This window comes from Blastococcus colisei, assembly GCF_006717095.1.
Classification (GTDB): domain Bacteria; phylum Actinomycetota; class Actinomycetes; order Mycobacteriales; family Geodermatophilaceae; genus Blastococcus_B; species Blastococcus_B colisei.
The window spans coordinates 112129-167139 of record NZ_VFQE01000002.1 but is presented as its reverse complement, the minus strand read 5'-3'; the positions used below and the strand labels follow the sequence as shown (position 1 = coordinate 167139).

Below are 55011 nucleotides of genomic sequence, written 5' to 3'. Positions count from 1 at the left end.
CGTCGATGTGCAGCACCCGGTCGAGGTCGTGCCCGGCGTCGATCGCCTTCTGCCGCTCGTCGTCGTCCTTGGGCCATAGCTTGCCCTGCAGCGACCCGCCCATGCACTTGAGCGCGCAGGCCGCGATGATCCCCTCGGGCGTCCCCCCGATGCCGAGCAGCAGGTCCACGCCGGTGCCCTCGCGGGCGGCGGCGATCGCGCCGGCGACGTCGCCGTCGGTGATGAACGTGATGCGGGCGCCCGCCTCGCGCACCTCGTGGACGAGCTGCTCGTGGCGCGGGCGGTCGAGGATGCACACGGTGACGTCGCCCCGAGAGCTCTTCTTCGCCTTGGCGATCCGCCGGATGTTCTCGGCGACCGGGGCGGTGATGTCGACGACGTCGGCAGCGGCGGGGCCGGTGGCCAGCTTCTCCATGTAGAAGACCGCCGACGGGTCGTACATCGCCCCGCGCTCGGCCACGGCCATGACGGCGATGGCGTTGGGCATGCCCTTGGCCATCAGGGTGGTGCCGTCGATCGGGTCGACGGCGACGTCGCACTCCGGCCCCTGCCCGTCGCCGACCTGCTCGCCGTTGTAGAGCATCGGCGCTTCGTCCTTCTCGCCCTCGCCGATGACGACGACGCCTCGCATGCTCACCGTGCCGATGAGGGCGCGCATGGCGTCGACCGCGGCGCCGTCGCCGCCGTTCTTGTCACCACGTCCCACCCAGCGCCCGGCCGCCATGGCCGCCGCCTCGGTCACCCGGACGAGCTCCAGGGCGAGGTTGCGGTCGGGGGCGGGCCGGTCGGTGCTGAAGCCATGGCTCGTGGGGAGGGGGCCTTCGGGAACGGGCAGCGACACGGGGACCTCCTGGAGAAGGACCCCGTCCTTCCCACCCTTCGCAAGCTCAGGGCGGGGCCCGGGACGGGGCCATGGGCGGCGAGGCGGAAGAACGTTGCTGCGATCCTAGGTGCATGACCGGAGCCGGCCCGACGAGCGAGCACGCACCCGACCCCGCGGAGCCGGCGACACCGCCGGTGTCGCCGGCCGTCGAGCGGGCGAACCGGATGAATGCGGCCAACATGGTGCGGTCGCTGCTGCCCCTGGTGGTCATCTGCCTGCTCATCGTCGGGTGGCAGGCATTCCGCTCGAGTCCGGACGTCGGTGTGCGCACGGTCGACCCGTCATCGGCGGTCCAGCTCGCCGCCGCGCGGGCCGGCTACGAGCTGCTGGTCCCGACCGGTCTGGACGAGGGCTACCGCCCGACCAGTGCCCGCACCGACGCCGGCGACGCGGGGGAGGGCGACCCGGTCACCCTTCAGATCGGCTACCTGACGCCGGAGGAGGAGTTCGCCGGGTTCGTGGTGAGCGACGACCGGGCCGCCGATCCGGTGGCCGCGGTCCTCGACGGCGCGGAGGAGCAGGGGACGGTCGAGCTCGCCGGCCGGAGCTGGGCCCGGTCGACGACGGTGGACGGCGAGACGGCGCTGTGGCGGGAGGCCGACGGGGTCACCGTCCTGGTGAGCGGCTCGGCGTCCGACGAGGAACTGCAGGTCATGGCGGAGTCGGTGGCGCCCTACACGGGTTGACCGGCGGTGCCGGGGCGGCAGCAGGATGACGATCCTGTGTCGAACATCACGACATGGTGTCTGACGGGTGCGTCGCGTGTCGGCTCGCGCCGGCTTCCGGGACGCTTCCGCCACACCAGCCACGCGAGTGACCTCGCACTCCCTCGGAGGAGCCTCGATGCCCCCTCGTGCCTACTGCCCCGGCGGCGACCACCGACCCCCGTCCTCGGGCGGCTCGTGTGCCTGCGGGATGGTGACCCGTGTCATGAGCCGAGCACCCGGAACCGAGCCGCGGCCTCTCGTGCCGCCGGACGTGCGTGACGCTCTCGCCCGCTGCCTCTACGACGGGCCGGGTGATCCGCTGGCTCCCGACGCCACCGACCACCGGCCGGACGACCTGCGGATGTCGGGCCTCCTGCGCCGGCGCGCCGACCGGATCATCGCGGCGATGGCCGCGGCCGGTCTGGTGGTCACCGCCGACGGCGGGCTCTCCCGGGCCGCCTGACGTCCGCGCGGACGGCGCCGGTCAGGACCGGTCGGCGTCGTCCGCCGGCGCGGCCGCGGCCAGCCGCTCCCTGGCCCGGTCCAGCCAGTGCTGGCAGAGCTTCGCCAGCTCCTCACCGCGCTCCCAGAGCGCCAGTGACTCCTCGAGCGTCAGGCCGCCGGCCTCGAGCCGGCGGACGACGTCGGCGAGCTCCTCGCGGGCCTGCTCGTAGGTGGTCGTCGGCTCGGCGTTCTCGGTCACGGTCGCTCATCCTCCCCGTCGCCGGGCAGCTCGACCCGCACGGGGATCCGGCCGTCGGCGACCCGGACGCGGAGTCGCTCTCCGTCGGTGACCTCCGCCGGGTCGCGGACCAGCGATCCGTCGGCCTTCTGGAGGACGGCGTACCCGCGCTCGAGGGTGGCAGCGGGGGACAGGGCCGCCACCCGGGCGCGGGCGTGCTCGAGGTCGCGCCCGGCCCCGTCGACCCGGTGCGCCAGGGTCCGGCGGGCGCGGGTCCGGAGGGAGACGACGTCCTCCTCCCGCCCGTGCAGCAGCCGATCGGGTGAGGCCAGCACCGGGCGGGTCCGCATCGACTCCAGCCATCGCTCCTGCTGCTCGACCCGGCCGGTGAGCACCTGGCGGGCCCGGGAGCGCAACCCGTCGACGAGACGGCGCTGCTCGCCGATCTCCGGCACCACGCGGTGGGCGGCGTCCGTGGGCGTCGCGGCACGGACGTCGGCGACGTGGTCGACCAGCGTGGTGTCCGTCTCGTGGCCGACCGCCGTGACGACCGGCGTGCGGGTCGCGGCGATGGCGCGCACGAGACCCTCGTCGGAGAAGGGCAGCAGGTCCTCGACCGAGCCGCCGCCACGGGCGATCACGATGACCTCGACCGCGTGGTCGGCATCGAGCCGGCGCAGGCCCTCGATCACGTTGGCCGCGGCCTGCGGGCCCTGGACGGCGCAGTTGAACATCTCGAAGCGGATCGCCGGCCACCGCCGCCGCGCCGTCACCAGGACGTCGCGTTCGGCGGCGCTGTCCCGGCCGGTGATGACGCCGACCACGGCGGGGGCGAAGGGGAGGGGGCGCTTGCGGGCGGCGTCGAAGAGGCCCTCGGCCGCCAGCAGCCGACGGATGCGCTCGATGCGGGCCAGCAGCTCACCGAGGCCGACCGCGCGGATCTCGGTGGCCCGCAGCGAGAACGAGCCCCTGGCGACGTAGTAGTCGGGGCGCGCCCGCACGATCACGCGGGCGCCCTCGGTCAGCTCCAGGCCGGGGCGCTCGGCGACGTCGCGGTGACAGGTGACCGGCACGGACAGATCCGCGGCCGGGTCCCGCAGGGTGAGGAAGACGGTCGCCGCCCCACCGCGGCGGGAGAGCTGGGCGACCTGCCCCTCGACCCAGACCTCACCGAGGCGGCCGATCCAGTCGGCGATCTTGCGCGCGACGGTGCGGACCGGCCAGGGCGCCTCGGGGGAGGAGGGGGCGGTCACACCCCCGAGCGTGCCATCAGCCTCCGACGGATCATGCGCCGCGGGGGGCCAGTGGGCTGGACTCGACCGCCTGCTGCTCGAGCTTCTCCAGGCGGTTGCGCAGCAGCCGCACGTACGGCTCACGGGCCCGCGTCGCCTCCTCGTAGGCAAGGAGGTCCTGCACCGTGCTGAGCGCGTAGCCCCGGAGGCGGCCGCGCAACTGGGCGATGGAGAACCCGTCGTAGCCGTCGATCGGTGCCGTGCCGGCGGCCTGGGACCCGGAGAGCTCGCTGGCGCCCTGCGGGTCGTCGGTCGGGGCGGCGGACGTCTCGCCCACCGCGTCGACGGCCGCGCCCTCGGCGATGGCGCTGTCCTCCGCGGAGGTGTCGCTCGCGCCCACGTCGGTGCGGACACCGGTGGCGGCGGCGACGTCGGACCCGCTCTCGTCCGTGGCCCTCGCCGGCCCGGCGTTGGTCTCCGTGGCAGCGGTGTCGGTCGCCTCGGCGCGCTTCCCTGCCTTGGCGCCCTTGCCGGAGCTCGCCTTCGCGGCCTTGCGGGGCTTGGTCGTCGTGCGTCCCTCCGCCTCAGCGGCGGGAGCCTCCGGCGCCGCGGCTTCGGCGGCGGGCGTCTCCGGCGCCGCGATGCCCTCGTCGGTGACGGCCGCGTCGACGGTGGCGATCTCACCGTCCGGGGTGAGGACGTCGACGCTGGTGGCCACGTCCGGGGTCTGGTCGGGCTCGGCGGTCGCGGCGGCGGAGTCGTCGGACTCCAGCAGGGCGGACTCCAGCGCTGCGGCGTCCTCGGTGGCCGGGGTGTCCTGGACCAGGGAGAGGGCGGGCGCGTCGGGGCTGGTCTCCTCGAGGGTGGGCGCCTGGTCGACCAGCTCGTCGATCGCGATCTCGTCGAGGATCTCCTCGATGGCCGGGGCCTCCTCGGTCAGCTCCTCGATCGACTGCTGGCCGGTCTCCACCTGATCGGCGAGCTCGTCGACGACGGCGGTGACGGCATCGGCAGGCGGGTCGGCGGGCAGCGTCCGGACCTCGTCGTCGGTGAGCGTCTCGTCGAGGGGGAACGAGTCACCCGCGCGGTCGAAGGCGGACTCGCGGTAGCCGTTGGACGGCCGGGTGACGGTGGCCGGCTCGACGTCGTCGTCGTCGAAGGTGGCGAGCCCGGGCTCGTTCTCGCCGCGCAGGCCGGTGAACAGCTCGTCGCCGCGGGCGACCAGGCCGGCGTACTGCTGCTGCACCTTCATCGCGTGCTGCATGGCCATGCCGATGAGTCGCACCGGGAGGCCCGGCAGCGTCTCCGGAAGCTTGCGCGCCTCGTCCACGACGGTGGCTGCCAGACCGGCGGCAGCGCGGACAACCTCAGGGATCTCTCGAGCCATGCGCACAGCGTGCCCCACATCCTGCGGCCCGACACGCGATGTGTGCAGATCCACCCGGGGAGGTGGCCGTGTCCGGTCCCACCCCGCGGAACGGGGAGCCTCGGGCGGAACCCACTTACCATGGGTGCATGGCTGATCAGCGCGGACGCGTCCTGCTGGCCGATCCCCGGGGCTACTGCGCCGGCGTCGATCGGGCGGTGGTGGCCGTCGAGCGGGCCCTGGAGATCCACGGCGCCCCCGTCTACGTCCGCAAGCAGATCGTCCACAACAAGCACGTGGTGGCGACGCTGGAGCGACGCGGGGCGATCTTCGTCGAGGAGACCGATGAGGTGCCCGAGGGGTCGGTCGTCGTCTTCAGCGCGCACGGGGTGTCGCCGGCGGTGCACGAGGAGGCGGCCGGCCGGCAGCTGCGCACCATCGACGCGACCTGCCCGCTGGTGACGAAGGTGCACCAGGAGGCCAAGCGCTTCGCCCGCGACGACTACGACATCCTGCTGATCGGTCACCGCGGCCACGAAGAGGTCGAGGGCACCGCAGGTGAGGCGCCGGCCCACGTCCAGCTGGTGGACGGTCCCGAGGACGTGGCCAACGTCCAGGTGCGCGACCCGGAGAAGGTCGTGTGGCTGTCCCAGACGACGCTGTCGGTCGACGAGACGCTGGCGACGGTCGACCAGCTGAAGAACCGGTTCCCCGGGCTGCAGTCACCGCCGAGCGACGACATCTGCTACGCCACCCAGAACCGTCAGCAGGCCGTGAAGCAGATGGCCGCCGACTGCGATCTCGTGCTCGTCGTCGGCTCCACGAACAGCTCGAACTCGGTGCGGCTGGTCGAGGTGGCGCTGGAGGCCGGCGCCCGCGACTCGCACCTGGTCGACTTCGCCGCCGAGATCGACCCGGCCTGGCTCGAGGGCGTGGGCACCGTCGGGGTCACCAGCGGCGCGTCGGTACCCGAGGTCCTGGTGAGCGAGGTCCTCGACTGGCTGGCCGAGCGCGGCTACGCCGACGTCGAGACGGTGAAGGCCGCCGAGGAGCGACTGGTCTTCGCCCTGCCGCACGAGCTCCGCCGCGCCGAGAAGGCCGCGCAGACCGCCGGCGACTGACCATGGTGATCAGGTTCCCTGATCACCATGGGTCCTCCCTCATCGTCGACCGCGGGGGAGGACCCTGCACAGTGAGGTAGGACGGCGGTGCGAGGGCGCGCTCCGGCGGGACACGCCGTTGCTGCCGGCTGCGCTCAGCGCCGGGCGGCCAGGCGGACCAGGGCCAGCACGAGGGCCACGGCCGTCGCGATCCCCATGGTCGGGAAGCCGCGCACCAGCAGCGTCGCGATCGTGGGCAGGTTGAAGCTCGCCGACGGTGCGAGGCCGATGTTCACGAGCGCCACGGTGACGAAGACGAGCGGCGGCGCGACGACGACGGACGCGAGGTCGCGACGACGCGCGACGAGAGCGGCCAGCGCGGTGACGCCGACCAGCGCGACCAAGGTCACCAGGCCCAGGCCCATGCCGACGAACGAGTCGATCCCGGCGCCCGCGAGAGTCACCAGGAACATGCCGATGACGGCGACGGCTCCGCGAACCCGGCCGCCGCGCCCGGCCGACGTGCCGGCTTCGCGACTGCGTGTCGCGCCCGCCGTGCTCCGGGGCTGCCTCGCGGGGGCGTCGACGTAGTCCTCGTCCACGCGGCCGCGCGGACGGTCCGCCCTCGGACGGAGCGGCGGCTCCGCACTGCGGCGGGACGACGGCGGCCGGGAGGCGCGCTGGGGCCGGTCCGCGCTCACCGGACGGCCGGACCGGGAATCAGCGGGGACCGGCGCTCGACCGGGCCGGGCCCCGCTCCGAGACCATGCGTCTGCAGTGGCCATGGCGCTCCTCCGTCCCCGTGTCACCGTGGCCGGCCCCGGTGGCCGAACCTTCCGCGACCACGGTAACGACCGAGACCCCGACTGAGGTGCAGGACGGCGCCGAGTTGCGCTGCGACGGCGCTGCGGGGCCGGCCAACGGTGTGGGTGGGACCGGCGGGACGGCTGCGCCGACGCCGGCGGCGGCCTCTCAGCCGGTCGTGCCGTCCCGGCTCTGCTGCCGATCGTCGTCGAACGCCGGCTCGGCCGGACGCAGGCTGCGGACCGTGGCCTCGAGTGGCTCGGGCGTCGGCACGGGGCTGTCGGCGATGCCCAGGTCGTCGAACCGGCGAGCCGCCGTCAGGACCGATCGCTCGTAGGAGCCGACGGTCTCGTTGAAGCGGGTCATCGTCGTGCCCAGAGCGGAGCCGAGGCGGGTGAGGTGGCCCGACAGGGTGCTCAGCCGGGCGTGCAGCCGGCGACCGACCTCCAGCACCTGGTCGGCGTCGCGGGCCAGTCGCTCCTGCCGCCAGGAGTACGCGACGGTGCGCAGCAGTGCCAGCAGGGTGCTCGGGGTGGCGAGCACGACGTCGCGGGAGAAGCCGTACTCGAGCAGGCCCGGCTCGGCTTCCAACGCCGTCATCAGGAAGCCGTCGGAGGGCACGAAGAGCACGGTGAACGGTGCTGCCGGCCGGAAGGCGGTCGGATAACGACGGGCGGCCAGCTGGTCGACGTGGGCCCGCAGCTGGCGGGCGTGCATCGCGACCCGCTGGTCGCGCACGCCCTGATCGGTGGCCTGGACCGCCTCGATGTAGCCGGTGAACGGCACCTTCGCGTCGACGATCACCTGACGGCCGTCGGCGAGGGTCACGATCAGGTCGGGCCGGACGCCGGCGCCCTCGTCGTTGGTGCCCCCCGGCTGCTCGACGAAGTCGCAGTGCTCGACCAACCCCGCGACCTCGACGACCCGGCGCAGCTGCACCTCGCCCCAGCGGCCGCGCACGTGCGGGGTGCGCAGGGCGGTGACCAGGGCCGCCGTCTCGTGCGTGAGCTGAGCCGAGGCCTGGCCGACGGTGCCCATCTGCTCGCGCAGCTCGCCGTGCGCGGTGGCACGGGCGCGCTCCATGCCGGCCAGCAGCCGGTGCAGGTGGTCCAGCGACTCGTGCACCGGTTCCAGGCCGGCGCCCTCAGGGCGGCGACGGGACAGCAGCGTGACCACCCCGAGGGTGACGGCGGTGGCCAGCAGCGCGCCCAGGAGGAGACCGGTGAGCAGGGAAGCGGCGTCCATGGTTGGCGAGCCTGCCGGACGGGTCCGACACTTCCGCCCTCGAGGCAGTGGAAGCCCTACCCCTGCTCGCAGGCGCTCCGGTGGGGGGAGCTTCCGATGCCTCAGAAGGATCAGGCGTGGACGGGGGCGTGGGCCGCTTCGTGGTCGAGCAGCCACCGCTTGACCGGCGTGCCCCAGCGGAAGCCGCCGAGGCCGCCGTCGGACCCCAGCACCCGGTGGCAGGGGACGAACAGCGCCGCCGCGTTGCGGGCGCAGGCGTTGGCCGCCGCGCGGATCGCGGCCGGCCGCCCGCAGCGGGCGGCGAAGGCGGCGTAGGTGTCGGGCCGTCCGGCGGGCACCGTCCGGAGCACGTCCCAGGCCTCCTGGAGGAAGGGGCCCGACCGCTGGCGGACGACGACGTCGTCGATGGCCGTGACATCGCCGGCGAAGAACTTCTCCACCTGGTCGAGCACCGGCAGGTGGTCGACGAACTCGCTGCCCGCGGGGCGGAGTGAGGTGTGCACGACCGGCAGGAGGTCGGCGACGTCGGCGGTCCAGCCGCTGGCGATCACGACGTCCCGCCCGCCGGCATCGGTGTCGACGACGACGGTGAAGGGACCGGGTGGAGTGGGAACGGTGGCGTGCCGGGCCAGGGTCGGGATGGTCATCAGGCGCTCCTCTGGAGTTCGGGTGCGGGGGTGGTCGGGCGGGTGAGGGGTGTGGTCGGACGGGTGAAGAGGGACGGCACGGCGAGCGCCCAGAGGTGCAGGACGGCGTAGGACCGCCAGGGCCGCCAGCGAAGGGCAGCATCGGCGTCGGAGCTGCCGAGGGCGGCCAGCGACCTCCGGAGTGCCAGATCACCGGGCAGCCAGACGTCGGGGTCGGCGAGGCCGCGGAGCCCGACCAGCGCCGCCGTCCACGGGCCGATACCGGGGACGGCGAGCAGCGCCCGGCCGGCCTCCTCGCGGTCGGCGCCCGGGTCGAGGGCGATGTCGCCGGAGGCGAGCGCGGTCGCCAGCGCCGAGACCGTGCGGCGCCTGGCACCGGTCAGACCGACGGCGCTCAGGTCGGCGTCGGTCAGTGCGGCGGCCCGGGGGAAGGCATGGGTGAGCGTGCCGACCGGCTCGGCCAGGGGAGCGCCGGCCGACAGCAGGCGCGTCGTGAGCGTGCGGGCGCCGGCGACCGACACTTGCTGACCGAGGACGGCGCGGATCGCCAGCTCGTCGGCGTCCGGGGAGGCGGGCACTCGCCGTCCCGGAGCGGCGGCCACCAGCGGAGCGAGGGCGGGGTCGGCGCCCAGGACGTCGTCGACGGCGGCCGGGTCGGCGTCCAGGTCGAGCATCCGGCGGCAGCGGGTCACGGCCGGACCCAGGTCGCGCAGCTCGGCGAGGCGCAGCCGGGCGGTGACGGCCGCGCCGCCGTCGGGAGCGGGGGAGAGCCGCACGACCGCCGGCCCGTGCGGCAGGTCGAGCACGCGGGAGAACGTCGTCCCGTCCCACTCCTCGAGCCCGGGGACGGCGTGCGCGCCGAGGAAGAGCAGGACCTCGGCCGCCTCGTAGGGCGCGCGGGCGGCCAGGCGCAGGGTGAGCCACCCGGGGGCCGCGCCGGTGGCGCCCGCGCTCTTCCGGCGCAGCTCGGTGGGAGTGGTCGCGAACACCTCGCGGACGGTGTCGTTGAACTGCCGGATGCTGGCGAACCCGGCCGCGAAGGCGACGTCGGCCATCGGCAGGTCCGTGGTCTCGACGAGGATCCGCGCGGTCTGCGCTCGCTGCGCACGGGCCAAGGCCAGCGGCCCGACCCCGAGCTCGCCGACCAGCAGGCGGTGCAGCTGGCGCTCCGAGTAACCGAGCCGGGCGGCCAGACCCGGTACCCCGGAGCGCTCGACCTCGCCGTCGGCGATCAGCCGCATGGCGCGGGCGACGATGTCGGCGCGGACGTCCCACTCCGGCGACCCGGGGACGGCGTCGGGACGGCACCGACGACAGGCGCGGAACCCGGCGCCCTGGGCAGCGGCAGCGGTCGTGAAGAAGGTGACGTTGCGTGCCAGGGGAGTGCGCGCCGGGCACGACGGGCGGCAGTAGATGCCGGTGGTGTGCACGGCGGTGAAGAACCAGCCGTCGAAGCGGGCATCGCGTCCGGCGACGGCGCGATAACAGCGCTCGGTGTCCAGTGGCGGGGTCACGACGACGAGCATGCCAGTACGGCCCGACGCCTACTGGCGGTTTTCGGACGTCGCCGTGGGCACCTCCGGCGCGTCATCGCGAGGCGTCGAGGATGAGCACGCCGATGCCGTCGAGCAGCCGCTCGAGCCCGAACTCGAACGACCGGTCCGGGTCGTGGGCCCCGCGCTCCGCGCCCGCGACCAATCCCACGCGGGCGGCGGTCGGGTACCGCTCGGGGTCGAAGACCTGGGCGACGTAGGGCTCGGTCGCGGCCCACCACTGGTCCTCGCCGATGCCGGTCACCCGCTCGGCGTCGGCCTTCTCGCGCACCCCGCCGACCGTTCCCCGCACGAAGCCGTTGACCAACGTCACGAGCGAGTCCATCTGGACGTCGGAGAGGCCCAGCCCGTCCACGGCACGGAGCTCCAACTCGTACTTGCGCACCAGTCCGGGCCCGAGCGGCGGACGGCCGGTCGACACGTGCACGGCCCAGGGGTGCCGGAGGAAGAAGTCCCAGTTGGCCCGGGCGAGGGTCCTGAGCCGCTTCCGCCAGGCCCCTGACGCCACCACCTCCTCGTCCGGGTAGAGCTCACCCAGGACGGCGTCGAGCATGAGGTCGACGAGCTCTCCCTTGCCCGGCACGTGCGTGTAGAGGGTCATCGCCGCCACGTGGAGCTCTGCGGCGACGCGGCGCATCGACAGCTCGGCGAGCCCGTCGGCGTCGGCCAGCCGGACGGCGGCCGCGACGATGCGGTCGACGTCCAGCGCCGACTTCCGACCGGGTCGCGAGCCGCCGTCCCCGCTGGTGCGCCAGAGCAGGGCCATGCTGCGGGCCGGGTCGCCGGTGCCGGTGAACTCCGTGGCCATGTCCTCACTCTCCCGCGTGCCCGTCGAGCGGTGGCGGAGTGTCTCCGTACGGCGTACGCCGTTGTCCGACCCGACGTCGTACAGCGTACGGAACTGGCCGCTGACCTGGGCGTCGCTCGTCGAGAGGCATGGGGAGGAGGGAGTGCTGCGCACCATCGAGGACCGCCGCACTCCTCGCCGCCTTGGCGACCGGCGAGGTGGGGACGGCCGACTGCGTCCACCGGACGGTGGACGGCGGATCAGCGGTTCGGCGGTCACGGAGGGCACGCCGTCGGCAGCAGGGTCGTGCCATGACGACGACACAGGCCGCGGCCCGACCCGGGGCGACGGCGGCACAGACGGAACCGGCCGTGCGCATGCGCGGACTGGTCAAGCGGTACGGGAACCGGGCCGTCGTCGACGGCCTCGACCTCGACGTGGTCCGCGGCGAGGTGTTCGCCCTGCTCGGGCCGAACGGCGCCGGCAAGACGACGACGATCGAGATGCTGGAGGGCGTCCGGGAACGGGACGGCGGCGAGCTGCGCGTCCTCGGCGCCGACCCGGCCCGCGCCGGGCGCGACTGGCGGGCCCGCATCGGCGTCGTCAGCCAGGGTGAGGGCGCCGCGCAGGAACTCAGCGTGCGCGAGGTACTCGACCACTTCGCCGGGTACCACGCGACGCCCCGGCCGACGGCGGAGCTGATCGCCGCCGTCGGGCTGGAGGAGAAGGCGGGCACGCGCGTCGGGCGGCTGTCCGGCGGGCAGCGCCGCCGCCTCGAGGTGGCCCTCGGCGTGCAGGGCCGGCCGGAGCTGGTCTTCCTCGACGAGCCGACGACCGGGATGGACCCGGTCGCCCGACGGCAGTTCTGGGAGCTGGTCCGCGGGCTGCGCGCCGACGGGACGACCGTGCTGCTGACCACCCACTACCTCGACGAGGCGGCCCAGCTGGCCGACCGGGTCGGTGTCGTCGCCGAGGGCCGGCTGGTCGAGGTGGCCCCGCCCGACGAGCTCGGCGCCGAACTGCGGCGGCTGGCCACGGTCCGCTGGACCGAGGGCGCCGCGGTGCACGAGGTGCGCACCGAGTCACCCGCCGCCGTCCTGCGAGACCTGCTCGCCGGTCCCGGCGACGTCCCGGGCCTCACCGTCAACCGCCCGAGCCTGGAAGACGTCTACCTCTCGCTCGTCGGCAGCCCGTCCACCGTTCCCGCCGAGCCCGAGGGAGACCTTCGATGACCGCCGTCCTGTCGCCGTCCACCCCGCCCGCGTCGCCCGACCGTCCCACGCCGCCGTCGGCCGCGCGCATCGCGCTCCGCCGGGTCGGCCTGGAGCTGCGGCTGTTCTTCCGGGAGCGCCAGCAGGTGGTGTTCTCCTTCGCCTACCCGGTGATCATGCTGGTCATCTTCGCGGCGGTCCTGGGTGGCGACGAGCGTCCCGGCGACGTCCCCTTCACGCACTACTTCCTGGCCGGGATCGCGGCGACCGGGATCATGCTGACCAGCTTCCAGGCCGTCGGCACGTCCATCGCGACCGAGCGGGAGAACGGTCGACTGGAGCGGCTGCAGGTGCTGGGCACCCCGCCGGTGGCCTACTTCGCCGGCAAGGCCGGCCAGGTCCTGGTCACCACGGCGGCGCAGCTGGCGCTGCTCCTGCCGCTGGCCCACTACGCGTACGACGTCCCCATGCCATCCGATCTGCAGCACTGGCTGACCTTCGGGTGGGTGGCGGTGCTCGGCGCACTCGCCGGCACGGTCCTGGGCGTGGCCGTCTCGGCGCTGCCGGGGAGCGCGGCCTCGGTGAACACCGGGGTGTCGGCGTTCGCGATCGTGCTCCAGTTCTTCTCCGGTGTCTTCTTCGGTTTCCTGGAGCTGCCAGGCTGGATGCAGCAGGCAGCGGCGCTCTTCCCGCTCAAGTGGCTGACCCAGGGCATGCGGTCGGCGTTCCTGCCCGACGAGGCCGGCGCCTTCGAGATCGCCGCCGGGTGGGAACACGGCAGAACGGCCCTGGTGCTCCTCGCATGGGTGATCATCGGCGCCATGGTGTGCGTCCGTACCTTCCGTTGGCGCCGGGCCGACCGGTGACCACCGGTCTGCTCGGCTCCGCCGTCGTCCCCGCCCGCGGCGCGGACGACGGCGGAGCGCCGCTGCCGGAGGCCGGCCTCCGGGCCACGGTGCTCGTGCTGCACGCGGCCTTCGTCGTCCTGGTCGCCGTCGCATCGCTCGTCGTGCTGGTCGGCGACGTCGACGGATCCCGCCCGGTGCTCATGACCGCGCTGGCGACCTGGACCGTGGCATACCTGCTGCTCGGCGCCCCGGCGGTGCGGGGGAGCGACGTCCGCAGGGCGCGGGCCTACCTGGTCGTCCATGTCGCGGTCTTCGGCGTGCTGGCCTGGGAGCAGCCCTCGCTGCTCTTCCTCATGTTCCTGGCCTATCCGCAGGTCTGGTTCCTCGTGGAGTCCGTGCGCGAGGGCGTGTCCTGGACCGTGGCGCTGGCCCTGGCGGGCACGATCGGGCCGGCCATCAGCTGGACCCGGGGCACCGAGCCGCTGTGGGGACCGGGCCAGACGCTGGTCGGGATGGTGCTCAGCCTCGCCATGGGTCTGTGGGTGAGCCGGGTGACGGACCGGAGCCGGCAGCGCGCGGTGCTGATCGGCCAACTGGAGGCCACGAGGGCCGAGCTCGCCGACGCCCATCACCAGCAGGGCATGGTGGCCGAGCGCGAACGGCTGGCCCGGGAGGTGCACGACACCCTGGCGCAGGGCTACACGAGCATCGTGGTGCTGGCACAGGCCGCCGCCGCCGCGCTGGCGGGCAACCCGTCCGCGGCCGCGGAGCGGCTGGCCCTCATCGAGGAGGTCGCGCGGGAGAACCTGGCCGAGGCGCGGGCGATGGTGGCCGCGTTCTCGCCGGTTGCCCTGGACTCGAGCACGCTCGTGGAGGCCCTGCAGCGGCTGGCCGACCGGTTCGGCCGGGAGACCGGCATCGCCACCCGGCTGGACACCGCCGCATTGGCCGACACCGAGGCGGGCCTCAGCCGCGCCGAGGAGATCGTGCTGCTGCGCGGCGCGCAGGAGGCGCTGGCCAACGTCCGGCGCCATGCATCGGCCAGCGCGGTCGTGCTGCGGATCGGCCGGGTCGGGTCGGGGGAGTCCGCTCAGGTGTCGGTGCACGTCGAGGACGACGGCGTCGGGTTCGACCCGGCCGAGACCGCCGGTGTGGGACTGGCCGGTCTGCGGGACCGCGCGGCGGAGGTGGGGGGCGCGGTGGACGTCGTCTCCCAGCCCGGTCGCGGCACGCGGGTCACGGTGCGGGTGCCGGCGCGATGATCGCCGCGAGAACGACGGTCGAGCGAGCATCGCCCCGGGCTGGGGCACCTCCCGCTTGCGGGGGACAGCGAGCGAGGAGCGGAACGAGACCGGAGTCGAGCCATGATCGCCGCGAGAACGACGGTCGAGCGAGCATCGCAGCGAGCGCCAGCGAGCGAGGAGCGGAACGAGACCGGAGTCGAGCCATGATCAAGGTGCTTGTGGTGGACGACCATCCCGTCGTCCGCGGGGGGCTCGTGGGCTGGCTGGCCGCGCAGCCCGACCTGGAGGTCGTGGGGGAGGCGGCCGACGGGCTGGAGGCGCTGGCGGCGGTGGCCGAGCACGCCCCGGACGTCGTCCTCATGGACCTGCGCATGCCACGGATGGACGGCGTCGCGGCCACCGGGCGGATCGCGGCCACACACCCCGGCGTCCGAGTGCTGGTGCTGACCACCTACGACACCGACTCCGACATCGTGCGGGCAGTGGAGTCCGGCGCGACCGGCTACCTGCTCAAGGACACTCCGCTGCCCCAGCTCGCCCAGGCGGTTCGCGCCGCGGCACGCGGGGAGACGGTGCTGGCGCCGCCGGTGGCGGCGCGGCTGGTGTCCCGCATGCGGGCGCCTGCGGCCGAGGCCCCGACGGCGCGGGAGCTGGAGGTCCTCGCCGGGGTGGCGCGCGGGTCGACCAACGCCGAGATCGGCCGGGAGCTGTTCATCGGTGAGGCGACGGTGAAGACCCACCTGCTGCGGGTGTTCGCCAAGCTCGGCGTGGACGACCGCACGCGGGCGGTGATGGTCGCCGTCGAGCGGGGCCTGCTCCCTCCTCCGGGTGCCTGACGCATCGTCGTCAAGCCCTCGTCCGCATCTGTGGACGTGCTCCTGACCTGCGGATTCATGCTGCGCAGAGCGCTGTTGCGGGGTAGACTTCGAACACATGATCGAGCGGTGTGGAGGTGTCGTGGGCGAGTTGGCATCGGCGCTGGACGCCCTTGCCGCCGAGGACCTGCACGCGATGGTCGCGCCCCAGCTGCTGGACCGGAGCGCGGAGCTGGTGCGGGCGCGGAACCGGATCGACGCCGAGCTGGCGCGCACGGTGCGGGTGACCGACCTGACGCAGGCGCCGGAGCACGACGGGTTGAAGACGATGCGGTCGTGGTTGCGCGGGCATGCTCGCCTCTCGCCGTCCGCGGCCGGTCAGCTCGTGCGCAACGGGCGGGTGCTGGAGCATCTGCCTGCGGTGGCGGCCGGCTGCGCTGCCGGTGAGATCACCGCCGAGCAGGTGTCGGTGCTCGCCCCGGTGGTGTCGCCGGAGAACGTGGCGGCGGCCGCCGAGCAGGGTGTGGACCTGGCCGAGGTCGATGCGGTGCTCGCGGAGACGGCTGCCACCCGCCAGCACGCGCACCTGGGTCGGGTGGTGCACCACTATCTGGAGCGACTCGACCCCGACGGCAGCGAGCCCGATCCGACCGAGCAGCGCTCGCTGCGGATGACGAAGCACTCCGACGGCAGCCTGAGTGGCGCTTTCGACCTCGACGCGGTCGGCGGGGAGAAGGTGCAGTCGGTGCTCGAGTCGTTCGTGCAGGCCAACCGGCCCGCCGGCGACCTGCGCACCCGCGCCCAGCAGCTCGGTGATGCGCTGGTGCAGTGGGCCGACGTCACCCTCGCCTCGGGCCAGGCGCCGATCATGCGCACGGTCAAGCCGCACGTCATCGTCCTGATCGACGTCGAGGACCTGGCCGACCCGTCCACCGGCCCCGGTGCGGCGGACATGGGATTCGGTGCCGTCATCTCCGCCTCCCGGGCCCGCTGGCTGGCCTGCGACGGGACCATCAGCAGGGTCGTCATGGGGCCCGACGGCGAGGTCCTGGATCACGGCCGCAGCAAGCGGATCGTCCCGCCGGGCCTGCGCCGGGCCGTGGAGGTGCAGGAGCGGCACTGCGTGTTCGCCGGCTGCGAGGCGCCCACCCACTGGTGCGACGTCCACCATGTCCAGGAGTGGGTGCTCCACGAGGGCCCGACCAGCCTGGAGAACTCCGCGCTGCTCTGCGAACGTCACCACACCAAGGTGCACCACGGCTTCCGGGTCGAACGACAACCCGACGGCCGATGGCGCACCTGGCGCCCCGACGGCACCGAGATCCTCGTCCCTGCACCGCTGTAGTCGAGGGACTCAGGCGTCCCCGTTGTTCGACGCCTTGAACGTGAACCGGCGCGGTGCGCCGTGCACGGAGAAGGCGCGTTCGACGAGTGCCCTCTTCTCGGCCTCGACGGCCATGCCGGTCGGGACGGTAGGCGGGCCGTCGGCCGGGGACGGGACGGTCACGGGTGCGGGAGCCGGCGAGGTCATGGAGGCGGCGGTGAGTGCGGGTATCGCCGGCGCTTCCTCCCGCGGTGCCGCGACGGCGGAGAGTTGGGTCGCGATCGGCGGGGTCGCGGCGACCATGGCCATCGCGGCGGCGAGCGTCCGGTCGGCCCGGTCCAGGGCGGCCTCGGCATGGGTCAGCAGAACCTGGACGCGGGCGGTGAGCCAGTACAGCCAGCCCGCGAGGATGAGAGCGGCGACGATGCCGAATATGCGGCCGATCATGCGCTGACCTTGGCGTATGCCTGTGCTGGCGACAACACCGGGAGCCTGCCTCCCGCACCGGCACCCGCGGCCGTCCGTGCCGGCGATCGACTGCGCTCGGCACACGTACGCTGGTTCCCCGTGAGTCTCACCATCGGGATCGTCGGCCTGCCCAACGTCGGCAAGTCGACCCTCTTCAACGCCCTGACCAAGAACGACGTCCTCGCGGCGAACTACCCGTTCGCGACGATCGAGCCCAACGTCGGTGTGGTGGGCGTACCCGACTCGCGGCTGGAGAAGCTCGCGGAGATCTTCGGCTCGCAGAAAATCATCCCGGCGACCGTGTCGTTCGTGGACATCGCCGGCATCGTCCGGGGCGCGTCCGAGGGGGCCGGTCTCGGGAACAAGTTCCTCGCCAACATCCGCGAGAGCGACGCGATCTGCCTGGTGATCCGGGTGTTCACCGACCCCGACGTGGTGCACGTCGACGGGAAGGTGTCTCCCGCGGACGACATCGAGACGATCAACACCGAGCTCCTGCTGGCCGACCTGCAGACGCTGGAGAAGGCGATCCCGCGGCTGGAGAAGGAGATGCGCAAGGACAAGGAGCGCGCCGCCCTGCACGCCGCCGCCGTCGACGCGCAGAAGGTGCTGAACGAGGGCAGGACGCTCTTCGCCGCCGGCGTCGACCCGGCTCCCCTGCGCGAGCTCGGCCTGATGACCACCAAGCCGTTCCTCTACGTCTTCAACGTCGACGAGGAGGAGCTCGGGAACGAGGAGCTCATCGCCGAACTCCGCGGGATGGTCGCGCCGGCCGAGGCGATCCTGATGGACGCCAAGATCGAGTCCGAGCTCGCCGAGCTGCCTGCCGAGGAGGCCGCCGAGCTGCTCGCCGGCATCGGGCAGGACGAGCCGGGTCTCGATCAGCTCGCCCGCGTCGGCTTCGCGACGCTCGGCCTGCAGACCTACCTCACCGCCGGGCCCAAGGAGGCCCGCGCCTGGACCATCCCGGTCGGCGCGACCGCCCCACAGGCCGCCGGTGTCATCCACACCGACTTCCAGCGCGGCTTCATCAAGGCGGAGATCGTCTCCTACGACCAGCTGCTGGAGGCCGGCTCTATGGCCGAGGCCAAGGCCAAGGGCCGGGTTCGCATGGAGGGCAAGGAGTACGTCATGGCCGACGGCGACGTCGTGGAGTTCCGCTTCAACGTGTAGCCGGGGATGTTTGCGCAGGTTAGCGGCTCGTCGAGGTGGCCGAGTCCGCACCCAGTCCGCAACTGTCCGCGAAAAGTTCCTCGGCTGCCCGCCTCGTGCGGTCCTCCGCGGTGGGCCAGAGGTGGCTGTAGGTGTTCAGCGTCGTGGTGGCGCTGGCGTGCCCGAGGGCCCGCTGGACGGTGACGACGTCGCAGCCGGAGGCGATGAGCCCGGAGGCGTAGAAGTGCCGGAGGTCGTGCAGCTTGACGCCGCTGAGGCCGGCCGCGGCGAGAGTCGTCCGCCAGCGGTGGCCGACGGTGTTCTGGTGGGGTGGCTGGCAGGCGTCCCCGGTGAAGAGCCAGGTGCCCTCCGGGCAGTGGGCGGCGACGTGCCGGGCGAGCAGGTCGACCAATGACGGGGCGAGGTAGACCTGTCGCTCGCTGCCGTACTTGGGTGCGCGCAGCTCTATCGTGCCGCCGGGGGCGCGCTGCACCTGGCGGGCGACGGTGAGGGTGCGGCGGAGGAAGTCGACGTCGCCGACACGGACGGCGGCCGCTTCGCCGAGCCGCAGGCCGGCGAAGGCGCACAGCCCGACAAAGGCGCGGAAGGGTCCGTCGGCGGCCTCGAGGATCGCTCCAATCTGGGCGGGTGTCGGCAGTGCCATGGCGGCGGCCGCGCGACGACGGCGGGGAAGCGCGATGCCTTCGCTCGGGTCTCGCGGGATCACGCGGTCGGCGACGGCGCCGCGCAGGACGGCGCGGACGTTGTTGGTCCGGGTGTGCACGGTGCCCGGCGCCAGGCCACGGCTGACCATGCTCTTGACCCAGTGCTCGACGTGCGAGCGGCGCAGGGACCGCATCCGGACGTCGGCGAAGGTTGTGGACCGGGCGGCCAGGCTCATCGCGCTCTCGGTGCCGGGCGCCCACACCTGGCGGGCCGACCACTCGGCGTAGTACTCGGCGAAGGTCTGCCGGCCCGCGCCGGGGTCGACGTAGGTGCCGGTGACCACGGCCGCGGTGACCTCGTCCAGCCAGCGCTGGGCGTCAACCTTGCGGTCGAAGTGGCGAGCGTGCTCCTTGCCGCGCTCGTCCCGGTACCGCGGCCGGTACTTACCGTTCGGCAACCTCGAGATGCTGGCCATGGTCCTGCCTCTCGTCATCGATCGAGTCGGCGCTCGCCCCAGGTGACGGTGTAGCGCACAGGTCTGTCAGTGAAGCTGGGGGCGAGACTTGTGGGCGGACCATCGCCGCTGTGGAAGCCGGAGATCGGCGTGATCGCGGCTGCGCCCAGCTGCACCGGAGTGTCCACCCGCTTCTCCAGTTTTCCTCCCGTAGTGGTGACCTGGAGTTTCATACGTGGGCCCCCCCTGGGAGGCGTTGACGATGGGATGCCCGCTCTCCGCCCGGCCGCAGCGTGTCGGCGGCAGGAGTTCGCCGGATGGGCGCTGCGCGACTTCATGCGATGGGCCTCTGACCGACTCTTCCTCCGGACCCGTGCGGCCCCTGGGGGTCACCGGACGGAGGTCAATCGTGGCAAGCGGCCGGCTATATGGACGAGCCTGCTGCCTCCCGTCGCCCGTTTCCGCCGGTGGTCAGCACGACGATCGAGACGGCGATCGTCCCGCAGGTCAGGGCGCTATGTGGATCGGATGTCGTAGTGCATCGCGAACTCCCCCCGCGTGCTTGAGCTCCTGCGGCTCTTCGTTAATCGGCCGCCCGACCTGCATTTTCATGGTTGGTGGCGTTCGGAGACAGATGGGTCTTGTTGAACCTGTTGGGGACTGGATGGGGACTGGCGGCAGGCGCCCCGGTGACGGCGCGGCGTGAGGTTGGCTGCCTTGACCCATGGCTGAGGAACAGAATCCGGCTCCCTCGTCGGCACGCCCGAGGTTTCGGCGACGCGCGTCCCACCCGATCAGCGTGCCGGCTGCCTCGGTCGCGGGAAGGGCGCTTCGCGTCCCTTCGGGATCGGCCTGCGGCCGACCCTTCCCTCGGCCAGCGCCAGCCGGATCGGGCGGGTTGTGGGAAGCGCAGGGGAGTGGACGGCGGACGTGTCAGTGGGTGGTCCCGCGTCGGCCGGAAGCTCACTCCAAGGGGGCGTCGTCCCGACGAGGATGGCCTACGGCATCATCGACCGAGGCGCGACTAAGTTACCCTGCTGGCGTGAGTGGTGATCCGGCGCGGGATTACTACTGCGGAATCGTCGCTGAACTTCGACAGACCTACGTTACGACCAAGTTCGCAGTCGCCGGCCTCCAGCATTTCGCCGACCAGACCGCGCAGCATGGTGGGTCGACGGAGAACCCCGACCCCAGAATCTTCATCGGTGCTAGTGCGCCCGATGCGGAGGGGTCGCCGACTCATCACTTGTGGGTTCGGCGTTCCGAACTGGAGACGGCCGCCGACCCGCACGGGCCAACACCGGTGACATTGGCGCAGCAGTGGATTGTCTCGACATTCCATCGCTGGGACGACGTGCACCGTCCGCATCTGGCCGGGTTGTGCGGTGTCCAGCTGAATAACGTGACGAGCGATGTTTTCGGTGATCTGCGGCGTTTCCGTCACGACATTATCCACCACAAGGGCGTCGCTTCGGCCGACTGGTCGCCGAAGGCGGTGGTGCTCCAGTGGTTCCAGGTGGGCGATGTGATCGGCTGCAACGACGGTCAGTTTGCCGAGCTCATGACCAAGCTGAAGGTCGCCGTTTCTGGCTGACCCTCGCACCTTCAGTGCGCCGCCCCGCTCGGCGTCGACATGAGTGAACAGGTGGTGTTGCCGGGGGCATCTTCGCGGCCCCGTGCAGGTCTGTTCTGCGTGCCGGCAAGGGATTCCCAACAGGACGCCAGCGGTTGGCTGACCCCGGAACATCGTCGTAGCGCATTGGATACCGGGACGCTTCGATGCGGACCGGCGCGACTGAGTTCGAAACACCTGGAGTGCGGCAGATGAGTCTGTCGAGGTCGACCGAGCCGCCGTTCCCGAGGACATTCGCGGGCTGGTCGCCACGATGCTTGAGGACCGATGGGCCGCCGGGACCCCCGTACGTCCGAGCGAGCCTGCTGACGTGTCCCAGGAGTCAGCCGGCTGGCCGCCCGGGCCGTCGCTGGCTGGTGGATGACCCCCTGGCCCGCACTGAGGGCTGGCGGGGCACGGGCTGGCGGGGCGATAGCCGGCGCGCAGAGGCGCCTCCCACTCAGAACTGAGTTCGATCGGTCTGACAGCCCTGGCTCCGCCGTCACCGTCACCGCAGAGCGATCGCACCCGGGGAACCGCTGCAGCGACGTCCGTACAGCACAGCAGCTGCCTCGCCGGGCGTCCTGCAGGGGAGGGATCCATCTCTAGGCCGTCCGCACACCGCTGGAAGACGTAGTTGCAAGTGTGTGGTTTGGAGCTACTGAGCGCGGGCACCCTGAGTGCAGGGTTCGCTACAGCGCGTGCCCGCTCGAGTCACAGGAGGGTTTAAATGGACACGTACGGGATCCAGCTTCGGCAGCCTCTGGCGGGCGATCTGGTCGGCAGGACATTGCCGATCGCCGCAATGGGGACGGCGTTCGAAGCTTCCTACGGCTGGCGGCTGCTCGCGGGAGAGCACGAGATCGCCAAGGACTTCTTCTCGGCCGGCTCGATGGGCCTCATGGAGTCCTTCGTCCACAAAGCATCTGTCAACACGGAGTACGTCGGTCCCGCCACGTTCCAGTTGTTCGGTGACGACCCTTCAGGGGAGCGCGATCCAGGCCTCGACACGCAATCCGTGCCTGTAATCGTCATTGGAGGGATGCACGGATATCAGCTGCATCAGGTGGTGAAGGGCGACACCTTGACGGCCATCGCTCGTGAGACAGGGTCCGACGTCCAGAAGATTACGGCAGCCAACAGCCTTCAAGATCCGAATAAGGTCCAGGTGGGGCAGATTCTTAGGATTCCTCTGTAGGCCTACGGGCACACAACGTCCCGGCGCTCGATGGCTCGGCGAGTCGGTCGAGGACCGAGCCGGTCATGAATGAGGCGCGGGACCTGACGCACGGAGATCCCAAGTCACAGCTCGTCACGGATGAAGCCGGCCAGCAGGCCGCGCTCGGCAAGCTCGATGAGTCCAGCGATGCCATAATGATCCTGCATTCATAGACATGATAACGGAAAGCGAAGGGTTGGGAACATGGCCTTCATTCAGTGCGGGGTCCAGAACGGTGAGCTGTGGATCAATACCGATCACGTGTTGGTGATCACCAAGTCCCAGCGTGGGGAATACCAGCTTCTGACTGCGAAGGGTCAGGCCTATACAGTCGACCGCGGAAGCCATGACCGGCTCGAGCGGCTGCTCAACGAGGATGGCCAGTAGTCGTAAAAGCGTCTACCCGCACAAGCTACCTTTACGATGCAATCACTGGCCGACTCAACAGAGGCCAGACAACGTAAAACGTGTCAGACCATGAAAAACAGTCTGATCCGATAGATAGAGCGAAACTCGCCTTGGTGTCTGCCCTCCCCGTCCAGTCGACGATCGCCGCGTGGAGGCGCCAGGCCCCGCTCGTCCGGGTCGAGCACCGTCAGTACTCCCAGCCGTAGTTCGACCCGTACACCGTGACCTTGCGACCCCCGAAGTCTCGCTCACCGAGCCAGGTCCACCTCGGCTGGTTGTATTCGTCGTCTTCGTAAGAGGTCTCCGTGTCCATGCCGTAGTAGGCGTCATCGGTGGCGTAGAGGCTGTAGCCCTCCCGGAGACCGCTGAGTTTGGCCGCTATGTTCGGTGCCCGGCCGATGGAGATGAGGTCGTCGTTGCCGCGGATGCCCGCGCGTACCAACAGAGCCTCTCCCGTGTCGATGCCGACGCCGTGCTTGAGTTCCCAGCCGATTGCCTTGACCTCCGCCAGCCGCGTGGGGAGTAAGTAGTCGAGGAAACCCCGCCAGTACTCGATCCCGAGTGCTGCCTTCGCCGCCCGGCTCTCCTTATCCCAGCCGACGAAGATGCCCATGACGCGGTCCCCGTCGAAGCTGCGGATGTCACCCTCGTTGTAGCGGATCACCCGCACGGCCATGTCCAGGTAGACCCGCATGACCCTGGCTGCCACCTCGGCGTCGATGGACTGAGCCAGTTCGGTCGAGCCGGCCATGTCCGCGTAGAGGTAGGTCGCGTCGAGCTTGACCGCCTGTTTGTCGTAGACCGTCTTGCTGTCCGGGACGACCCGACCGTCGCGAACCTCCCACGGATGATTCAGCAGCGTGGACAGGCGGTTCAAAATGTCCCGCTCCAGGTCGCTCAAGCTGTCTCCCTCTGTCGGTGGCCGGTAGGTCCAAGGGTAAGGGGGTGCGGTGACAGTCCGTGGGGCAACGAGTTCGGGTAGTAGTCGCGTGACATAAGTGATGAATTAGAAGCAAGAATGACGATAAAGGTTGACCCGGTCGCTAAGTCTCGCCAGACCCGCTCCGATAAGTGGAAGCAGCGGCCTGCTGTAATGCGTTACCGGGCCTACGCCGATGAGCTACGGCTCACAGTGCCCGTGTGCTATCAGTTCCCCGCCAACGTCGAGCTGATCTACGGCATCTCGATGCCACGTTCCTGGAGCGCGAAGAAGAAGGCCGAGATGGATGGACAGCCGCATCGGCAGGAGCCGGACACGAACAACCTGACCAGGCGGTCAAGGACATCCTCTGCGAAGCGACAGCTATGTCTTGCGCGAGCTCGCCGAGAAGCAGTGGAGCAGTGGAGCGAGACCGACTACCTGACGATCCGCCCGCTCTGAGGGTCAGCCGTTCATCGCGGCGGCGACACCCACCAGGGCCGCGCCGAACGTGGCGAGCCACATGGACGCTTGCAGCCGACGGTGCTTCGTCCAGGCGATCTTGCTCATTACGACGATGTTCCGTGTCACCGCCGGGACAGGATCCTCTTCCTCGAAAGCTTGTTGGAGGTCTTCAGGATTCCAGTGCATCAGGTGCCCGAAGTAGACATAGTTGTTCTGCCACTCGCTGGGCATCTTGGTTGACCGCAGGCGCGGTGCCACCACGGTAATGACTGATAGGACGCCGGCCAGCAGGATGGCGATGCCGGTCCAGAAGAGACCGACTTCCCAGCCGGAGAGACCGTCCAGCCGGCGCCCGCTGCCGGTCAGCGTGACGATCCCGGCGAGAGCAGCAGACTCGATCGCCAGCGCAAAGGACGCCTTGGCGTCGACCTTGCCCGTCCAGTCCACGATGGACGCGTGGATGCGCCAGGCGGTGTCGCGAGTGTCGGGGGCGGTCACAGCCCCTTCCGCCAGCTGGAGCCGTAGTAGGTGACCTGGTTCGACCCGTAGGTGGTCGTCCCCATCTTCGTCCACATGTCGTTGCCGTTGTCGCCGATCTTGGCGCCTGCGTTCAGCTTGCTGTAGACGGCGGACGTGATGTTGATCCGCTTGCCGCCGCGGACCTCGCTGAGCTTGGCGGCAATGTTCGGTGCCCGTCCGATGGACACGAGGTCGTTGTGTCCACGCACGCCGCCTCGCACGATCATGGCCTGCCCGGTGTCGATGCCCACGCCGTGAGTCATCACCCACTTGAAGCTGGGCCACTTCTTCTTGAGCGCCGGATTGATGATCTCGTCGAGCACCCGGTTGAGTTTGAGGCCAGCGGTGGCTGCGTCCGTGTTCTTGGCGTTGCCGATGAAGATGGCCATCACCCGGTCTCCGTCGAACGAGCGGATCTTGCCTCCCTGGGCGTTCAAGATGCGCGTCGCCGCGTTGAGGTAGGCCCGCATCACCTGGGCCACGGCCGGGCTGTCGTAGCCCTGCGCCAGTCCAGTGGAGTCGGCCATGTCGGCGTAGAGGTAGGTCGCATCGAGCAGCTTCGCCCCGTTGGCGAGCGCTACGTCCTCCGTCTCGGGCACGACGGTGGCGTTCTCGGTCTTCCACGAAGCAGCCAGCACGTCGTTAACGCCCTTAGTGACGTCGTCCTTCAGCGTCATGTCTCCCCTTGCCTGAAACCGGCGGTATAGCAACCTCCCGACCGTAGGAGCAGGGTCTGACAGTCCCGTGGCGCATGAAGAAGTCCCCTCGTTTGAGCCGTGGGGACTAGCTTTCGCCTCGCCAGTCAAGACCTGTAGCGGGCAGGGGTCATCGGACCGGGCGCCTTGGCATCCGGCCGTGGGGTGCAGCGCGGTGGTCGGGTCCGGGCGGTGGGGCCAGGTTCGGCAGGCTGATCAGACGCCGTCGAGCGGCTGGCTTTCGTGTGTGCGCCGTAGGCGGACCGCCTGTGCGGACGAACTGAGAGGCCCGTGAGTCTGTGCCACCGGCACAGCGGGACGTCATCGTCACGAGCAACCGGCCCGTCGTCATCCTGCCTATGATCAGCGACTGTTGTTAATGGCCAATGAAATGACGCCTGCGATTGCCCGCAACCGTTAGCTACCAACGCTTATCGCTAGCAAATTTCCCTTTACTGCAGAACGGCACGTATGCTACCGACAGGGGTAGCTCCGGCCGCGTCTCGCGGGCTCTTCGGCATCTTCGGGGGTGGCATGCTGGTCATTGTTGGATGGCATTGGTAAATGAGCGGCGGCATGAGGGTCACCCCAGCGCGCCGGCCACCATTGCCAACCGCGGTACCTGGAATGTCAGTGCCATTGACCGAGACGCCCAGTCGAATGTCACCCCTCCTCTCGGAGACGTAACCACTGACCTGGAGGACCCGGCCCTAGCGTCACCCTCCATGGACCTACGGGCGGGATACCGGGGGGACGAGGACCGCGGAGCACCTACGGCAGAGCCGGTGCCGGGTCGACGTGGGTGTTCGCCGGGTCAGGACGACGTGGCCTCAGGCAAGAGCGTGAACGCCTCGACATGTGCGGGGCGAACGACCGTGAAGTGCCGCCGATCGAACGTGGCGATGCGATGGATGCCGAGGCGCTCGGCGATGGCGATGATCGACGCGTCGGTACCGCCGAGGCGGAGGTCGGCATACCGCTCGGCAAGGTCGGCCATCCGAGCGACATCGGTGTCGGTCAGCTCGACCAAGCGCAGGCCACCCGGCCGGAAGTCGCGCAGGAACCGGACCTCGGCGTCCGGACCACCCCATTCGCTGAGCAGGTAACAGACCTCAGCGACCACGGTGGGCGGGACCAGTCGCGGTTCGACGAGGGTCTCGAGCAGCCGCGCCGCGCTGTGGTGGTTGGTGTCTGCGGTCCTGGCGGCAGCGACGAGCAGGTTGGTGTCGAGGAGGATCACTCGCGGCCGAAGCTCCGCCGGAGGTAGTCGTCGGTCCGGGTGGAGAGGTCGGCAGGGCCGCCGTGCACCGAGCCGATGAAGTCGAGTGTGCCAGTGGCCGAGCCCTCGGTCGGCTCACTCGACTGCTGCGATTGATCGTCCGAGGCGCGAACCACGTGGAGGCGCTGGCCGGGCCGCACGCCGTGGCGGCGTAGCTCGGCGAGCAACTCGGCTGCGTCCTCGGGGACGGTGAGGTCCCAACCGTCGGCGGAACTCATGATCAGCAGAGTACCGGGAGATCACCGTTGATCCCGGCGATCTCCGCGTCGACGCGAACGGCGGGAGCTTTCTCGTCCGCGTGCTCGCCGGGGAACTCGGTGATGTCGAGCTCGCAGGTACCCCGGTGGAACTAGATCGAGAAGCTGGTCATGCCCTTTCAGGCTCGGCTGGTAGGGGGACCCCGTGGAGGACACGGCTGGACAGCGCAGCTGCCTACACTGAGCGCACGGGCTGGACGAGGGGCGAGCCGAGCCACGGGCGGTCCGCACACCGTCCGCAAGACGGTCAATCAGCGCCCATCGCGGCCGATCTTGCCCAACGGCATATGTGCAGCTCAGCCGCTATATCCGTCGCTTGCCAACGTCGTCCGATGACCCCGGATTCGTTCCGCTTCAACGTCTGAGCCGGCTCACACCCGTCCGCGGAGGATGCGGCGCCAGTAGACCTGCGGCAGCCCGTAGCGGTCGAACAGCCACTGCCAGCGGCGCGACGTGAACGGGTTCAGGAAGGGCACCGACGGGCGCGCTCGACCGTCGCGATCGACCTCGTTGAGCATCAGCTTCCGCCGGCTCACGGTGATGGGCATGACGGTGTACCCGTCGTACCGCTGCAGCGCCTTCCCGCGCGCGCCGCCGATGAGGTTCTGGGCCAGGACGTCGACCTGCTTGCGGAGCGCTCCACCCGAGGGACGGGTGCCCACGTCGGCGGCGTCGCCGATCGCCCAGATGGATTCGTGCCGGCGCGATCGCAGCGTCTGCGGGTCGATGTCGACCAGGCCGGGGGTCGCGTGGACGGCGAGGCTGGCGTCCGCGATCCACCGCGGAGCCCGGTAGTGCGGGACGGCGTGGGCGAACACGACGTCCTCGAGCACCTGCCGGCCCGTGGACGTCGCGACCGTCAGCGCGTGCACGTCCCACTCCACACTCTCGACGCGCGCCTCGCGCAGCACCTCGATGCCGTAGTCCGCGAAGGTGCGCTCCAGGATCCGGTCGGCCTCCGGTAGCCCGGTCGCGCTCGCGGCCGGCAGGAGGAGCCGGACCTGGAAGTTCGGGAGGACCCCGGCGCGCTCCCAGTGGTCGCACGCCATGAGGAGCGGCTTGAGCGCGGTCGGACCGCAGGAGGCCGGCTCCGGCGGCACGGTGAAGACGACCGCGCCACCGCGCAGCGACGAGAGCCTCGGCCACACCTGCGGGGCGCTGCCCGGCACGTAGGTGGAAGCAGCCCACCCGTCGGCGTACGCCAGCTGCAGTCCAGGCGTGGCCTCCCAGTCCTCCACGAGACCGGGGCAGATGACGAGGGTCGCACCGTGCAGCGTGCGCCCGCCGCGCGTGCGCACGGTCATGGCCGCTGGATCGACCGCCTCCACGCTGTCCCGGATCCATCTGCACCCGTCCGGGACGACGTCGGCCATCGGGCGCTCGAGGTCCGCCATCGTCGCCTGGCCGGCGCCGACGTAGTTGAGCAGCGGCTTGTACCGGTGCACCGGCTGAGGGGCCACGACGGTGACGTCCCGGGCGCCGTCGCGGATCAACCGCGCCGCCAGGGAGATGCCGGCGTTGCCGCCGCCGATGATGAGGATCTCGCTGCGTTCCACGTCGCTCCCGACTCAAGGCCGCGGACCTCCGTCACCGCCGCGGCTCGGCCACCGTGTCGAGCCTGCCGACTGTGTGCGGGTCGCGCATGGCGTACATCGACTGATCCGGCCGTCCTCGACGACGAAGGTGCCGCGTCGAACTCGCCGCCCGGGTCGATCCGCGCGGCGACCGCGCCGTTCGTGACGAGAGCGTGCACCGCAGGCACGGGCAGAGAGCGGGCCGCCAGCAGTCGGGGCGCCGACGTCCGTACCCGGACGACTACGTGGTCTCCAGGAACCGGCGGACGATCGAGGCCCACCGCTCCCGGGCCTCCTCGTTCAATTCCAGCGTCTGCAGACCCATCTGGTCGACCACGAGCGACGCCGTCCCGTTCTTGTTCGGCTCACTGCCGTCCATGAACCGCAGCCACTCGTCCCACGTCCGCTGGGTGGCTCGCTCGACCGGCTTGATCCGGGAGTTCGCCGCCATGATCGAGTCCCTCTCCACATCGGGCGCTCGATCCTGCTGCGGCCCCGCCGGTTCCGGCAAGGCGCGTGCCCCTGGCCTCAGCCGGCGATGCGGGCGCACTCCTCGCACCGCACGGCCTCGGGCGTGGACGGGAAGTCCTGGGCCGCGGTCGCCCGGACGAGCAGCCCGCAGGCCGACGCCTCGAGTCCGTCGACCACCGGTTTGGCGACGGCGGGCACCGACCGGATGATCGGCGGCGTCTCCGGGGGCCTCGCCGAGTACAGCGGCATCGACCCGGTGCTGTGGCGAGTCGGCTTCGTCGGCCTCACGGTGGCGGGCGGCGCCGGCATCGTCGTGTACCTGCTGCTCTGGGTGCTCATGCCGTCCGGGCCGCTCCGCCCGGGTGACGAACCGAGCCCGCTGGAGCAGATGGTCGGGCGCATCCACGCCCGGGTCTCCGACGCCCGCACGACGCCTCCCCGGGCGTGACCCGGCCCTCCCGGCCGATGCGCACCGATGAGTAGCCGCTGGACACAGAGTCCTTCCCTGCGAAGCCCGTGTGCATCGCCCGTCGGGCGGCCCGAGGAGGACGACATGGCAGAGATGGACATCGGGATCAGGGCGGCCGTCGCGGCGGAACGGCGCGCGCAGGTGGCCCTGTACTCCTCCCTGTCGGAACAGGACTGGGACCGTCCCAGCCTGTGCGCGGGCTGGCGGGTGAGGGAGGTGCTGGCACACATCACGATGCCCTTCCGGTACTCGCTCCCCAGGGTGGCGTGGGAGATGGTCAAGGCCCGGGGGAGCTTCGACCGCCTGGCCGACCGCAGGGCGCGCATCGACGCCCAGGTGCTGTCCTCCGCCCAGCTCTGGGAGTCGCTGCGCGACAACATCGAGCACCCGTGGTCCCCACCGGGCGGCGGACCGCTGGGCGCGCTGTCCCACGACGTCATCCACGGCCTGGACGTGTCGACGCCCCTGGGCCTCGACGACGCCGCCTCGCCCGAACGGGTCGGCATGGTGCTCGCCGGGCTGCGGCCGAAGAACGTCGCCTTCTTCGGCGTGGACGTCGGCGGGGTGGAGCTCCGCGCCACCGACATCGCCTGGTCCCACGGCAGCGGGGAGCCCGTCCAGGGGCGGGCGCAGGACCTGCTGCTGCTCCTCTGCGGCCGGCGCATCGCGGCCGGGCGCCTCGAGGGTCCTGCAGCGGACCGCTTCACGACGGCGGCATAGGCACCCTGCCGCTCGCGGGCCGCGGCCGATCCCCTCCTCGAACGCGCACATCTCCGCAAGACTGCCGCGAGGACGACCGGGAGGCGCGGGATGGCTGACAACTACGTCGCGGAGCTGCACTTCGGTGCGCCGAAGATCGACGAGGAGGCGTTCGTCGCGCCGACGGCGGTGGTGGTCGGGGCCGTCACGCTCGGCGCGCGGTCGAGCATCTGGTACGGCGCCGTCGCCCGCGCCGACGAGGAGGCGATCGTCATCGGCCCCGACTCCAACGTGCAGGACGGCTGCTCGCTCCACTCCGATCCCGGCTTCCCCCTGACGATCGGCCGCGGGGTCACGGTGGGGCACCGTGTCGTGCTGCACGGCGCCCAGATCGACGACGACGTCCTCGTCGGCATGGGCAGCGTCGTCATGAACGGGGCGCGCATCGGATCCGGCTCGATCGTCGCCGCCGGCGCCGTCGTCACGCCGAACACGACCGTGCCCCCTCGCTCGGTGGTGGCCGGTATCCCGGCCGCGGTGGTCCGGGAGGCCACCGACGACGACCTCGCCCACATCCGCGGCAACGCCGAGAGCTACACCGTCCGGCTGCCGGCGGCCCGCAAGGTGCGGCCGGTGATCCGCCGCCCCCTGCCCCCGGCGGGCACGTTCTTCGACGACGGCATGCCGTGAGCACCGACCCCCGCCCGGGCGAGGAGGACGTCGACCGCGACGACGCCCAGGCGCTGTCCCGGGCCACCGGCGGCGAGGAGAGCGACCAGCCGGATGCGGCCGGCACCACGGGCACCGGCGGGTCCGGGACGTTCGTCGGCCGGACGTCGGGTCAGGACGTCGGCTACGCGGGCGAGACCGGCGCCGAGCGCCGGGCTGCGGCCGAGGAGGAGTGACCCCGGCCGTCAGGCCGCCGTGGCGCGCTTCTGCGGTCGCATCGCCAGCGCACTGAGGAGGCCCGCGCCCAGGACGACGGCGCTGACCGCGAAGGCCACCTGGAAGGACGCCACGTCGGTCAGCCAGCCGGCGACCAGCGGACCGGCGACGGCGCCGAGGTCGGCCGACATCTGGAACACCGCCACCACGCGGCCGCCCCGGGCCGGGCTGACGTCACCGACCAGCGCCGCCGGCGCGCTGGCCAGGAGCGAGGCGGCCACGCCGAACAGGGCCATGGAGAAGAGGAACGCGCCGATCGCCGGCGGTAGCACCAGGATGGCCATCGAGGCGGTGGCGATGGTCGACCCGAGGATCAGCGAGGGACGTCGTCCCCAGCCGTCGACCAGCCGGCCCGACCCGAGCAGCGCGATCGCCTGCGCGAGGGAGCCGGCCAGCAGCCCCGCACCCGCCCAGGCGACGGTGCGGCCCAGCTCCTCGGTCACGTACAGCGGGACCAGGGAGTTGCGGACGCCGAACAGCACCCACCCGACGCCCAGATTGGCGATGAGAGCGGCGATGTAGACCCGTGAGCGGAATGCCGTGCGCAGCGAGACCGGGCCCGCGTCGAGGTCCGGCCCGCTCTGCACCGGGACCTCGCCCGGGTCGGTCGCCGTGGGAGCCGTGCGCAGCAGCGCCAGCCCCACCGCCCCGGCGACCAGCAGGAAGCCGGCGTACAGGAAGAACGGCAGCCGGGGGGAGAGCTCGGCCAGCAGACCGCCCGCCGCCGGGCCCGCGATGCCGCCCAGGATGAAGCCGCCCTGCCAGGTGGCCGCCGCCCGTCCCCGGTGCGAGGGCGGGGCGACGCGCAGCAGCAGGGACAGCGCGGAGACGGTGAACATCGCGCTGCCCACCCCGCCCGCCGCGCGGAGGGCGAGGAACACCGGGAAGTTGCTCGCCAGTCCGGCGAGCCCGGTGGTGACGGCGACGATTCCCAGCCCCGCGGTGAGCACCACCCGCTCGCCGAACCGCTCGACCAGCGTGCCGCCGCTGAATGCCGACACGAACCGGAAGAAGGCGAAGGCGCTGACGGCCAGCCCGACCGCCGTCGTCCCGACCCCGAAGTTCCGGGCGAAGATCGGGATGGCCGGCGCCACGATGCCGAAGCCGAGGGCGACGACGAACGCGATGACGGCCAGGACCCCGACCTCGCGGGGGAGGTCACCCCGCCCGAGAAGTCGCACGGGACCGGATCCTCCCACGCCCCGAGGCGCGGCCCGCGCTCAGTCTTCGGGACGGCGCCCGATCCTCGAACCCAGCCAGGTGAGCGGGTCGAACTTCCGGTCCACCACCCGCTCTTTCAGCGGGATGATGCCGTTGTCGGTGAGGTGGATGCCCTCGGGGCACACCTCGCTGCAGCACTTGGTGATGTTGCAGTAACCGAGCCCGAAGTCGTCCTGGGCCGCGTCGCGGCGGTCCACGGTGTCCAGCGGGTGCATGTCGAGCTCGGCCAGCCGGATCATGAAGCGCGGCCCGGAGAACGCCGCCTTGTTCCCCTCGTGGTCACGGAGGACGTGGCAGGTGTCCTGGCAGAGCCAGCACTCGATGCACTTGCGGAACTCCTGCGAGCGCTCGACGTCCACCTGCTGCATCCGGTGGTTGCCGTCCTCCTCGCGGGACTTCGGCGTGAACGCCGGTATCCGCGAGGCCTGCTCGTAGTTGAACGACACGTCGGTGACGAGGTCTCGGATGACCGGGAAGGTGCGCAGCGGGGTGACCGTCACCGTCTCGTCCTCGCCGAACGTGCTCATCCGCGTCATGCACATCAGCCGTGGGCGGCCGTTGATCTCCGCGCTGCACGAGCCGCACTTGCCGGCCTTGCAGTTCCACCGGACGGCGAGGTCACCGGCCTGGGTCGACTGCAGCCGATGGATGACGTCGAGCACCACCTCGCCCTCGTTCACCGCCACCGTGAACGACTGCAGGTCGCCGCCCTCGGCGTCGCCGCGCCAGACCCGGAACGTCGCGTCGTAGCTCATGGCGCCGAGACCTCCTCGAAGACCTCGGCGAGCTCGGCCGGCATCTGGGGGAGGGGCTGGCGGGTCAGCGCCACCGTGCCGTCCGGTGCCTGCGAGCAGATCAGGTTCGTCCGTGCCCAGTCCGCGTCGGTGGCGGGGAAGTCGTCGCGGGTGTGCCCGCCCCGGCTCTCCTGCCGCTCGAGCGCCGCCCGGGCGATGCACTCGCTGACGACCAGCATGTGCGGCAGGTCCAGCGCCAGGTGCCAGCCGGGGTTGTACTGCCGGTGGCCCTCGACCGACAGGTTCGCCACCCGCTCCTTGAGCGCGGCGATGCGCTCGAGGGCCTGCTCCATCTCCGGTGCCGTCCGGATGATGCCGACCAGGTCGTGCATCGTCTGCTGCAGGTCGTGCTGCACGGTGTACGGGTTCTCGCCGCCCTCCCGGTCGAAGGGCGCGAGGGCTGCACGGGCGGCGTCCGCGAGTGCGTCGTCGGCGAGCGCGATCCGGTCGATGCGCTTCAGCGCGTGCTCGGCCGCGGCCAGGCCTGCCCGTCGTCCGAAGACCAGCAGGTCGGACAGCGAGTTGCCGCCGAGCCGGTTCGAGCCGTGCATCCCCCCGGCGACCTCACCGGCCGCGAACAACCCCGGCACCCGCGCCGCCTCGGTGTCGGGCTCGACCTCCACCCCGCCCATCACGTAGTGGCAGGTCGGCCCGACCTCCATCGCCTCGGCCGTGATGTCGACCTCGGCCAGCTCCTTGAACTGGTGGTACATCGAGGGCAGCCGCTTGCGGATGTACTCCGCCGACCGGCGCGAGGCGATGTCCAGGAACACGCCGCCGTGGGGAGTGCCCCGGCCGGCCTTCACCTCGCTGTTGATGGCCCGGGCGACCTCGTCGCGCGGGAGCAGTTCGGGTGGCCGCCGGTTGTTCTTCTTGTCGTCGTACCAGCGGTCGGCCTCGGCCTCGGTCTCCGCCGTCTCCTTGCGGAAGAAGTCGGGGATGTAGTCGAACATGAAGCGGTTGCCGGCGGAGTTCTTCAGGATCCCGCCGTCGCCCCGCACGCTCTCGGTGACCAGGATCCCGCGGACCGACGGCGGCCACACCATCCCGGTCGGATGGAACTGGACGAACTCCATGTTCACCAGCGTCGCGCCGGCCTGCAGCGCCAGCGAGTGGCCGTCGCCGGTGTACTCCCAGGAGTTCGACGTCACCTTGTAGGACTTGCCGATCCCGCCCGTGGCGAGCACGACCGACGGCGCCTGCCAGGCGACGAAGCGGCCCGACTCGCGCCAGTACCCGAAGGCCCCGGTCACGCCGTCGGCATCGGTCATGAGCCGGGTGACCGTGCACTCCATGTAGACGTCGATGCCGAGTGCGACGGTGCGCTGCTGGAGGGTGCGGATCAGCTCGAGCCCGGTGCGGTCGCCGACGTGGGCGAGGCGGGCGTACCGGTGGCCGCCGAAGTCGCGCTGGCTGATCAGGCCGTCCGCCGTCCGGTCGAACAGCGCGCCCCAGTCCTCCAGTTCGCGCACCCGGTCCGGCGCCTCCTGCGCGTGCAGCTGCGCCATCCGCCAGTGGTTGAGCATCTTGCCGCCGCGCATGGTGTCCCGGAAGTGCACCCGCCAGTTGTCCTCCGGGTACAGGTTGGCCATCGCCGCGGCGATCCCGCCCTCGGCCATGACCGTGTGCGCCTTGCCGAGCAGCGACTTGCACACCACCGCCGTCCGCGCGCCGTTCTCGTGGGCTTCGATCGCGGCCCGGAGGCCTGCACCTCCCGCCCCGACGACGACGACGTCGTACTCGTGCCGCTCGAGCTCCATCAGAAGAACCTCAGGTCGGTGATCGTGCCGGTGGCCAGGAGGAACACGTAGAAGTCGGCGAAGGCGACGCCGAACAGCGAGATCCAGGCGTACTGCATGTGCCGGGCGTTCTGCTTCGAGACCCAGGTCCACGCCTTGTACCGCAGCGGGTGCTTGGAGAAGTGGTTCAGGCGTCCACCCACGATGTGCCGGCAGGAGTGGCAGGAGATCGAGTACATGAAGAGCAGGACGGCGTTCGCCAGCAGGATCAGCGTGCCGAGGCCCATGTGGCCCCACTCGCCGGTCTCGTCCCGGAAACCGCGGAAGGCCTCGTAGAAGAGGATCACGTTGAACAGCAGCGCCGCGTACAGGAAGTACCGGTGGATGTTCTGCCCGAGGAGCGGGAGCCGCGTCTCGCCGGTGTACCGGCGGTGCGGCTCGGCGACCGCGCACGCCGGTGGGGAGAGCCAGAACGAGCGGTAGTAGGCCTTGCGGTAGTAGTAGCAGGTCAGCCGGATGCCCAGCGGCAGCACCAGGATGTAGAGGGCCGGGGAGATCCAGGACGGACCGGTGAAGAACTCGGGGAAGCTGTCGCCCTCGCACCTGGTGGTGATGCAGGGCGAGTAGAAGGGCGAGATGTACGGCGACGCGTAGTAGTGCGCGTTCTGGAAGGCCCGGAACGTCGAGTACGCGATGAACAGCACGAGCACGACGACGGTGACCAGCGGCTGCACCCACCACCGGTCGGTGCGCAGCGTCCGTTCCGCGATCGCCGGACGACGCGGGGCCGGCCCTCCGTCGCCTCGCCCAGGGCTGACCGCCCCCGTCCCCCGGGGAGCCGTGGCGGTCACGACGCCGGGAGATCCGGGTCGGCGCCGGTCGCGCGAGCTACGGCCACGTCCTGCCCGAACGGCATCTCTGCCTCCAGCTTCGTTGCTGACGCCGACAGCGCGGCGGGGAGGAGCGCAGTGGATCACGGACCCCGTGCGTGGAGAAGGGCTTTGACGGCGCGTCCTCGGCGGCGCGCCGTGCGCAGGTGTCCCGGCAGCCGGCAGCGCGGCTCGGCAGCGATGCCCGCGAGTTCGCGGCGCCGGGGTGTGGCGCGGGAACCCGAGGAGCCCGTTGCGCCGTTGGAGCAGGTGATCCCATCCCGCGGGGAGATGCCGGTGCCACCGGTCCGACCGCCCCGGCCCGCGGCGAGCGTGCTCGCCGGCCCCGATACGAGCATCCGCTCACCGAGGAGAATCGGAATGATCCGTCGTACTGCCGCGCGTGCGGTGCTCGCCGCCGCCGTCACCGTCTCCCTCGTCGCCTGCGGCGACGACGGCCGTCAGGACGAGGCGGCCCGGTCGGCTCCGGAGACGTCCACCACCGAGGAGAGCACCACGACGGAAGCGAGCGCGGCAGCGTGCGAGACCCGGCCGTCGACGGCCGAACCGGCAGCCGGGATCTCCACCGACCTCGGCGTCGCCCCCGAGGTCCCGCCGTCGGACGCTCCGCCGCCGTGCGGCCTGGTCGTCAGCGACATCGTGGTCGGCACGGGCGCCGAGGCCACCGAGGGCTCCACCGTGGCACTGAAGTACGTCGGCGCGTTCTACGAGACGGGGGAGGAATTCGACTCCTCCTGGAGCCGCGGATCGGACGAGACGCTGCCGGTCACGGTGGGCGAAGGCAGGGTCATCCCCGGCTTCGAGCAGGCGATCGCGGGGATGAAGGTCGGCGGACGCCGGCTGGTCACCATCCCCAGCGACCTGGGGTACGGGGAGCGTGGACAGGGCCCCATCCCGGGTGGCGCCACCCTCACCTTCGTCCTCGACCTGGTGGAGGTCAGCCCCTGAGCACCCATGGCGCAGAGGTCGCCGGGCACGTTCAGCGGTAGTACGGGAACGGGGGATAGACGTAGCCGGCGGTCCAGTAGGGGCCGTATCCCCACCAGCCGTACAGCGTCGCGTAGTAGACGGGATCGTCGGCCAGCTCGGGGTCGTAGGCCGGTGCGTCGGCCAGCCCGGCACGGTCCCGGCCCACGACGACCCGCTCCTCGTCGATGGACTCGATCGCATCGACCGGGACGAGGAAGTGGTCCTTGCCGATGCCCAGGAATCCCCCGGAGCCGACCCGCAGCAGGCGCACCTTCTTCTCCTGCTCGTCGATGAGCAGGTCCTCGATCCGGCCGACGTCCTCCCCGGACCTGTCGACCATCGGGCGCCCGCGGACATCGGCGGCCGGATCGGCGACCGTCTGGTCCGTCTCGGACAGCCGGACCAGACGTCCGGCGAAGTCGTCGGTGGTCATGTCGCTCCTCCGTGGCTCGTGGTCGTTCCCCGAGATGCCTTCCCACCGGGTGAACGGCTGATCCGCCGCGGCGGCGCCTGCAACACGATCGACATCCACCGCCGGCCACCCATGGGCCAGGATGGGCCTCCCTCCAGCCGCGTCCGACCAGTACGGGAGCCCAGCCGTGACCACATCCTCCGGATCACCCCAGCCGGCGCCCATGGTGGTACCGCGGTTCTTCGTCAGGCAGCGGATCACCGTGATGGTGAACCGGTACGAGATCCGTGCGGCCGACCCCGACGGCAGCGAGGGCCCGCTCATGGCCCTGGCCGAGCAGAAGCGGATGAAGCTCAAGGAGGAGGTGATCTTCTACGCCGACGAGTCCAAGACCCGGCCGGTGTTCTCGTTCAAGGCGCGGCAGCGGCTGGACGTGCACGCCGAGCACGACGTCTACGACGAGTACGGCAGCGTCCTGGGCACCTTCAGCAAGCAGTTCGGGGCCAGCCTCCTGCGCTCCACCTGGAACCTGTCCGCACCCGGCCTGCAGGCCGTCGGCCGGGAACGCCGTCCGGTCATCGCGATCCTGCGCCGGATCTGGGACCTCATCCCCTATGTCGGGGACATCTGGGTGCCCTTCGTCTTCCACTTCGACTTCGTCGACACGGCGACCGGCCAGCCGGTGCTGACCAGCGAGCGGAAGAAGGCCATCCGGGACCGCTACGTGGTCACCGTCCCCGACCCGCGCGTGGACTTCCGGCTCGCGGCGTCCATGGCCGTCGCGCTGGACGCGTTGCAGAGCCGCTGACCTGCGCCCTGCTCGACACGCCGTCGGAACATGTAGGGCAAGGCCGCCGTCGGCATCTCCACATGTGGTGGTCGCGCAGCTGGTCTGGGGCGTATGCCGAAGCCGTCGAGTGCGAGGTCCGGTTCGCCGAGGACCTGCTGGGCGGGGGAGTGCCGGACATGCGCGCCTACCTCGAGCACGTGGCCGACCGGGGCTGGAGCTGCTCGGGATCCCGGCGCGGTACGGGTCGGCGAACCCGTTCGCCTTCATGGAGTTGCAGGGCGTGCAGGAGCTGTCCGACTTCTTCGAGCGGCGGGTCTCGGCCTACCAGATGGGGGTCAGCGGCCAGGTCTCGTTCGACGACGAGGACTTCTAGGACGCCGGAGCCCCGGGGTCGGGGACGGCTGCCGTCCCCGACCCCGGGGCACCGGCGCGGGAAGGCTCCTCGCGGGCCCGGCGTTGCACCCGGCAACCAACGTGAAGGGCTTCTCCATGCGCATCCCGGTGTCCGTCCTCGACCTGGCCCCCATCGCCCGCGGTGAGACCGCGAGCAGCAGCATCGCCGCCAGCGTCGCTCTCGCCCAGCGCGCGGAGGAGCACGGCTACCGGCGCGTCTGGTACGCCGAGCACCACAACATGCCGTCGATCGCGTCGTCGGCGACCAGCGTGCTGATCTCCCACGTGGGTGCGCACACCACGACCATCCGGCTCGGGGCCGGTGGCGTGATGCTGCCGAACCACTCGCCGCTGACCATCGCCGAGCAGTTCGGCACGCTCGAGGCCATGTACCCCGGTCGGATCGACCTCGGCCTGGGGCGCGCGCCGGGGTCGGACCAGAACACGATGTACGCACTGCGCCGGAACCCGAACTCGGCCGACCGGTTCCCGCAGGACGTGCTGGAGCTGCAGGCCTACCTCGCCGGCGAGACGCGGGTGCCCGGGGTCGATGCCATCCCCGGCAAGGGCTCGAGCGTCCCGCTCTACATCCTCGGGTCGTCGATGTTCGGTGCCACCCTGGCCGCCGCCCTCGGCCTGCCCTACGCCTTCGCCTCGCACTTCGCGCCGCAGCTGCTCGAGCCGGCCGTCGCCGCCTACCGGCGTGAGTTCACGCCCTCGGAGCAGCTGTCCGAGCCCTACGTCATCGCCGGGGTGAACGTCATCGCGGCCGACACCACCGACGAAGCCCGCGCGAATCACGAGGCCGTCAAGCGCAACCTCGCCATCGGGCTCTTCGGCCGCGGGCAGACCCTCAGCGACGAGCAGGCCGACCAGCTGCTGGCCCAGGGCGCCGGCACCCACGTGGAGTCGATGCTCACCCACACCGCCGTCGGCACCCGCGCCGAGGTAGGGGAGTACCTCGACGGCTTCCTGAAGACCGCCGACGCCGACGAGCTGATCGTCGCCCACCAGGCCCCGACGACGGAGGCCCGGCTGCGCTCGGTCACCCTGCTCGCGGAGGCGCTGACCGGCTTCGGCGGCTGACGGCGTGTAACGGCGAGCGGGGTGCGGGTAGGCGAGCGCCGTGACCTACTCGATCGTCGCCCGAGACCCCGACACCGGTGAGATGGGGGTCGCCACCCAGTCGCAGGCCTTCGCGGTCGGCAACAGCGTGCCGTTCGCATTGCCCGGCCACGGCGTGATCGCCACGCAGTCGATGGCCGAGCCGATGTACGGCTCGGTCGGCCTGGACCTGCTCCGGGGCGGGTTCACCGCGCAGGAGGTGCTGACCGCGCTGAGCAGCGTCGACCCCCAGCCGGAGCGCCGGCAGGTGGCGGTGCTGGGCGTCAACGGCGACCTGGCGGCCTACACCGGGACCAGCTGCGTGGAGTCCGCCGGGCACCTGGTCGGGGAGACGTGCGTCGCGCTGGCCAACATGGTCGTCTGCCCTGCGGTGTGGGAGTCGATGGTCGAGCGGTTCGAGAACTCCGCCGGCCCGCTGGCGCAGCGACTGCTCAGCGCGTTGCAGGCCGCCGAGGAGGCGGGCGGCGACTTCCGGGGACGACGGTCCGCGGCGATCATGGTGATCCGGGCGACGACGACCGGTCGGCCGTGGCACGACGCGGTCGTGGACCTGCGCGTCGACGACTCGCAGGATCCGGTTCCCGCGCTGGCCGACCTGCTGGTGACCCGCGCCCGCTACCAGGACGTCGTCCGGGCCTTCCAGCAGGCGATCGACGGTGACCCGGTCACCGCCGACCGCGAGCTCGAGCTGCTGCGCCCGATGGATCCCGCCACCGAGCCCGACCAGCTGATGTGGCGGGCCGTGGTCGCCGCCCTGGCCGGTCGGGAGGACGCCGCCCGCGAGATGCTGTGCGAGCTCGCCGGCACGGCGCCGCAGTTCCTGGAGGCGGCCCGGCGGTTCGGCAAGGCCGGTCTGATGCCGGCCGACGTCATCGACCGGATCGTGCCCGCGTAGTACTCGGTCACGCCGGGGGCAGGTGCTCGGCCACCAGCCGGCGCGGCGCCCGGCAGGCCCAGGCCTCGGCGGAGAGCTCGGTGAGGGACTGGCGGTCGAGGCGGTCCAGCCGGCACAGCACGATCGGGTAGCCGTCGAAGTGGGACGTCGTGAAGTAGACATCGGGCTCGTCGGCGATCAGTGCCCGCTTCGCCCCTTCGTCGGGCACGTACGCCGCGACGACCGGGCCGGTGGGCGCGGCGTCCCCGAGTTCGGCGACGTCCTTCGTGCCCAGCGGGCGCTCCCACACGAAGGCCCTGGTCCGCACCTGCCACTGACGCCACCCCCGGGAGGTGCCCTCGGTGGTGGCGGGCAGGGCGAGGCAGCTACGCGCCACGTCGTCCCAGTTCGCCACGGCGGCAGGCTACGGAAGGGGACGGGCCGGGAACCCCGGGTTGCTCCCCCGTGCGAGGGGACGGCCGGAACTTCTCGACCGAGGTGCTGCAGAACCGGCCCGGACCGGCCGATGGAGCCCCATGCGCAGGACGAGGCCCCGCGACGCCCAGGGCACGGATGCCCGGGTGCGCGGTGCCGACCGTCCGCTGCGGATCGTGCAGGTGCTGGGCGCCGTGCTGGCTGCTGGGTACCTGGTGTCCTTCCTGCCGGTGGTCGCCAGGTCGGCCGCCTACCGGGCGGTGCTGGACGGCGATGCGAACAACCTCTTCATCCTCGGCCTCGTGGGGCTGGTGACCGCCCGGGCCATCCTCTACCGCCGTGAACGGCTCGCCTGGAGCAGTTTCGCCGCGGCACTGGCCGCCTACCTGGCCGGCAGCCTGACGCACGTCCTCCACTACGACGGCCTGGTCGGCGCCGTGCGTCCCAACTGGGCGGACGTGGGATGGATGAGCTTCTACCCGCTCGCGTACCTGACCTTCGTGCTGATGGTGCGGGCGCGGGTGCGCCGGTTCACCACCAGCATGTGGCTCGACGGGCTGGTCGTCGCCCTGACTGCGGCGGCGTTCGGCGTCGCCGTACTCGTCGGAGCGTTCCGGGGTGCGGCCGTCGACGAGGCAGCCGCCGTCTCCATGGTCTACCCCGTCGCCGACCTGGTCCTGCTCACCGTGATCACCGGAGCCCTGACCGTCATCGGCCGGGGAGCGGGTGCGGCCTGGTGGTGGCTGACGACCGGCCTGGTGATCTTCGTATTGACCGACGCGGTGTATGCGATCCAGGTGCTGCAGTCGACGTACGCCGACGGTGGACCGTTGGACCTCGGCTGGGGTGCGGCCTTCTTCTGCTTCGGGATGGCCGCGTGCCAGCGGCCGCGGCGGGGGCGGGCTCAGCGCCTGACGGGGACGGGCGCCCTGGTGCTGCCGGCTCTGTGCACGCTGGCGGCGCTGGCCATGCTCTTCCACGGCTACGTCGAGAGTGGCAGCGTCCTGGCCGGCGGGCTCGCGGTGGCAGCCGTGCTCGCGGCGCTGGCCCGGACCGCGCTGGCCTTCCGGGATGTCCGCGCCCTGGCCGACAGCCGGCGCCAGGCCCGGACCGACGAGCTGACCGGGCTGCCGAACCGGCGATCGGTGTTCGAGGCGCTGGAGGCCGCCGACGACCGGCTCGCCACCGGCGCGGGCGTCGCCGTCCTCGTCCTCGATCTCGACCGGTTCAAGGAGATCAACGACTCCCTCGGCCACGCGGTGGGTGACGCGCTGCTCCGGCAGGTCGGGCCCCGGCTGACCCGCGAGTTGCGCGCCGAGGATTTCCTCGCCCGCCTCGGCGGCGACGAGTTCGTCGTGCTGGCCGCGGACCTGGTCGGCGCGGACGCCGTCACGCTGGCAGCACGCCTGCGCGCGCAGCTGCAGCAGCCGTTCCGGGTCGGCGGCACGAGCCTGACCATCGACGCGAGTGTCGGCGTGGCGATCGGGCCCGAGCACTCGGTCACCGCCGAGGAGCTGCTCCAGCTCGCCGACCTGGCGATGTACTCGGCGAAGGCCGGCCGCAGCGGCTCGTCCGGCGGAGTGGCGGCCTACGACGACGCCCGTGACGGGCACGGACGCCACCGCCTGGAGGCGGTCGAGCAGCTGCGCACCGGCATCACCGGCGGCCAGCTCGTGCTCCACTACCAGCCGAAACTCGCCCTGGCCACGGGTGAGGTGGAGGGTGTCGAGGCCCTGGTGCGCTGGCAGCACCCCACGCGCGGGTTGATCTTCCCCGACGCGTTCATCGACCTGGCGGAGTCGGCCGGGCTGATGAGCCGGCTCACCTCCGCGGTGGTCGACATGGCGCTCGCCCAGTGCCGCGCATGGGCCGACGAGGGCTGCCTCCTGACCGTCTCGGTGAACGTCAGTCCGTCCAACCTCGTCGACGAGGACTTTCCCGACGAGGTGGCCGAGGCCCTGCGCCGGCATCGCGTGCCCGCTGCCGCGCTCGTCCTGGAGGTCACCGAGAGCATCCTCGTGGAGGACCGGGAGCGCGCCGTCCGCGTGCTGTCCCGCCTGCGCGAGGCAGGCGTCGGTGTCTCCATCGACGACTACGGCACCGGCTACTCCAGCCTGGCCTACCTGGCGGCGCTGCCGGTCACCGAGCTGAAGCTGGACCGCGTGTTCGTCGCGGCCATGACCGGGAGCTCCCGCGCCGCGTCGATCGTCACCTCGACGCTGCAGCTGGCCCACGCCCTCGACCTCACCCTGGTCGCCGAGGGCGCGGAGGCCCAGGCCACGGTGGACGCGCTGGCCGGCCTCGGCTGCGACGTCGTCCAGGGCTACCACCTCAGCCGCCCGCTGCCGGCGGAGCAGCTGTGGTCGTGGCTGCAGAACCGTCCGCCGGCCACCGTGCGCTCGCTCGCCTGACCTGCCGCCCGCCTCTCAGGCTGCAGGGATCGCGAACACCAACAGCGAACTGGACGCCGTCGCCACCGTCCGGCCCGCGGCGTCGAGCACCTCGCCGTCGGCGAACGCCACCCGCCGTCCCGGCTTGACCACCCGGCCGATCGCGGTGAGCGGCCCGCTCGTCGCGTGCACGGCCCGCAGGTAGTTCACCTTCAGCTCGATCGAGGTGTAGCCGACCCCGGCGGCAAGCGTCGTATGCACCGCGCAGCCGGCGACGGTGTCGAGCAGGGTGCAGACCAGCCCGCCGTGGACGACGCCGATGGGGTTGTAGACCGACTCGTCGACCTCGCAGGTGAACTCGACCCGCCCCTCCTCGAGCCCGGTGATGCCCATCTGCATCAGCATGGCGATCGGGGGAGGCGGCAGGACACCGTCCCGGATGGCCTGCATGGTCTCCAGACCCGTCCTCTGCAAGGCACCGGCTGCGGTGATCATCGGGTCGTGCCACTCCACCGTCCGCGAGCGGGGGGTGCCCCACGACTCCGGGGTGGACTCGGTCGTCAGTTCAGCCGTCATGGCTCTAGGTTCACATACCGAACTCAACGGCGGGAGGCCGGGTCGACGGCGGGGGAGTCGCGGCCCCGGACATCCCGTGGGCTGCCCCGGGGCGGTGGGACAGCGGCCGGGCGCAGAAGCGACGACGGGCGGGGATTCCCCGAAGGGATCCCCGCCCGTTCCGGCGGTCGGTCGTGCGTCAGCTCTTGGGCCGGGCCCCCGCGCGCAGCGCGCCGAGCAGGTCGTGGTTGAGCCGGGAGATCGTCTCCATGGAGATGCCCTTGGGGCAGGCGGCTGAGCACTCACCGATGTTGGTGCAGCCGCCGAAGCCCTCCCGGTCCTGCTGGGCGACCATGTTGACCACCCGGTCGTCGCGCTCGGGCTGGCCTTGCGGCAGCAGCCCGAGGTGGGTGACCTTCGCGGCGGTGAACAGCATCGACGACGCATTGGGACAGGCCGCCACGCAGGCGCCGCAGCCGATGCAGGTCGCGGCGTCGAACGCGGCGTCGGAGTCGTTCTTCGGCACCGGTGTGGCGTGGGCGTCCGGCGCGGTCCCGGTCGGCACGGAGATGTAACCACCGGCCTGGATGATCCGGTCGAACGCCCGCCGGTCGACGGCGAGGTCCTTGATCACCGGGAAGGCGCTGGCCCGCCACGGCTCGACGTCGATCGTGTCGCCGTCCTTGAACGAGCGCATGTGCAGCTGGCACGTGGTCGTCTGCTGCGGGCCGTGCGCCTCGCCGTTGATCATCACGCCGCACATGCCGCAGATGCCCTCGCGGCAGTCGTGGTCGAAGGCGACCGGGTCGTCGCCCTGCATGATCAGCTGCTCGTTGAGCACGTCGAGCATCTCGAGGAAGGACATGTCGGGCGAGATGTCGGTGACCTTGTAGGTCACCATCTTGCCCTTGACCGCCGGGTCCTTCTGGCGCCAGATGCGCAGGGTCAGGTTCATGCCGCGCTTTCCGGCCGCGGGGTTCCCGACGCTGGACTGCATGGTGCCCTCACGTGTGGCCGTCACTTGTAGCTCCGCTGGGCGAGGTGGACGTACTCGTACTCGAGGTCTTCCTTGTGGAGAACGGGGGACTGGCCCTCCGGCGTCCACTCCCACGCCGCGACGTAGGCGAAGTTCTCGTCGTCGCGCAGCGCCTCGCCCTCGGGGGTCTGGCTCTCCGCGCGGAAGTGCCCGCCGCAGCTCTCGTTGCGGTGCAGGGCGTCGACGCACATCAGCTCGGCGAGCTCGATGAAGTCCGCGACCCGGCCGGCGTGCTCCAGGGTCTGGTTGAAGGAGTGCCAGTCGCCGCTGACCTTGAGGTTGGTCCAGAACTCCTGGCGGATCTCCGGGATCCGGTCCAGCGCCTTGCGCAGGCTCTCCTCGGACCGCTCCATGCCGCAGAGGTCCCACATCAGCTTGCCCAGCTCCCGGTGGAAGGACGCCGGGGTGCGCGTTCCGTTGATGTCGAGCAGCTTCTGCATCTGGGCCTGCACGCCCTCGAGGGCCTCGACGGCGGCCGGGTGGGAGTCGTCGACCTTCTCGAACGGGCCGGCGGCGAGGTAGTCGCTGATGGTGGCCGGCAGGACGAAGTACCCGTCCGCCAGCCCCTGCATCAAGGCGGATGCGCCGAGACGGTTCGCGCCGTGGTCGGAGAAGTTCGCCTCACCGATCACGAACATGCCGGGGATCGTGGACTGCAGGTCGTAGTCGACCCACAGGCCGCCCATCGTGTAGTGGACCGCCGGGTAGATCCGCATCGGCGTCTCGTACGGATCCTCGCCCGTGATCTGGGCGTACATGTCGAAGAGGTTGCCGTACTTGGCCTCGATCGCCGGGCGCCCGAGCCGGTCCATGGCGTCGCCGAAGTCGAGGTACACCCCGAGCCCGCCGGGGCCCACGCCACGGCCCTCGTCGCAGACGTTCTTCGCCTGCCGCGAGGCGATGTCGCGGGGCACCAGGTTGCCGAACGCCGGGTAGATGCGTTCCAGGTAGTAGTCGCGCTCGCCCTCGGGGATCTCCCGCGGGTCGCGGTCGTCGCCGCGCTCCTTGGGCACCCACACGCGGCCGTCGTTGCGCAGCGACTCGCTCATCAGCGTGAGCTTGGACTGGTAGTCGCCCTTGACCGGGATGCAGGTCGGGTGGATCTGCGTGTAGCAGGGGTTGGCCATGTACGCGCCGCGCTTGTGCGCCCGCCAGATCGCCGTGGCGTTGGAGCCCTTGGCGTTCGTGGACAGGTAGAAGACGTTGCCGTACCCCCCGGTGGCCAGGACGACGGCGTCGGCGAAGTGGGTGCTGATCTCGCCGGTCACCAGGTCGCGGGCGACGATCCCGCGGGCGCGGCCGTCGACGATGATCAGGTCCAGCATCTCGGTGCGCGCGTGCTGCTCGACGCTGCCGGCGGCGATCTGGCGCTCGAGGGCCTGGTAGGCGCCGTAGAGCAGCTGCTGCCCCGTCTGGCCGCGGGCGTAGAAGGTGCGCGACACCTGGGCGCCACCGAAGGACCGGTTGTCGAGCAGGCCGCCGTACTCGCGGGCGAACGGGACACCCTGGGCGACGCACTGGTCGATGATGTTGACGCTGACCTCGGCCAGCCGGTGCACGTTGTCCTCGCGGGAGCGGAAGTCGCCGCCCTTGACCGTGTCGTAGAACAGCCGGTGCACGCTGTCGCCGTCGTTGCGGTAGTTCTTCGCCGCGTTGATCCCGCCCTGCGCCGCGACGCTGTGCGCCCGGCGCGGGCTGTCCTGGTACCAGAACGACTTGACCTTGTAGCCCTGCTCGCCCAGCGTCGCGGCGGCCGAGCCCCCGGCCAGGCCGGTGCCGACGACGATGATCGTCATCTTGCGGCGGTTGGCCGGGTTGACCAGGCGGCCACGGAAGCGGCGCTCGCTCCAACGCTCGTCGATCGGGACGTCGTCGGGGGCCTTCGTGTCGGCGATCGGCTCGCCGGTGGTGAAGAGTTCGAGAGGCATCGCTGGAGCTCCTTAGTCGATGAGCCCGAAGAGGACGGAGAACGGCACCAGCAGGAAGCCGAGGGTCAGGACGACCGAGAACGCGAGGGCGAACAGGCTGACCGTCTTCTCGCGGCGGCGGTTGCTCTGCCCCAGGGTCTGGGTGGCGCTCCAGATGCCGTGCCGCAGGTGCATGCCCAGCAGGATCACCGAGATCGCGTAGAAGGCCGTGACGAAGGGGTTGGAGAAGCTCGCGACGAGCCGGTCGTAGGGCGTGCTGTCGAAGCCCTCCGCGTTCACCGTGCCGGTGGTGAGGTCGAGGATGTGGTAGATGATGAAGGCCAGCACGATCACGCCGCCCCAGCGCATGGTTCGTGAGGCGTAGCTCTGGGCCACCGACTTCTTCGTGACGTAGCCGTCGGGGCGCGCCCGCTTGGCCTGCCGCCACAGCGAGACGGCCGCCCAGATGTGCGCGACGACCGCGACGAGAAGCACGATCCGGATGGCCCACAGCGCCGTGGCGCCCGGCAACGCCGGATTGCCGACAGTGCGGATCCACCCGGAGTAGGAGTTGAAGGCCTCCGCCCCGGAGAAGGCCTTCAGGTTCCCGACCACGTGCGCGATCAGGTACAGCACCATGATGATGCCGCTGACCGCCATCACGGCCTTCTTGAAGACGGAGTTGGTCTTCGCGACCTTCGGCGTCCGTCGTCCCGCGTGCGTCACTGTCACCACAGGAACAAGCTAGGTCCCTGCCGAGTTTGCGGCCAGGTAAACACGTGGTGACTCGGATCATGTAAGGGTGCCCTCACCGCAGCTCAGGTCTAGGGTCAGGCGCTGCGCGGGCGGGGGTGTGGGTTGCCGCGTCCCTCGGATGGGGAGGACGACGCCGTGCCCGGACCGACCAGAGGATTCCTCGGCCGCCGCCAACGCGACCCCCGGCTGCCACCCGGCCAGTACGACGTGGGCAGCGACTGGCCGGTGCTGACCGCCGAGCCCACGCCGCGCATCGCCCCCGAGACGTGGAGCATCACCGTCGACGGGAGGGTCGAGTCGCCGACCACCTGGACCTGGGACGAGGCGCACCGGTTGCCGCCGTCGGAGTACCGCGGCGACATCCACTGCGTCACCACCTGGTCGAAGTTCGACACCTCCTTCGCCGGCGTCAGCGTCGACACCCTGCTGGAAGCCGCCCGGCCCACCGCTGACGCGCACTTCGTCATGGCGACGTCAAAGACCGGCTACACGACCAACCTGCCCCTGGAGCACGTGACCGGCGGCCAGGCCTGGGTGGTCTGGGAGTTCGACGGCAAGCCGTTGCCGATCGAGCACGGCGGCCCGGTCCGGCTGCTGGTGCCGCACCTGTATTTCTGGAAGAGCGCCAAGTGGATCAGCAAGCTGACCCTCCTGGCGCGCGACCAGCAGGGGTTCTGGGAGCAGAACGGCTACCACGACCTCGGGGACCCGTGGCGGCAGCAGCGGTACCAGGGTGACTGAGGAGCTGGGATCACCCGGCCCCGACGCGCCCAGGGGAGGCTGGCGGACGGCGACGGTCGCGGGTGTGCGCCGACCTCTCCGGCGTTCGGTCGAGCTGCGCCTCGACGTCGCGGACCGGATCGACCACATGCCCGGGCAGCACTACGTCGTCCGGCTGACCGCCGAGGACGGGTACACCGCCCAGCGGTCGTACTCGGTGGCGTCGGCCCCCGGCGACCCGCTGGTCGAGCTGTTCGTCGAGCGGCTGGACGACGGCGAGGTGTCCACCTACCTCGCCGACGTCGTGGAGCCCGGTGACGAGCTGGAGGTCCGCGGGCCGATCGGCGGCTGGTTCGTCTGGGACGGCGAGACGCCGGCGCTGCTGGTCGCAGGCGGCTTCGGCGTCGTCCCGTTCATCGCGATGATCCGGCACGCCCGCGATCTGGGCCGGCTGGACCTGCTGCGGGTGGCGGTCTCCAGCCGCACCCTCGCCGAGCTGCCCTACGCCGAGGAACTCGTGGACGCCGGCGCGCTGGTCGTGCTCACCCGCGAGGCGCGCGGCATCCGCACGGCCGGGCGGCTGACGGCTCCCGACCTCGTGCCGTTGTGGGAGCCCGGGCAGACGGCCTACGTCTGCGGCTCCTCGTCGTTCGCGGAGGCGGCGAGCCAGCTGCTCGTCGGGATGGGATACCCCGCCGCCGACGTCCGGGTGGAGCGCTTCGGCCCCAGCGGGACACCCGCCTGAGACGGTCACCCGGCGGGGTCGGCATCGCGCGCCGCGAAGTCACCTCGGCGGTCGCTGTCGCCGCTACGCTTCCGGGCAGGCGCAACCCGCGGGTGGGAGACGGCTCATGGCCGATGACAGCGATCTCCGTCGAGACCTCCTGTGGCGGATCGACGCGCGCCGGGCGTCGGTGCAGGCGTTCCTCCGCTACCACCGGCCGCGCACCCGCCGGCGCGCCACCGTCACGGTCGTGCTGACCTCGCTGGCCGCCGTCTTCACGGCCGGGCCGGCTTTCGGCGGCCAGCCGTTCGCCGAGTCCGTCCAGGACGTCCTCGGGCTGGCCAGCGACGCGACCGTCTGGCAGGTGCTGTGCCTGCTCGCCCTGCTGGTCTCGGTCGCCGCCGCCGTCCTGACGAACATCGGCAAGTCCCAGGAGGACGTCGCACGGCTGGCCAGTGCCGAGGCCGCGAACGCCGAGCTGGAGGGCCTGGCGAGCCTGCTCCGGTTCGGTCACCTGACGGTGGAGGACGGGGCGAAGCTCTACCAGCAGTACAGCGTCACGATCCCGTTCGTCGACGACCAGCCGACCCCTGCGCCGCACGCCGGCTACTACGCGCCGCCGCCACCGGGCTCCCACGGGGCGCCACCACCGCCGAGGTCCTACACGCCTCCGCCGCCGGGGCCCGGTCCCTACCCGCCGGCCGCGTCGGGGCCCGGCTCGTACCACCGGCCCCCGGGCCGCTGAGCAACCGGGGCCGGGGCCGCGATGCGGCCCGGCTCCGAGCCTTGCCGACCGATCAGACCGTCGGCGGCACCATCGAGGCGCCCACCGGGGGCGCGGTCCCAGGCGCGGCACATGCCGAGCGCGGCGACCGTCGCCGCGGCCAGCTCGGCGTCGGCCTTCCTCCCGGCGAGCACGCCGGGTGCTCCGGGGCGATGCCGCGCGACGTCGGGTCGGCTGCGGTGGATGGAACCAGCCGGCCGGGGGTAGGCGGGGCGCGACGATCGGCGCTTTCCTCCGGCCCCGGCGTCCGATGGGTGAGGAGGAGCAGTGGACGAGCAGGACCGGAAGCGTGCCGAGCTGGGCGAGACCGACGCGCCTGCGGAGGACGAGATCGCCGAGGCGTTCGAGAAGATCGTCAGCGAGGGCGCGCAGCGCCTGCACCGCCGGTGGCACGAAGTGCTGGCCACCGGACTGGCGGGCGGGCTGGAGGTAGCCGTCGGCGTGCTGGCTCTGCTGGCGGTCCTCGCCGCGACGGGCAGCGAACTGCTGGCGGGGCTGGCCTTCAGCATCGGTTTCATCGCCCTGATGCTCGGCCGCAGCGAGCTGTTCACCGAGGGGTTCCTCGTTCCGGTCACCGCGGTGTTCGCCGGCCGGGCGGACACGGCACAACTGGCCAAGTTGTGGGCCGGGACGCTGGTGGCGAACCTGATCGGCGGCTGGCTGGTCATGTGGCTGGTCGTGCAGGGGTTCCCCGACCTGACGAGCACCGCCGTCGAGTCCGCGGTGCACTTCGTCGAGGCACCGCTGGACCTGCAGTCGGTCTGTCTGGCCTTCCTGGGGGGCGCCGTCATCACGTTGATGACCCGCATGCAGCACGGCGCGCACTCGGAGGGCGGGAAGATCATCGCCTCCGTCATCGGCGGCTTCCTCCTGGCCGGACTTCAGCTGTTCCACTCGATCCTGGACTCGCTGCTGATCTTCGGCGCGCTGCACGCCGGTGCCCCGTTCGGCTACGGGGACTGGCTGGCGTGGTTCTGGTACACGGTCCTGTTCAACATGGCCGGTGGCCTGCTCGTCGTCACCATGACTCGTCTGGTGCGGAGCAAGGAGCTGATCGAGCAGGAGCGCCGGGCGGCAGGCGCCGACGACTGAGGGGAGGCGGCGGTCACGGCACCGTCGTATCCGTGGCGGTCGATTCGCTGGCCGTCGGTGTCGCACTGGTCGTCGGTGTCGCGCTGGTCGTCGGTGTCGCGCTGGTCGTCGGGGTCGTGCTGCTGGTGGGCGCCGCGCTGCTGGTGGGCGCCGCGCTGCTGGTGGGCGCCGCGCTGCTGGTGGGCGCCGCGCTGCTGGTGGGCGCCGCGCTGCTGGTGGGCGCCGCGCTGCCGGTGGGCGCCGCGCTGCTGGTGGGCGCCGCGCTGGTCGTCGCCGATGCGGTGGTGGTCGGCTCGCTGGTGGGTGCCGCGGTCGTGCCCGGCGCCTCGGTGACGGCCGGCGCCGACGTCGTCGTCGGAGCCGCAGCAGCCTGGGCCGGTGAGGGGGCGGTCGTCCTCGGGGACGTCCGTGCCGGTGTCGCGCGTGCGGCCGCCGCCCGCGACGGAGCGCTCGCCTCCGCCTGGCGGATGACGCTGGTGGGCGTCGGGGCGCTCGCCGCAGGCGCCGGCGTCGTCCCAGGCGCCGGGGAACCGGATCCGGTGACGACCGGACCGGCGATCCACTCGCCCAGGTCCGTCGTCGCCCGGTGGCTCGGCCCGGCGGCATCGTGCACCGGTCCGTGGCCGCGGGCCGCCTCGACGCCGGAGGCCGCGCCCGAGTTCATCGCGGCGGGAACGACCATCAGGGCGAGCCACGCTGCCGCCGCCGTCACGATCAGGGCGAGCAGTGTGTCCAGCGGCTTCCGCCACCCCGGCAGGGCCAGCCACTGGGCAGTGACGGACTCGCCGCGTCGCGCGCGCCGGGTGCCCCGGTCTGCAGGCCTCTCTGCCACGGGTCCCTCCGAAGATGCGTGCCGACGGCTCCCTCGACGGCACACCTTCGTGAGGTGCGTCCTTCGACGGGCCGCCGCCGACGCGGCGGACGGAGGCGCCCGGCTGCATCCGGCGCGTTGCCACCCAGCGGAACGGCGGAGGTGCACCGTGTCGCGGACGGGGCAGGGTCAGCCGCGGACGGCCCGCCGGATCGCCGTCACGTACCGGTGGGTGGCCAGGCGCTGGGCGAGCAGGCTGACCGGGCCTCCCAACCTGGCCAGGGGCGAGGCCAACCGGAAGAACACCCGGATCTCGTAGACGACGTCCCCGGCCGGTGTCAGCCGGACCAGGAAGCACTCCTCGCCGCTCTCCGGATGGCCGGGCAGGGTGCCGTAGGCGAAGCCGCGCTCGTCACCCTCGGTCCGCGCCCACACCACCCGGCAGGGGATGTCGTAGCCGAGCCGGGGGAGGCCCGCGGTGAGGACGACGACCGTGCCCGGTGCTCTGCTCGGGCCGGTGGCGCGCACCCGCAGTCCGGCGCCGCGCTGCGCCCGCCAGTCGAAGACCGCGGCCACGGCCCGCTCGAAGTCCGCCCGGCCCGAGCCGACGACGGCGCTGTGCCGGGCGCCCCGGAAGCCCGCGGGCACCCGTCCCGTGCACGCGGTGCCGACGGCGTCGTAGGTGAGCGGGGCGGCGAGCAGCCGGGCCGGGTCGGCGGCCACCAGCAGTGCCATCAGGGGGCCGGGCGCACGCGAGCGGTGATCACCGGATCAGTCTGCGGGCGGCACGGGTGCGGCCGCCCGGTGGGATCCCCGAGGACGCCAACCGCCGCTCGAGCTCGGTCACGCCGGCCGGGATCGTCTCGCCGGGGCCGGGACGCGCCAGCCAGAAGCCCTGCGCCTCGTCGCAACCGAGCTGAGCCAGCTCCGCCCAGGTGGCGCGGGTCTCCACGCCCTCGGCTACCACCCGCAGCCCGAGGCCGTGGGCCAGGTCGATGGTGCTGCGCACGATGACCCGGTCGCTGGAGTCCAGTTCCATCGTCTGCACGAAGGACCTGTCGATCTTCAGCGTGCCCACCGGCAGGCGGGTCAGGTAGGCGAGGGACGCGTGCCCAGTGCCGTAGTCGTCGACCGACAGGTGCACGCCGAGAGCGCGCAGACGGTGCAGGATCTCGAGGGCGCGCCCCGGATCCTTCATGGCCGCGCTCTCGGTGATCTCGAGTTCGAGGCACGAACTGGGCAGCGCGTGGGTCCGCAGCGACGCGGCCACCCGCTCGGGGAGGGAGAGATCGAGCAGGCTCCGGGCCGAGAGGTTGACCGCGACGGTGAGGTCCAGACCCTGCCGGCGCCACGTCGCGCAGTCAGCGAGGGCGCGGTCCAGCACGGCGTCGGTCAGCGGGCGGATCAGCCCGGTCTGCTCGGCGACCGGGACGAACAGCGCGGGGGGCACCATGCCGCGGTCGGGGTGGTCCCAGCGGACCAGCGCCTCCACGCCCACCACCCGGCCGTCCTCGACGCGGACCTTGGGCTGGTAGTGCACGAGCAGGTCGCCGTCCCGGATCGCCCGTCGCAGGTCTCCGAAGAGCGCGAGCTTCTCCGGAGCGCCCGCGTCCAGCTCCGGGCGGTAGACGACGAACCCGAGGCGATCGGCCTTCGCGGCGTGCTTGGCGATGTCGGCGTGCCGCAGCAGGTCGGCGGCGGTACTGCCGCCGACGGCCACCCCGCAGCTGCCGTCGATCTCCAGCGAGAGGCCCGCGACGGGGAAGGGGCGCCGGACGGACTGCAGCGCGCGTTCGGCCGCCAGTTCAGCCTCCGGTGTCCCGGCGCCGGACAGCAGGACGGCGAACTCGTCGCCACCGAGGCGCGCCAGGACCGCGTCGCTGCCGAACCCGTCGGAGAGGCGGTCGGAGACCGCCATCAGCAACGCGTCACCGACGTGGTGGCCGAGCGTGCCGTTGACCTCCGTGAAGCGGTCGAGGTCGACGAGGACGACCGCGACCTCCGCGTCCGCGGCCACCGCGGCGTCGATCTCCTCGACGAGCGCCGACCTGTTGAGCAGCCCGGTCAGGGCGTCGTGCCGGGCGCGGTGACGCAGCTCCTCCTCGGCGAGCCGCCGGGAGTCCGCCTCGGCCTTGAGCTCGTCCGATCGCCGCTTGCCGAAGACCATCATCAGCAGGTGGGAGAACGCCAGGATCAGGACGGCGTCGTCCAAGGGCCCCGTCAGCAGCTGCGGCAGGTCCCAGACGACGCTCGCCACGCCGAAGGACACGGTCAGTGCGAGGACGACGGCGGCCTCGCGCAGCACGCGCACGCGCAGGGCGGCGACGCCGTCCGTCCGCTCTCGCTGCACGACCCTCACCCCCCGGCTGTCCTCTCTTCCTGATCGGACCGCGGTGGCGACTGCTTGAGCCACCCGGGCGCGAGATCCCCCGGATGGGTCCGGTGTCCACGACGAGGCGGGGGACGGGGGTCCGGGGTGGGCAACCGGTTAGGTTGTCGGCACTGTGCTGCCCGCCGTCACCGCCACCCGCTACGTCACCCCGCTGCGCGAGGGTGGCTCGCTGCCGGGGCTCATGGAGGCCGACGACCTCGGCACCTACGTGGTCAAGTGGCGGGCCGCCGGCCAGGGCGTGAAGGTCCTCGTCGCGGAGGTGGTCTGCGCCGAGCTCGCCCGGGCGTTGGATCTCCCCGTACCCGCGCTGGTCACCGTCGACGTCGTCCCCGAGCTGGCCGTGGGGGAGCCCGACGTCGAGGTGCAGGAACTGCTGCAGCGCTCGGCCGGACGCAACCTGGGACTGGACTACCTGCCCGGCGCGCTGGACTTCGAGGCCGGAGCCGACGGAGTCGACCCGGAACTCGCCGGGCGGGTGCTGTGGTTCGACGCGCTGATCGGCAACGTCGACCGGTCCTGGCGGAACCCCAACATGCTGTTCTGGCACGGCCGGCTGGAGCTGATCGACCACGGCGCCGCCCTGACGTTCCACCACCACTGGCCGGGAGCCGAGGCGGCCGTCAGCCGCCCCTACGACGCCTCCGCGCACGCGCTGCTGGAGTGCGAGCCCCGGGTGCCGGCCGCCGATGCGGCACTGGCCGGCCGGGTGACCAGGCCGCTGCTGGAGAACGTCCTCGCCCAGGTGCCCGATGACTGGCTGGAGGACGAGCCCGGCGTCCTGCGCACCCGGTACGTGGATCAGCTCCTGGCCCGCCTCGCCGCCCGCGACGCGTGGCTGCCCGCGCTCGTCGCCGCCGCCGACGCGGGTGGTGGCGGTCGCCGGCGTGCGCCGCGTGGGGAGAACCGGCCCGCGTGGCTGGGACCGCCGCCGCCGGAGGGGGTGACCCAGCGATGAACGGGCTCCGGACGAGGGACACCTTCGAGTACGCCGTGCTGCGCGTCGTCCCCCGGATCGAGCGAGGTGAGGCGTTCAACGCCGGCGTCCTCGTCTACTGCCGCCAGCGGGACTACCTGGGCGCCCGGGTACACCTCGACGAGGCCCGCCTGCACGCGCTGGACCCCACGGCCGACGCTACGGCCATCGGCCGGGCGCTCCAGGCGGCCACCGACGTGTGCGCCGCTGCGCCGGGCGCCGGTGCCGCCGGGCGCGAGGCGCTCGGGTCGCGGTTCCGCTGGCTGACCGCGCCGCGCAGCACCGTCATCCAGCCGGGGCCCGTCCACACCGGGCTGACCGAGGACCCCGACGCCGACGCCGACCGGCTGCTGCGCCTGCTGGTCCTGCCCGTCGAGGGCTGACGCAGGCATAGGAACCTTTACATACGTTTTCGGGCCCGCAGCCGCACGTATAGGTTCCTATGCCTCGCTGCTCAGGCGGGCAGCAGTCGGTCGATCCGCCGGGCGAGCTCCACGTCCAGGTCGCTGA

The 55011-nt window shown here is 71.7% G+C and carries 59 protein-coding genes (2 of these 59 cut by a window edge); 28 read left to right on the top strand and 31 right to left on the bottom strand.

The features are described 5' to 3' along the window. Positions 1–841, bottom strand: the 5' portion of a protein-coding gene (gene glpX / locus FHU33_RS20270; protein ID WP_211355292.1) for a class II fructose-bisphosphatase. The gene continues 215 nt to the left of window position 1, outside the view; the window shows 841 of its 1056 coding nt (coding positions 1–841); its start codon is at positions 839–841; its stop codon lies off the left edge, out of view. A 113-nt stretch (positions 842–954) separates the two neighbouring features. On the opposite strand from glpX, the gene FHU33_RS20265 reads away from it, so the two are divergent. Together FHU33_RS20265 and FHU33_RS20260 are read left to right on the top strand one after the other, a co-directional pair. After that, positions 955–1569 (top strand): DUF4245 domain-containing protein, encoded by a 615-nt coding sequence (locus tag FHU33_RS20265; protein WP_142027425.1) that lies wholly within the window; start codon positions 955–957, stop codon positions 1567–1569. Between the two features lie 292 nt (positions 1570–1861). Then, complete coding sequence (locus FHU33_RS20260; RefSeq protein ID WP_142027424.1) at positions 1862–2053, top strand: hypothetical protein; 192 nt, start codon at positions 1862–1864, stop codon at positions 2051–2053. Between the two features lie 21 nt (positions 2054–2074). On the opposite strand, the gene FHU33_RS20255 is transcribed toward FHU33_RS20260, so the two are convergent. The 3 genes from FHU33_RS20255 to FHU33_RS20245 are packed head-to-tail and all read right to left on the bottom strand — an operon-like array spanning position 2075 to position 4891. Beyond that, a complete protein-coding gene (locus FHU33_RS20255) occupies positions 2075–2293 on the bottom strand; it encodes an exodeoxyribonuclease VII small subunit (protein WP_142027423.1) in 219 nt (72 codons plus the stop codon). Then, positions 2290–3525: an exodeoxyribonuclease VII large subunit gene (gene xseA, locus FHU33_RS20250; protein WP_142027422.1), complete on the bottom strand. Its 1236-nt coding sequence runs from the start codon at positions 3523–3525 to the stop codon at positions 2290–2292. The genes FHU33_RS20255 and xseA overlap by 4 nt, the downstream gene beginning before the upstream one ends. Before the next feature lie 31 nt (positions 3526–3556). Further along, positions 3557–4891, bottom strand: a complete 1335-nt coding sequence (locus FHU33_RS20245) for a hypothetical protein (RefSeq protein ID WP_142027421.1) — start codon at positions 4889–4891, stop codon at positions 3557–3559. Positions 4892–5019: 128 nt separating this feature from the next. On the opposite strand from FHU33_RS20245, the gene FHU33_RS20240 reads away from it, so the two are divergent. Then, on the top strand, positions 5020–5991 hold the full coding sequence (locus FHU33_RS20240; protein ID WP_142027420.1) for a 4-hydroxy-3-methylbut-2-enyl diphosphate reductase: 972 nt from the start codon (positions 5020–5022) through the stop codon (positions 5989–5991). 134 nt (positions 5992–6125) lie between these two features. Here the strand turns inward: FHU33_RS20240 and FHU33_RS20235 are convergent, their stop codons facing one another. The 5 genes from FHU33_RS20235 to FHU33_RS20215 form a co-directional block, all read right to left on the bottom strand. Continuing rightward, positions 6126–6572: a DUF6542 domain-containing protein gene (locus tag FHU33_RS20235; RefSeq protein WP_142027419.1), complete on the bottom strand. Its 447-nt coding sequence runs from the start codon at positions 6570–6572 to the stop codon at positions 6126–6128. Positions 6573–6942: 370 nt separating this feature from the next. Further along, positions 6943–8019 carry a DNA recombination protein RmuC gene (locus FHU33_RS20230; RefSeq protein WP_142027418.1) on the bottom strand — a complete coding sequence of 359 codons (1077 nt, stop codon included), beginning with the start codon at positions 8017–8019 and terminating at the stop codon, positions 6943–6945. Positions 8020–8129: 110 nt separating this feature from the next. After that, positions 8130–8666: a methylated-DNA--[protein]-cysteine S-methyltransferase gene (locus FHU33_RS20225; protein WP_142027417.1), complete on the bottom strand. Its 537-nt coding sequence runs from the start codon at positions 8664–8666 to the stop codon at positions 8130–8132. After that, positions 8666–10180 (bottom strand): AlkA N-terminal domain-containing protein, encoded by a 1515-nt coding sequence (locus FHU33_RS20220; protein WP_281281689.1) that lies wholly within the window; start codon positions 10178–10180, stop codon positions 8666–8668. The genes FHU33_RS20225 and FHU33_RS20220 overlap by 1 nt, the downstream gene beginning before the upstream one ends. 73 nt (positions 10181–10253) lie before the next feature. Beyond that, positions 10254–11027 carry a TetR/AcrR family transcriptional regulator gene (locus FHU33_RS20215; protein WP_142027415.1) on the bottom strand — a complete coding sequence of 258 codons (774 nt, stop codon included), beginning with the start codon at positions 11025–11027 and terminating at the stop codon, positions 10254–10256. Between the two features lie 290 nt (positions 11028–11317). Between FHU33_RS20215 and FHU33_RS20210 the strand changes: the two genes are divergently transcribed. From FHU33_RS20210 to FHU33_RS20190, 5 genes are all read left to right on the top strand, one after another. Next, complete coding sequence (locus FHU33_RS20210) at positions 11318–12238, top strand: ABC transporter ATP-binding protein (protein ID WP_142027414.1); 921 nt, start codon at positions 11318–11320, stop codon at positions 12236–12238. Next, positions 12235–13083: an ABC transporter permease gene (locus FHU33_RS20205; RefSeq protein WP_142027413.1), complete on the top strand. Its 849-nt coding sequence runs from the start codon at positions 12235–12237 to the stop codon at positions 13081–13083. Before FHU33_RS20210 ends, FHU33_RS20205 begins: the two co-directional genes overlap by 4 nt. Beyond that, positions 13080–14327, top strand: a complete 1248-nt coding sequence (locus tag FHU33_RS20200) for a sensor histidine kinase (RefSeq protein WP_142027412.1) — start codon at positions 13080–13082, stop codon at positions 14325–14327. Before FHU33_RS20205 ends, FHU33_RS20200 begins: the two co-directional genes overlap by 4 nt. Positions 14328–14512: 185 nt before the next feature. Further along, positions 14513–15145, top strand: coding sequence for a response regulator transcription factor (locus tag FHU33_RS20195; protein ID WP_142027411.1), 633 nt, complete (start codon positions 14513–14515; stop codon positions 15143–15145). A gap of 121 nt (positions 15146–15266) precedes the next feature. After that, on the top strand, positions 15267–16469 hold the full coding sequence (locus FHU33_RS20190) for an HNH endonuclease signature motif containing protein (protein WP_142028067.1): 1203 nt from the start codon (positions 15267–15269) through the stop codon (positions 16467–16469). Positions 16470–16478: 9 nt separating this feature from the next. Here FHU33_RS20190 and FHU33_RS20185 read toward each other — a convergent pair whose 3' ends face one another. Next, positions 16479–16895 (bottom strand): hypothetical protein, encoded by a 417-nt coding sequence (locus tag FHU33_RS20185; protein WP_142027410.1) that lies wholly within the window; start codon positions 16893–16895, stop codon positions 16479–16481. 120 nt (positions 16896–17015) lie between these two features. On the opposite strand from FHU33_RS20185, the gene ychF reads away from it, so the two are divergent. Beyond that, positions 17016–18089, top strand: a complete 1074-nt coding sequence (gene ychF / locus FHU33_RS20180) for a redox-regulated ATPase YchF (protein WP_142027409.1) — start codon at positions 17016–17018, stop codon at positions 18087–18089. 19 nt (positions 18090–18108) lie between these two features. On the opposite strand, the gene FHU33_RS20175 is transcribed toward ychF, so the two are convergent. Beyond that, positions 18109–19209 carry a tyrosine-type recombinase/integrase gene (locus FHU33_RS20175; protein ID WP_142027408.1) on the bottom strand — a complete coding sequence of 367 codons (1101 nt, stop codon included), beginning with the start codon at positions 19207–19209 and terminating at the stop codon, positions 18109–18111. 1021 nt (positions 19210–20230) lie between these two features. Between FHU33_RS20175 and FHU33_RS20170 the strand changes: the two genes are divergently transcribed. The 4 genes from FHU33_RS20170 to FHU33_RS20160 all read left to right on the top strand — a co-directional run bounded on the left by FHU33_RS20170 (position 20231) and on the right by FHU33_RS20160 (position 22406). Beyond that, on the top strand, positions 20231–20782 hold the full coding sequence (locus tag FHU33_RS20170; RefSeq protein ID WP_142027407.1) for a hypothetical protein: 552 nt from the start codon (positions 20231–20233) through the stop codon (positions 20780–20782). 748 nt (positions 20783–21530) lie between these two features. Beyond that, complete coding sequence (locus tag FHU33_RS20165; protein WP_142027406.1) at positions 21531–21998, top strand: LysM peptidoglycan-binding domain-containing protein; 468 nt, start codon at positions 21531–21533, stop codon at positions 21996–21998. A gap of 65 nt (positions 21999–22063) precedes the next feature. Then, positions 22064–22192, top strand: coding sequence for a hypothetical protein (locus tag FHU33_RS26315; RefSeq protein ID WP_281281688.1), 129 nt, complete (start codon positions 22064–22066; stop codon positions 22190–22192). Positions 22193–22223: 31 nt separating this feature from the next. Continuing rightward, positions 22224–22406, top strand: a complete 183-nt coding sequence (locus FHU33_RS20160; protein ID WP_142027405.1) for a hypothetical protein — start codon at positions 22224–22226, stop codon at positions 22404–22406. Positions 22407–22614: 208 nt separating this feature from the next. Here the strand turns inward: FHU33_RS20160 and FHU33_RS20155 are convergent, their stop codons facing one another. From FHU33_RS20155 to FHU33_RS20125, 7 genes are all read right to left on the bottom strand, one after another. After that, the gene (locus FHU33_RS20155; protein WP_142027404.1) at positions 22615–23328 is read right to left on the bottom strand and encodes an adenylate/guanylate cyclase domain-containing protein; all 714 of its coding nucleotides are present in this window, start codon (positions 23326–23328) and stop codon (positions 22615–22617) included. A gap of 483 nt (positions 23329–23811) precedes the next feature. Further along, on the bottom strand, positions 23812–24309 hold the full coding sequence (locus tag FHU33_RS20150) for a Pycsar system effector family protein (RefSeq protein ID WP_142027403.1): 498 nt from the start codon (positions 24307–24309) through the stop codon (positions 23812–23814). Next, positions 24306–25007 (bottom strand): adenylate/guanylate cyclase domain-containing protein, encoded by a 702-nt coding sequence (locus FHU33_RS20145; protein ID WP_142027402.1) that lies wholly within the window; start codon positions 25005–25007, stop codon positions 24306–24308. Before FHU33_RS20145 ends, FHU33_RS20150 begins: the two co-directional genes overlap by 4 nt. An 832-nt stretch (positions 25008–25839) precedes the next feature. Continuing rightward, positions 25840–26265 (bottom strand): type II toxin-antitoxin system VapC family toxin, encoded by a 426-nt coding sequence (locus FHU33_RS20140; RefSeq protein WP_142027401.1) that lies wholly within the window; start codon positions 26263–26265, stop codon positions 25840–25842. Beyond that, positions 26262–26522, bottom strand: a complete 261-nt coding sequence (locus FHU33_RS20135) for a hypothetical protein (RefSeq protein WP_142027400.1) — start codon at positions 26520–26522, stop codon at positions 26262–26264. Before FHU33_RS20135 ends, FHU33_RS20140 begins: the two co-directional genes overlap by 4 nt. A 410-nt stretch (positions 26523–26932) precedes the next feature. After that, a complete protein-coding gene (locus FHU33_RS20130) occupies positions 26933–28117 on the bottom strand; it encodes an NAD(P)/FAD-dependent oxidoreductase (RefSeq protein WP_142027399.1) in 1185 nt (394 codons plus the stop codon). A 259-nt stretch (positions 28118–28376) separates the two neighbouring features. Further along, positions 28377–28586, bottom strand: a complete 210-nt coding sequence (locus FHU33_RS20125) for a hypothetical protein (protein WP_142027398.1) — start codon at positions 28584–28586, stop codon at positions 28377–28379. A 123-nt stretch (positions 28587–28709) separates the two neighbouring features. Here FHU33_RS20125 and FHU33_RS20120 point away from each other — a divergent pair, with 123 nt between their 5' ends. The 4 genes from FHU33_RS20120 (at position 28710) to FHU33_RS20105 (ending at position 30679) form a co-directional block, all read left to right on the top strand. After that, on the top strand, positions 28710–29054 hold the full coding sequence (locus FHU33_RS20120; RefSeq protein WP_246064032.1) for a PspC domain-containing protein: 345 nt from the start codon (positions 28710–28712) through the stop codon (positions 29052–29054). Positions 29055–29159: 105 nt separating this feature from the next. Continuing rightward, a complete protein-coding gene (locus FHU33_RS20115) occupies positions 29160–29795 on the top strand; it encodes a maleylpyruvate isomerase family mycothiol-dependent enzyme (protein WP_142027396.1) in 636 nt (211 codons plus the stop codon). A 90-nt stretch (positions 29796–29885) separates the two neighbouring features. Next, positions 29886–30464 carry a gamma carbonic anhydrase family protein gene (locus FHU33_RS20110; RefSeq protein ID WP_142027395.1) on the top strand — a complete coding sequence of 193 codons (579 nt, stop codon included), beginning with the start codon at positions 29886–29888 and terminating at the stop codon, positions 30462–30464. Beyond that, positions 30461–30679 (top strand): hypothetical protein, encoded by a 219-nt coding sequence (locus FHU33_RS20105; RefSeq protein WP_142027394.1) that lies wholly within the window; start codon positions 30461–30463, stop codon positions 30677–30679. Before FHU33_RS20110 ends, FHU33_RS20105 begins: the two co-directional genes overlap by 4 nt. Positions 30680–30688: 9 nt before the next feature. On the opposite strand, the gene FHU33_RS20100 is transcribed toward FHU33_RS20105, so the two are convergent. Genes FHU33_RS20100 through FHU33_RS20085 form a run of 4 tightly spaced genes read right to left on the bottom strand, consistent with a single transcriptional unit; the run spans position 30689 to position 35324 of the window. Next, positions 30689–31900 carry an MFS transporter gene (locus FHU33_RS20100; RefSeq protein ID WP_142027393.1) on the bottom strand — a complete coding sequence of 404 codons (1212 nt, stop codon included), beginning with the start codon at positions 31898–31900 and terminating at the stop codon, positions 30689–30691. A 39-nt stretch (positions 31901–31939) separates the two neighbouring features. Next, the gene (locus FHU33_RS20095; protein WP_142027392.1) at positions 31940–32695 is read right to left on the bottom strand and encodes a succinate dehydrogenase/fumarate reductase iron-sulfur subunit; all 756 of its coding nucleotides are present in this window, start codon (positions 32693–32695) and stop codon (positions 31940–31942) included. After that, the gene (locus FHU33_RS20090; protein WP_211355291.1) at positions 32692–34494 is read right to left on the bottom strand and encodes a fumarate reductase/succinate dehydrogenase flavoprotein subunit; all 1803 of its coding nucleotides are present in this window, start codon (positions 34492–34494) and stop codon (positions 32692–32694) included. The genes FHU33_RS20095 and FHU33_RS20090 overlap by 4 nt, the downstream gene beginning before the upstream one ends. After that, entirely contained in the window at positions 34494–35324 is an 831-nt protein-coding gene (locus tag FHU33_RS20085; RefSeq protein WP_142027391.1) for a hypothetical protein, read from the bottom strand. The genes FHU33_RS20090 and FHU33_RS20085 overlap by 1 nt, the downstream gene beginning before the upstream one ends. A 399-nt stretch (positions 35325–35723) precedes the next feature. Between FHU33_RS20085 and FHU33_RS20080 the strand changes: the two genes are divergently transcribed. Then, the gene (locus tag FHU33_RS20080) at positions 35724–36311 is read left to right on the top strand and encodes an FKBP-type peptidyl-prolyl cis-trans isomerase (RefSeq protein ID WP_142027390.1); all 588 of its coding nucleotides are present in this window, start codon (positions 35724–35726) and stop codon (positions 36309–36311) included. 31 nt (positions 36312–36342) lie between these two features. On the opposite strand, the gene FHU33_RS20075 is transcribed toward FHU33_RS20080, so the two are convergent. After that, positions 36343–36765, bottom strand: coding sequence for a PRC-barrel domain-containing protein (locus tag FHU33_RS20075; RefSeq protein ID WP_142027389.1), 423 nt, complete (start codon positions 36763–36765; stop codon positions 36343–36345). Between the two features lie 166 nt (positions 36766–36931). On the opposite strand from FHU33_RS20075, the gene FHU33_RS20070 reads away from it, so the two are divergent. From FHU33_RS20070 to FHU33_RS20055, 3 genes are all read left to right on the top strand, one after another. After that, positions 36932–37552, top strand: coding sequence for an LURP-one-related family protein (locus tag FHU33_RS20070; RefSeq protein ID WP_246064030.1), 621 nt, complete (start codon positions 36932–36934; stop codon positions 37550–37552). 471 nt (positions 37553–38023) lie between these two features. After that, positions 38024–39013, top strand: coding sequence for an LLM class flavin-dependent oxidoreductase (locus FHU33_RS20060; protein WP_142027388.1), 990 nt, complete (start codon positions 38024–38026; stop codon positions 39011–39013). A 40-nt stretch (positions 39014–39053) separates the two neighbouring features. Continuing rightward, positions 39054–39947: a DUF1028 domain-containing protein gene (locus tag FHU33_RS20055; protein WP_142027387.1), complete on the top strand. Its 894-nt coding sequence runs from the start codon at positions 39054–39056 to the stop codon at positions 39945–39947. Positions 39948–39954: 7 nt separating this feature from the next. Here FHU33_RS20055 and FHU33_RS20050 read toward each other — a convergent pair whose 3' ends face one another. Continuing rightward, positions 39955–40341: an MmcQ/YjbR family DNA-binding protein gene (locus FHU33_RS20050; protein WP_142027386.1), complete on the bottom strand. Its 387-nt coding sequence runs from the start codon at positions 40339–40341 to the stop codon at positions 39955–39957. 121 nt (positions 40342–40462) lie between these two features. Here FHU33_RS20050 and FHU33_RS20045 point away from each other — a divergent pair, with 121 nt between their 5' ends. Then, positions 40463–42772 carry a putative bifunctional diguanylate cyclase/phosphodiesterase gene (locus tag FHU33_RS20045; protein ID WP_142027385.1) on the top strand — a complete coding sequence of 770 codons (2310 nt, stop codon included), beginning with the start codon at positions 40463–40465 and terminating at the stop codon, positions 42770–42772. 15 nt (positions 42773–42787) lie between these two features. Here the strand turns inward: FHU33_RS20045 and FHU33_RS20040 are convergent, their stop codons facing one another. The 4 genes from FHU33_RS20040 to FHU33_RS20025 form a co-directional block, all read right to left on the bottom strand. Then, positions 42788–43327: a PaaI family thioesterase gene (locus FHU33_RS20040; protein ID WP_142027384.1), complete on the bottom strand. Its 540-nt coding sequence runs from the start codon at positions 43325–43327 to the stop codon at positions 42788–42790. Between the two features lie 178 nt (positions 43328–43505). After that, entirely contained in the window at positions 43506–44327 is an 822-nt protein-coding gene (locus tag FHU33_RS20035) for a succinate dehydrogenase/fumarate reductase iron-sulfur subunit (RefSeq protein WP_246064028.1), read from the bottom strand. Beyond that, positions 44324–46270 carry a fumarate reductase/succinate dehydrogenase flavoprotein subunit gene (locus FHU33_RS20030; RefSeq protein WP_142027383.1) on the bottom strand — a complete coding sequence of 649 codons (1947 nt, stop codon included), beginning with the start codon at positions 46268–46270 and terminating at the stop codon, positions 44324–44326. The genes FHU33_RS20035 and FHU33_RS20030 overlap by 4 nt, the downstream gene beginning before the upstream one ends. A 12-nt stretch (positions 46271–46282) precedes the next feature. After that, positions 46283–46981, bottom strand: a complete 699-nt coding sequence (locus FHU33_RS20025; protein ID WP_246064026.1) for a succinate dehydrogenase cytochrome b subunit — start codon at positions 46979–46981, stop codon at positions 46283–46285. A gap of 159 nt (positions 46982–47140) precedes the next feature. Here FHU33_RS20025 and FHU33_RS20020 point away from each other — a divergent pair, with 159 nt between their 5' ends. The 4 genes from FHU33_RS20020 to FHU33_RS20005 all read left to right on the top strand — a co-directional run bounded on the left by FHU33_RS20020 (position 47141) and on the right by FHU33_RS20005 (position 50325). Further along, positions 47141–47746, top strand: coding sequence for a sulfite oxidase-like oxidoreductase (locus FHU33_RS20020; RefSeq protein WP_142027381.1), 606 nt, complete (start codon positions 47141–47143; stop codon positions 47744–47746). A gap of 64 nt (positions 47747–47810) precedes the next feature. Next, positions 47811–48470 (top strand): FAD-binding oxidoreductase, encoded by a 660-nt coding sequence (locus tag FHU33_RS20015; RefSeq protein WP_246064025.1) that lies wholly within the window; start codon positions 47811–47813, stop codon positions 48468–48470. Between the two features lie 106 nt (positions 48471–48576). Beyond that, entirely contained in the window at positions 48577–49194 is a 618-nt protein-coding gene (locus FHU33_RS20010; RefSeq protein WP_142027379.1) for a hypothetical protein, read from the top strand. 306 nt (positions 49195–49500) lie between these two features. Continuing rightward, a complete protein-coding gene (locus tag FHU33_RS20005; protein WP_142027378.1) occupies positions 49501–50325 on the top strand; it encodes a formate/nitrite transporter family protein in 825 nt (274 codons plus the stop codon). Positions 50326–51325: 1000 nt separating this feature from the next. Here FHU33_RS20005 and FHU33_RS19995 read toward each other — a convergent pair. Together FHU33_RS19995 and FHU33_RS19990 are read right to left on the bottom strand one after the other, a co-directional pair. Beyond that, complete coding sequence (locus tag FHU33_RS19995) at positions 51326–51871, bottom strand: DUF1990 domain-containing protein (protein ID WP_142027377.1); 546 nt, start codon at positions 51869–51871, stop codon at positions 51326–51328. A 28-nt stretch (positions 51872–51899) separates the two neighbouring features. Further along, positions 51900–53486: a putative bifunctional diguanylate cyclase/phosphodiesterase gene (locus FHU33_RS19990; protein ID WP_142027376.1), complete on the bottom strand. Its 1587-nt coding sequence runs from the start codon at positions 53484–53486 to the stop codon at positions 51900–51902. A gap of 154 nt (positions 53487–53640) precedes the next feature. Between FHU33_RS19990 and FHU33_RS19985 the strand changes: the two genes are divergently transcribed. Together FHU33_RS19985 and FHU33_RS19980 are read left to right on the top strand one after the other, a co-directional pair. Beyond that, positions 53641–54483 carry a HipA family kinase gene (locus tag FHU33_RS19985; RefSeq protein WP_142027375.1) on the top strand — a complete coding sequence of 281 codons (843 nt, stop codon included), beginning with the start codon at positions 53641–53643 and terminating at the stop codon, positions 54481–54483. Continuing rightward, positions 54480–54884 (top strand): DUF3037 domain-containing protein, encoded by a 405-nt coding sequence (locus tag FHU33_RS19980; RefSeq protein WP_142027374.1) that lies wholly within the window; start codon positions 54480–54482, stop codon positions 54882–54884. The genes FHU33_RS19985 and FHU33_RS19980 overlap by 4 nt, the downstream gene beginning before the upstream one ends. 71 nt (positions 54885–54955) lie before the next feature. Here the strand turns inward: FHU33_RS19980 and FHU33_RS19975 are convergent, their stop codons facing one another. After that, on the bottom strand, positions 54956–55011 hold the final stretch of the coding sequence (locus FHU33_RS19975) for a 4a-hydroxytetrahydrobiopterin dehydratase (protein WP_142027373.1). The gene runs 238 nt beyond the window's last position; only the last 56 of its 294 coding nucleotides appear in the window; its start codon lies off the right edge, out of view; it ends in the stop codon at positions 54956–54958.

What these genes read in the sequence shown, in the direction of transcription:
- FHU33_RS20265 (WP_142027425.1), top strand. Translation starts at nt 955, where the DNA reads ATGACCGGAGCCGGCCCGACGAGCGAGCACGCACCCGACCCCGCGGAG.
- FHU33_RS20245 (WP_142027421.1), bottom strand. Translation starts at nt 4,891, where the DNA reads ATGGCTCGAGAGATCCCTGAGGTTGTCCGCGCTGCCGCCGGTCTGGCA.
- FHU33_RS20240 (WP_142027420.1), top strand. Translation starts at nt 5,020, where the DNA reads ATGGCTGATCAGCGCGGACGCGTCCTGCTGGCCGATCCCCGGGGCTAC.
- FHU33_RS20230 (WP_142027418.1), bottom strand. Translation starts at nt 8,019, where the DNA reads ATGGACGCCGCTTCCCTGCTCACCGGTCTCCTCCTGGGCGCGCTGCTG.
- FHU33_RS20225 (WP_142027417.1), bottom strand. Translation starts at nt 8,666, where the DNA reads ATGACCATCCCGACCCTGGCCCGGCACGCCACCGTTCCCACTCCACCC.
- FHU33_RS20215 (WP_142027415.1), bottom strand. Translation starts at nt 11,027, where the DNA reads ATGGCCACGGAGTTCACCGGCACCGGCGACCCGGCCCGCAGCATGGCC.
- FHU33_RS20210 (WP_142027414.1), top strand. Translation starts at nt 11,318, where the DNA reads ATGACGACGACACAGGCCGCGGCCCGACCCGGGGCGACGGCGGCACAG.
- FHU33_RS20205 (WP_142027413.1), top strand. Translation starts at nt 12,235, where the DNA reads ATGACCGCCGTCCTGTCGCCGTCCACCCCGCCCGCGTCGCCCGACCGT.
- FHU33_RS20195 (WP_142027411.1), top strand. Translation starts at nt 14,513, where the DNA reads ATGATCAAGGTGCTTGTGGTGGACGACCATCCCGTCGTCCGCGGGGGG.
- FHU33_RS20185 (WP_142027410.1), bottom strand. Translation starts at nt 16,895, where the DNA reads ATGATCGGCCGCATATTCGGCATCGTCGCCGCTCTCATCCTCGCGGGC.
- FHU33_RS20175 (WP_142027408.1), bottom strand. Translation starts at nt 19,209, where the DNA reads ATGGCCAGCATCTCGAGGTTGCCGAACGGTAAGTACCGGCCGCGGTAC.
- FHU33_RS20165 (WP_142027406.1), top strand. Translation starts at nt 21,531, where the DNA reads ATGGACACGTACGGGATCCAGCTTCGGCAGCCTCTGGCGGGCGATCTG.
- FHU33_RS26315 (WP_281281688.1), top strand. Translation starts at nt 22,064, where the DNA reads ATGAATGAGGCGCGGGACCTGACGCACGGAGATCCCAAGTCACAGCTC.
- FHU33_RS20160 (WP_142027405.1), top strand. Translation starts at nt 22,224, where the DNA reads ATGGCCTTCATTCAGTGCGGGGTCCAGAACGGTGAGCTGTGGATCAAT.
- FHU33_RS20145 (WP_142027402.1), bottom strand. Translation starts at nt 25,007, where the DNA reads ATGACGCTGAAGGACGACGTCACTAAGGGCGTTAACGACGTGCTGGCT.
- FHU33_RS20135 (WP_142027400.1), bottom strand. Translation starts at nt 26,522, where the DNA reads ATGAGTTCCGCCGACGGTTGGGACCTCACCGTCCCCGAGGACGCAGCC.
- FHU33_RS20125 (WP_142027398.1), bottom strand. Translation starts at nt 28,586, where the DNA reads ATGGCGGCGAACTCCCGGATCAAGCCGGTCGAGCGAGCCACCCAGCGG.
- FHU33_RS20115 (WP_142027396.1), top strand. Translation starts at nt 29,160, where the DNA reads ATGGCAGAGATGGACATCGGGATCAGGGCGGCCGTCGCGGCGGAACGG.
- FHU33_RS20110 (WP_142027395.1), top strand. Translation starts at nt 29,886, where the DNA reads ATGGCTGACAACTACGTCGCGGAGCTGCACTTCGGTGCGCCGAAGATC.
- FHU33_RS20095 (WP_142027392.1), bottom strand. Translation starts at nt 32,695, where the DNA reads ATGAGCTACGACGCGACGTTCCGGGTCTGGCGCGGCGACGCCGAGGGC.
- FHU33_RS20090 (WP_211355291.1), bottom strand. Translation starts at nt 34,494, where the DNA reads ATGGAGCTCGAGCGGCACGAGTACGACGTCGTCGTCGTCGGGGCGGGA.
- FHU33_RS20080 (WP_142027390.1), top strand. Translation starts at nt 35,724, where the DNA reads ATGATCCGTCGTACTGCCGCGCGTGCGGTGCTCGCCGCCGCCGTCACC.
- FHU33_RS20075 (WP_142027389.1), bottom strand. Translation starts at nt 36,765, where the DNA reads ATGACCACCGACGACTTCGCCGGACGTCTGGTCCGGCTGTCCGAGACG.
- FHU33_RS20060 (WP_142027388.1), top strand. Translation starts at nt 38,024, where the DNA reads ATGCGCATCCCGGTGTCCGTCCTCGACCTGGCCCCCATCGCCCGCGGT.
- FHU33_RS20045 (WP_142027385.1), top strand. Translation starts at nt 40,463, where the DNA reads ATGCGCAGGACGAGGCCCCGCGACGCCCAGGGCACGGATGCCCGGGTG.
- FHU33_RS20040 (WP_142027384.1), bottom strand. Translation starts at nt 43,327, where the DNA reads ATGACGGCTGAACTGACGACCGAGTCCACCCCGGAGTCGTGGGGCACC.
- FHU33_RS20030 (WP_142027383.1), bottom strand. Translation starts at nt 46,270, where the DNA reads ATGCCTCTCGAACTCTTCACCACCGGCGAGCCGATCGCCGACACGAAG.
- FHU33_RS20010 (WP_142027379.1), top strand. Translation starts at nt 48,577, where the DNA reads ATGGCCGATGACAGCGATCTCCGTCGAGACCTCCTGTGGCGGATCGAC.
- FHU33_RS19995 (WP_142027377.1), bottom strand. Translation starts at nt 51,871, where the DNA reads ATGGCACTGCTGGTGGCCGCCGACCCGGCCCGGCTGCTCGCCGCCCCG.
- FHU33_RS19980 (WP_142027374.1), top strand. Translation starts at nt 54,480, where the DNA reads ATGAACGGGCTCCGGACGAGGGACACCTTCGAGTACGCCGTGCTGCGC.